Raw genomic sequence first — 46,127 nt, 5'->3', positions numbered from 1 at the left:
CGGCCCGGCACCCCGGCGCTGGCCAAGTTCCTGCTCGACCTCGGCTACAACACCGGCGAGTTCGGCAAGAACCATCTCGGCGATCATACCGACGCGCTGCCGACCGCGCACGGCTTCCAGGAATTCTGGGGCTATCTGTATCACCTCGACGCGATGCAGGGCGTGAGCTTCCCCGACATCAACAAGACCCCTTCCCAGCAGACCGTTGCTCCGCCATGCATCAACACGACGATCCCGGGTATTCCGCCGGTTGCCGGCGCGGTGGACCCACGAACCTCGGTCTGCCTGACGCCGCCGCGTCCGGTGATGTTCTGCACGTCATCCGATGGCACGGCGGCCAACCAGACCTGCCGGGACGAAGGGCCGCTGACATTGGAGCGTTCGAAGACGGTGGACGAGGAAATCTCGGCCAAGGTGGTCGACTTACTTGAGCGCAACGATCCCCGACGGACCAACAAGCCATTCTTCGCCTGGTACAACCCGGCGCGCATGCACATCACGACGGTTCTGTCGCCGAAATACGAGGCGATGATCGGCGAACCCGGCGGCAAGGATTGGGGCCTCAACGAAGCCGGCATGAAGCAACTCGATGATAATATTGGCGTCGTGCTCAAGAAGCTCGAGGACATGGGTCAGCTCAACAATACGATCGTCGTCTTCACCACCGACAACGGCGCCGAGACGATCACCTTCCCGGATGGCGGCACCACGCCGTTCAAGGGCGGCAAGCTGACCACGTGGGAAGGCGGCATGCGCGTACCGCTGCTCGTCCGCTGGCCAGCCGGTGGCATCCGCGCGGGGACGGTCAAGAATGACATCTTCGCATCACTCGACTGGCTGCCCACGCTCGTCAACCTGGCCGGCGGAGACAAGGGTGATGCTCTGAACCAGCGCATCAGGGCTGGCAGCTATCCCGGCATCGTCAAGACCACGCTCGATGGCGTCGACCAGACCGAATACCTGCTCGGACGGTCAGAAAAATCGGCGCGCGACACGTTCTTCTACTATTCCGGCAAAGAGCCGTCGGCGGTGCGCTACAAGAACTGGAAGATCTACTTTGCGATGGTGTCGGATTCGCCCGCCGGCTTTGTCTCGGGCGTGCAGCCATTTCACTGGGCCCAAGTCGTCAACATCAAGCGCGACCCGTTTGAGACCTCGATCGGCTCGCAGTACAAGACGCTCATGGGTATGGGTGGTACGATCGGCTCGCCCTCCACTGCCTACATCTACGATTGGAACATGCTGCCGATCGGCCAGGCGCTGTGGATGAAGGAACTTCTCTCCTACAAGGAGTTCCCGCCGATGCAGGACCCGGCGAGTTACAACCTCGATCAGGTCATCGATCAGATCAAGAATGCGAAAGGCCGGTCCGACTGATCGCCAGCAAAAGCTGCCCAACTGGTCGCGCGCCGGGCGCTCGATCCTTCAAAGTTTCAGAAGGATTTTCGCGTGCGGCGCGGCCGGAGACTAAGGATCGGGTCGATCGCGCACCGGCCGATCGTGAAATCGAGCGGCTGACCGCCGCAAGATGGCTGCCGGCCTAACCGGTCCCTCCCTAAACTCGGCCCGGTCTCCGAAAGGGGATCGAGCCTTTTTGTTATGCAGAGATCACTCGATGATTGTGCGCGTCGGGTTCTTAGACCGGGCTGGGCGTCGACACCGTCAAGGGGCCGCCGCTCAGCCGCCGGCAGAAGATCGAGCGCGAGCTCTTCACCGATCCCATGCCTGAACGCGTCGAGCCATGCCTGGCGCTATTGAGCCGCAAGATTCCGCGCAGCGATGACTGGTCGTACGAGGTCAAATGGGACGGCTATCGCTTGGCTGTAAAGGATGCCCAGGCCCTCGGGTTGGACAGTGCGATCTTCGACGGAGAGGCTGTCGTGCTGGGACAATCGGGGAGCGGCGGATTTCAGCGCGCTTCAAAAAGCTCTTGGTGGACGAGGGGGGAAGCGCTCCCGCCTCGACAGCAATTCTCTATGCCTTTGATTTGCTCTACCTTAACGGCCATGACTTGCGGGCGCTGGGCTATGGTGAGCGGCGCGACATCCTGGCGGACGTCCTCAATGGTGCAGCCCATGGTGCGATTCGCTTCAGCGAGGATGTGAGGGCCGATGGCCCCGCTTTCCTGATGCTCGCCTGTGAGATGGGGCTCGAGGGCATCATCGCGAAGCGGCGTTCGGCTGCCTATCGATCTGGCCGCGGCGGGGAATGGCTCAAGATCAAATGCGTCCAGTCCGAGAGCTTCGTCATCATCGGCTATGAGCCGTCGATGGTCGCGCTCGGTGGGGTGGGCCGGCTGCTCCTCGCAGCTCGCCAAGGGGACAACCTTGACTATGTCGGAGGAGTCGGAACTGGCTTCACGGACGCCAGCGCAAGAGCGCTGCGAAAGCAGATGGAGCAGCTCATCGTCCCGAGGCCAGCCGTAATCATGAAAGGGCACACGAAGGGCCGCCTATGGCTGGCGCCGGCCCTTGTGGCCGAGATCGAGTTCCGCGCCTGGACCGATGAAGGCAAGCTACGGCATGCCTCCTACAAGGGGCTGCGAGAGGACGCCAATCATGTCGACGTCTACCAGATCCGCTAGCGGGCCTTGCGCACCCGAAAAATACTCGGAACCGCTTCAATCATGGTCAGTTTCTCTACCACCGCATGCCGACCGAAATTGTACCAACCCGAGGGGAGCAACAATGAATCGGCGAACTTTCCTCACAGCTCTGATAGGCGGAGCTGTAACGAGCGCGGTCGCCGCAGAGACCGCATACGCGCAGTATTACGTACCCTATGATCGTCGGCCTCATGAGTGGGAAGACGACAGGGACCGCTATCGCAGGAACCGGTACGAACGCGAGCGGGATTGGGAGCGGGAGAGGAGGCGTCGCGACTATCGTCGTCGCTGGGACGATGAAGAGGACGACTGAGCGGGGGGTTCTGCTAGATCTTATGCTGGGCGCGGGCAATCGGCCCAACCTGCGGTAGCGCCGATTTCAGGCGCCTTCTACGCCACCCGTCGACATGCTAACCGCACTCGATCAGCGTGATGTAGCGCGTCCCGTTCTCGCGCATGTTGGCGATGGCCATCATCGCGATAAACCTTCCGGTCCTACAGAGCCCTGATCTGCTCTTTGAACTCCTCGGCAATCGCGCCATGGCGGGCGAGGACGTCGATCGAAGCGACTTCTCCGGTTTCATCGTCCGCGACCACATGCACAACCGCGACGCCCTCGGCGGTGCGGCCCAGGCGCTCGCCCTCATTCAGCGCGTGGTATTTCGTTTTCGCCGGGACGCGCTGGGCCGGAACCAGCTTCTTCCGATGGGTCTTTGAAGGGCTGGAGGAAGAAGGTGTCGACGTTTATGGGTTGACTCCCGGAAAGCCCGTTCTCATTTTGTTCTCATATCTCGAGGACAAGAGCAATGTCAGGCCGGCCAGCCGATCAGCATGGTGAAGACACCACGCTGGACGCGGAAATCACCGGCATCGTCTCGATGCTGCTGGAGGAACACGGCAGCAAGGCGGGGGCCCTGCGCGCCCTGGCGCATGACTTCATCGTGCTGCTGGCGGACGCCGATCGCTCGGTCTCGCGCGGCTTTCTACGCGGGGTGTTCTCTCAGGGGGCGCGGCCGGTTCGCGAGCCTAAACAATGACCGAGCACGAACCCGCCGAACAACCAGACCGAGCTGCGGGATTTCGTGCGCTTCCGCTGCCATTACTGCCAGCGTAGTGGGGACGCTCGGCTGGCTTCGTTGGCCTGGCGCTACGGCGCGCATGCGACGCTTGCTCAGCTCGTCGCGCTGTTTCGCAACCCATGCCCTTGGCGGTACGACAACCCGGTCCGAAAGCCGCAGAAATACGGCATGAAGTGCGGAGCCTACTGCCCGGATATCGGCCGGACCTCCCGATTGGCCCCCGCCAATGATGGGGCTCAGCTCGTCGAGGCGATGCGAAAGCTGTTTGCGAAGTTCGACGTGGCGGCGCAGGTCGTGCCGCAGCCGGGGATCTTCCCGGATTATTCGGCGCCGATTATTCGCAACGAGGGGAGCGCTCCGACGCTCACGATGACGCGGTGGGGCATGCCGTCGTCCAAGAAGGCGCAGCTCACGCCGCGACCATGCGCGCCGACAAGCTACGGGCGAAGGGCAAGGAGGTCGACTTCGACCAACTCCTTCGGATGGAGCCGGACAGCGGAACGACAAACGTCCACAATATCTCAGGCTCGCATTGGAAGCGCTGGCTCGGCGTCGAAAGCCGATGCCTTGTGCCGTTCACCTCGTTCAGCGAACTCGACTGGGGCTCGAAGCAGGATGTCTGGTTCGCGTTCGGAGAGGAACGTCCGACAGCCTACTTCGCCGGCATCTGGGCGCCGCAATGGACCAGCGTCCGCAAGATCAAGAACGGCGAGGAAACGATCGACCTCTACGCCTTCCTGACGACTGATCCGAACGCAGAGGTTGGCGCCATCCATCCCAAGGCGATGCCTGTGATCCTGACGACGCCGGAGGAGTGCGAGGCTTGGATGACCCCACCTTGGGAGGAGGCGAGGGCGCTCCAACGGCCACTGCCCGACGGGGCACTGAACGTCGTGGCGCGTGGCGTGAAGAAGGACGGCGGCGAACCCGAGGCCAATCAACCGGCGACATCCTTGCTCTAGAAGCTCCGCGGCGCGGGCGAAGCCAACCCCCAGAATTTGGCCCTCCAGGGCCGGCGGGCGGCTTTTCATCGGCCTTCGACACTCCTCTAAACGTTCGACGGCAGCTTCGCTCGATGGGCTGAGAACTAACGGAGTTGTGACCCCGCCGGATTCGCTTCCCTCCGCTAAAAGGCGCAAAGCTTCCTCGCCGCACGTGCCTAATGCTCGTGTTGCTGGCGAAGGGTGGCCACCGTCCCGCCAGGCAGGCCAGAGATCTTCCCGCTTTTGAAATGACCCGGCTCAGTCTTGAGCTGCCGCGTGGAAGCGCACCACGCAGTCGATACACCAGAGGTCGGCCTCATGCACACGCTCACGCTCGTAGTGGCTGGCCTCTCTCTCGCCCTGGTCGGCGCCAGTGCTCAGGAATTGGATGAATCGTCGTTTGAACGGCCGCTGACTGACCCCGCAAGCCCATCTGGCTCCCTGAGAAACCAACCAATCGCAATTGTTGACATTAGTTTGCTGCCAAGGGCGAAGCAGGTGCAGATCCGTCGTGACGTCGCGGAGAAGGGTGAGGCCGAACTTCAGAAACTTAGGATTGCGATTGAGGCAGTCCCGAGCATTGTTTCCGCTCTTCGGGCAAAGCAGCTGTCGCCAACGAATGTTCTATCGGCAGAGACCAGCCCCCGCGGACGCTTAACACTCCTGATTGCCAGACGATAACCCTAGCCTGCCGCTCGCCTCGAATTTCGTCGTCCATCGCCCTCGGGTCGGCGGCCGCCCTAGGCCCACCGGGAAAGTCCGGGTGGCGGGCTGAAGAGCGGACTGCGGTTCGGCTCACCGCCACGCCCCGCTCGGCCACCCGTAGATCACAACGAACACGAGCGCCGTTAGGGCAAGGGTGGTCGGGTGCGGCGGGGAACGTGCTGAGCCCCCGCACGTTCGATTCGTTTTCGAACATGAGGAGCACACAATGGACCATTCCAGCCATATTCGTCTCGCCAGCAGTCAGCTGACCGCGCCTATCCTTGAAGGGGCCACAATCTACGGGCCGGGCGATGAAAAGATCGGAGCGGTGTCACATGTCCACGGGAGCCACGTCGTGATGGATGTTGGCGGCTTCCTCGGCATTGGGGCCAAGCACGTCGGCGTACCGATCAGCGATCTCGAGTTCATGCGCGATGCAGATGGAAACGTCCTCGCCGTCACCACCTGGACCAAGGAGCAGTTGAAAGCGATGCCTGAGCATGTCGACCTCTAAGGTCGTTGAGCCAGGGGCGCGCGCGTGGGAGAATGCCCTTCCGCAGCAGGCCAACAGATCCTGGATATGGGCGCTGTCGAGGAACTTGAGACCGCCGAATTTGACGAACGGGATGTTCCGGCGCGTGAGCTCGATTTCGAGCGGACCGCTGTGATGGGAGGCGCGAAACAGCACCGCCTGTTGCTTCAGCGTCGAGCCGCCCTCCCGGTTCTCCAGAACCTTCTCGGCGATGAAGCAGCGCAGATGCACGAGGCCCTGGCGAAAGGGTCGCCGGCCAAAGGTATCGGAACCGCCTTTCTCGTCGGACTGGGTTCCAGCGATGACGTCGAAAGCGGCTGCTTGGGCGTTGGGTCGATCGTCGAGTTCAGCCGCGCAGACCCTGAAATCAATGCTCTCAACGAAGCTGCCAGCATGACCTTGGTCAAGGCATTCGCGGCTCGCGTTCGCGCTGGTATGGAAGACGGCGAACTCGACGAGAGGCTCGACGCCGACGCCGCCGGCAGGATGTTGCTGATGCTGCGCTCGGGTCTCAAGGTGGCGGCGCGAGGAGGCGTCAGCGGTTCTGAACTTCGTGACGCCGCATGTCTGGCGTTGCGCAGCCTAACACGCAGCCGCTAACGCCCGCTGCCTGACTAGCCACAAGGCGGGACTTCCACAGCAGTAGCATTGCCGAAAGCGACAAGACACAGAGCGCCATGACCGGACGTTGAGCCATTGCCTGTGCGACTCCGGGCTGAATGGCAGCGCAGGTAGCCGGGGGACCGCGACGATCAACAGATCTCGGTGATCCCCGTCAAAAACCGCCGGCGACGAACAACAGGACGAGGATGCGCAGAGGTCGCGCGTGCCCGACAATTGGGAAAGCGGCTGGCCACGTCATGCCGGCTGCAAGGAGGGTGGAGGCTCTCTGAATGCCGGTCCCGCCCCGCCAGACGGGCGGGAGAAGGCAGACGAACGCCTTTACCTGAATGACGAAATCGTCTGTTGAGCGTAGGATTTCGCTGGAAGCATTCTGCGAGGACGATTTGCGAAAGAGCCTGAGGCACAGCAGACGCCCGCGTTCTAGGCATTAGCTATGGAGTCATCGAGGTTCGCGCCGATGACTGCGCTCCGAATGCTCGGCGCGGTCTGAAGAGAATGGACTGCAAATGTGATGTGGCGAATAGCTCAGCTATTTCGACGACGCGGCGGCTGGCGATCGGTTATGTAAATGCACGGCTATAAAAATTAACATCAGATATTTTGAATAATTGTTTAAATCATTTATCACATAAGCTAATATAATTGAATATGATTTATAAAAATTATCTGAATTATGGTTTAAACAAATATAGATCGCCCGAAACATAAGGAATAGACCTATGCCTCTGCTGGAACTTCGGGGAATTTCAAAGCACTTCGGTGCGATCGAGGCACTAAAGGCCGTCGATCTAGCAATTGACGCAGGTGAAGTTGTCGGCCTCATGGGTGATAATGGTGCGGGCAAATCGACGTTAGTGAAGGTTGTCGCCGGTAATTATCTTCCGTCCGAGGGAGAGCTTCGCCTCGATGGCATGGTCAAACACTTTTGCAGGCCAGTTGATGCCCGGACTGAGGGGATTGAGGTTGTCTATCAGGACCTCGCCCTGTGCGACAATCTGAGCGCGGCCGCGAACGTATTCCTTGGAAGGGAACTGAAACGCCGCATCGGTCCGCTTGCGGTCCTCGACTACAAGGGGATGTACGCCCGCGCCGCCGAGCTGTTCAAAGAGCTGAAGTCTGAGACCCGCCCCCGCGATCTCGTGAGACTGATGTCCGGCGGCCAGCGCCAAGCTGTGGCAATTGCACGGACACGCCTTGCCAACGCGAAGATGGTGCTCATGGACGAGCCAACCGCGGCCATCAGCGTTCGTCAGGTCGCCGAGGTGCTGGATATGATCCACCGGCTCAAGGATCGCGGAATCGCAGTCGTCCTCATCAGTCACCGCATGCCGGACGTGTTCGCCGTTTGCGACCGGGTGGTCGTCATGAGACGAGGCCGCAAGGTCGCCGACAAGCCTATTGCGTCGAGTTCGCCTGAGGAGGTCACGGGATTGATCACCGGGGCCATCCAGACCGCCTGATGCTGCGCAAGGAGCCGCCCATGTCGAGCGCCGTTACCCGCCCGCTTCAAGGCAGTGTCGCGATCGAGGACGTCACTGGCCTCAGGGAGCGGAGTTTTGGGGAGAGGCTGCTCTCCAGCCAGCCCTTCTGGGTGACGATCGCCCTCATCGTCATGACCCTAGCCATGACCTGGTATCAACCGGAGGCGTTTGCCTCGGCCGACAACTTCTTCAACATCACGCGAAATTTCGCCTTCATCGGCATCATGGCGATCGGCATGACCGCCGTCATCCTCACGGGCGGCATCGATTTGTCGGTCGGGTCGATCATGGGGCTCGCCGGCGTCGTCTGCGGCCTCGTTCTCCAGGCCGAGGGGCATTGGGCGCTCGCAATCCTCGCCGGTCTTCTCACCGGAGTGGTCGTCGGGGTCGTGAATGGCGTCCTGATCTCCTATGTCGGCCTCCCGGCCTTCGTCGTCACGCTCGGGATGCTGTCCGGAGCCCGCTCGCTTGCCATCGTCCTGTCTCAGAACAAGATGATCTACGAATTCGGTCCCTCGGGAGACGCTTTCAATGCGATCGGCGGCGGCTCCATCTTCAGCATTGCCAACCCGGTCTGGGTGCTGCTCGTGCTGGCCGTCACCTTCAGCATCATTCTCAACTTCACGAGCTGGGGCAATTATCTCTACGCCATCGGCAGCAATGAGAACGCAGCCCGCCTGACGGGCGTGCCGGTCCGGCGGATCAAGCTGCAGGCCTATATCGTCTCGGGCCTGACAGCCGCGCTGAGCGCCGTCCTCATCGTCGGCTGGCAGGGCTCCGCCATCAATGCGCTCGGACAGGGTTACGAATTGCGCGTGATCGCTTCGACCGTGATCGGCGGCGCGGACCTGATGGGCGGGCAAGGCGGGGCCTACGGCGCTGTGATCGGCGCCGCGCTCATCGAGGTGATCCGCAATTCTCTTCTCATGGCCGGCGTCGACGCCAACTGGCAAGGCGCCTTCGTCGGCCTGTTCATCGTGTTGGCGGTTCTGCTGCAGCGGATCCGCGGCAGGCGTTCGGCATGATGAATGCCGGACAACCATAACCACCAGGAGGAGACCCTCATGAAAACGCTGACTTTAGGTGTCGCCGCGCTCGCACTGCTCGCTGTTGGAGGAGAAGTTCAGGCTCAGGGCAGGAAATACGTCTTCGCTCTGGTTCCCAAGAACATGAACAACCCCTTCTTCGACCAGGCCCGGGACGGCTGCAAGAAGGCCGAGAAGGAATCCAATGGCGCGATCGAATGTCTCTATATCGGCCCCGGCGAGCATGGCGGCGGCGATGAACAGGTCCAGGTCGTCAACGATCTCATTACCAAGAAGGTCGATGGCATCGCCGTCTCTCCGTCGAATGCAGCCGCGATGGGCAAGGCGCTCGAGGGCGCAAAGAAAGCGGGAATTCCGGTCCTGACCTGGGATTCAGACCTGCTCGCGAAGGACAAGGCTCTGCGCACCGCCTATGTCGGCACGTATAACTATGACATCGGCGTCAACCTCGCGAAGCTCGTCCAGCAGATCAAGCCGAAGGGCGGGACGATCTGCATCCAGTCCGGTGGCGCGGCTGCTGCAAACCATAACGAGCGCATGCAAGGAATCCGCGATACGCTGTCAGGTGCGAAATCTGGTTCCGCTCCCGGCACGAGGCTCTCGGGCCAGAATGGCTGGACCGAGGTCGCAGGTTGCCCGCTCTACACCAATGACGATTTTCCGCTCTCGGTGCAGCAGATGGAAGATACGCTCGGCAAGAACCCAAAGCTCGATGCTTTCGTGCCGACCGGCGGCTTCCCGCAGTTCATCCCGCAAGCGTATCGCAAGGTCGCAGAGAAGTATAAGGCCCGCATCGACGACGGCTCTCTTGCACTCGTCGTCGCCGATACGCTGCCCGTCCAGATGGATCTTCTGAAGGCCGGCCTGTCCAAGGGGCAAGTTGGTCAGCGCCCATTCGAGATGGGTTACAGGACCATGCTGTTCCTCAAGGACATGAAGGACGGCAAGCCCGCGCCGAAGGATCCCACCTATACTGGCCTCGACGTCTGCACGCCGCAGAATGTCGCAAGTTGCGTGGGCTCCGGTAGCTAGCTGTCGAAGCTATGAAGGTTGTTCATCCGGGGGCGGCGCTGGACTGCTGGGACTGCGAAGCTCCAGCACCTGCGCTGGAGATCCCCGGATGAACCCGCCTACGAATGCGCGTTCGATGCCTTGCCGGGAAGCAGACCTTCCGTATGTCGGGAGAGGGCCAGCTTCACCCCTAGTGGCGTCGCGAGGACAGGATTGCCGGAAAGCGGACTTTCCGAACGGCGGCTAAGGGCCACTTTCGCGTCCTCTGGGTGGACGGCCAGTCTTCACGGAGCGGGGCGGTCACCGAGCCCCGAGCCACAGATGGGTATCTGCCAATGTCCAGATATCGGCGTGTGCCAGCTTTGATAGCCATCGGCAGTTGAGGGTGATTTGCAGCGTGGTCCTGCGGCGGTATATCGAAGCTCCGAGGTGTCGCTCTTACATTGTCAACGTTGCCGCCCGAGCGAGAATCATCAGCCCCTTTTTGGGTGACTGGGGACGTTTGCCCCCGGCGGACGTGAACCTCAGAGGATCTGGAATTCGAATGACAAACGAGAGCACACGGCTGGTCGATCTGGCCGCGATGGTCGTTGCGGCCTACACCGCCCATAACAACGTCACTCGGGCCGACCTAGCCGACCTCATCGCCAACACCCATGGCGTGCTGGCAGGCTTGGGCATTGCACCGCCTGCGCCGGCCGCCGAGCCGCGGGTTCCGGCAGTGCCAATCAAAAAGTCCGTGACCCCCGACGCGATCATCTGCCTGGAAGATGGCAGGGCGTTCAAATCGATGAAGCGGGATCTGAGCAACAAGTACGACATGACGCCCGCGCAATACCGGGCGAAGTGGGGCCTGCCGGCCGACTACCCGATGGTCGCGCCAAATTACGCCGAAGCGCGCTCGGCCATGGCGAAGGCACTCGGGCTTGGCCGCAAGCCGGCCGCGGTGGCGGAGCTGGCTGCGGCAAAACCGGTGCGGCGCGCGAAGGCCAAGGCGACAACCTAACCGAAAAGTGGCGCTCGTCATCGGCCGCCACAGCGATCATTTGCAGAGGCATCATGAGCCGCGCCAGGACCCGCAGACCCACCAGCGCCCGCGACGAGGCCGAGGCGTTGTTCAAGCCCGCGGCTCCCAAGGCAGCAGCGCCGATCGACAAGCGGCCGGCGATCCCCGGAGCCAAGGAACTGGTGTCACTAAGGATCGATCGCGACGTGCTCGAACACTTCCAAAACGCCGGGCCAGGCTGGCAGGACCTCATCAATAATGCACTCCGGGCGGCCGCTGGCATGGCGCCACGTCCTGACAGCTTGCCGCCGGACGAGCCGAATTCGTCAAACGTCGGCTGAGGTGGAATTACCGCCTGCGCCGCCGCGCCGGGGCGTGCAGCAAGTACATCGAACCCGCATCTTGGGCTTGCCGAATTTACTCGCCATGCCATGTTGGCCCGCCCAATAAGCGAAAGGTGGATCATGGCGACAGGAACGGTGAAGTGGTTCAATGCGACCAAGGGCTTTGGTTTCATCCAGCCGGATGACGGCGGCCAGGATGCCTTTGTCCATATCAGCGCGGTCGAGCGGGCCGGTCTGCGCGAGCTTCGGGAAGGTCAGAAGATTTCCTACGAACTTGTGCAGGACAAGCGGTCTGGTAAAACCTCGGCGGACAATTTGCGCGCCGAGTGAGGTGTTAACGCCGGGCGCAACCTTGGAACGGCGCTTGCCGTTCACGGCTCCAGTCCGTCCGACACATTCGGCTCGTCGACGACATCCTGGGAAACCTCTTCATCCTCGTTGTCGTCGATTCCGATCGGAACATCGACGGCCAGGAGATTGTCCTTAGTCAGCAGGCCGGCGTCCTCGAGCTTCTCGATGTCGGGCAGATCGCGCAGACTGGCGAGGCCAAACACCGACAGAAACTTAGGCGTCGTGACATAGGTATAAGGCGCGCCCGGTTGCGGGCTGCGGGGGCCGGCTGCGATGAAGCCGAGCTTGCGGAGATGGCCGATGGTATCGCGGCTGATCTCCTTGCCGAAGACCTTGCCGAGCTCGGCGCGGGTGATCGGCTGAAAATAGCCGATACAGAGCAGCACGAGGCTCTCGGACTGGGACAGGGCCTTGCTGTCGGTTCCGCCGAGCCCGGTCGCGGTGCGGATCGCGACGGCGAAGCTCTTCTTCGTGCGATGCTGCCAGCCGCCCGCGACCGAAACCAGCTCGTAAGGACGACCACGCAATTCGTCGCGGATGTCGGCGATCAACAAATCGAGGCTGCAGTCGCGACCGACGACCCGCGCCAGGGTTTCGCGATCGACCGGCTTGGGTGAGGCGAAAATCACGGCCTCGACCCGTCCCATCCACTCACGCCAGCGCATGTCCGGCGGCAGGTCAGTGAGCTCGGTGTCAAACAGTTCCTCCGCGTGGGTGCGCCTGGCCATCGCGTCAAAGCCCGTAGAGCCGGAAACTCGCGCGACCGCTGAGCTCGCGCACGGCCTGCAGGACGATCAGCCGCTCGAACAATCGGCGCGCGCCCCAGCGCGTCAGATTTTTCGTCTGCAGCGTGCCGGACACGGCATCCTCGTCGAGCAAGCGCCGGATCACTTCCCCTGCCCCCTTAGCGCGCAGCTTCGGCGTGACGGCGGTGAGACGCGCGGCTTGCGGTGCGATGTCACCAGCGATCCGGCAGGCCTCGGCCGCGGCCAGCGCGAGCGCCACGCAGATCGCACGCTCGAACCCCTCCCCTCCCGGACGAATCCGGCTGCGATCTCCCGGGTTGCGAAAGGCGGCGCCGCCCGCTTGCATCACCAGCAAAGGCACGGCCATCGACCAGCGCATTCTCTGGGCCAAGGCTAGATCGGCGAGCCACCAGCCGAGCAGCCCAGCGTCGGGACGCAGGCGCTGAACCTCGATCAAAATCTGGGCCGCGATCAGTGGCGCAGGTCGGCCGGAGCGCGTCACCTCATCGAGATCCTCCGGCAACCGGCCGAGATCATTGCTCCAGCGCAAGCCGAGCAGTTCGATCGTCGAACGCAACATCGTCTCATCGAGCGCGGGGGAACGCGAAGCCAGCCAACGCCACGCCGCGAAGATGTTGCCGGCGGGTCCGAGTTCGGCTCCCGGTTGGCGAAGATGCCAGGCGTCGCGCAACTGCGCTTCGGTCTCGGTCCGTCCGACGAGCGCGACGGCCACGGCAGCGCTTTTCAGGGCAAGGCGCTGACGCCAGGCTCCAACCCAAGGCGGGTCGGCAAGCACCAGATTGTTGAGCGAATTCAACGCGGCGCCAGCCAAAAACGCCGCTTCGGCGTCGGTTGTCACGAGCCCACGCGGCACGGCCCAGCCGGGGACAACCGGGGGCGTGAAAGCGACACTGGCGGTCGAATCGAGAGCGGCCATCGTCCGAGGATCATGTCACGCATGTGCGCTTTAGGCTATGCCTCTCAAACAAAACCGCACGTCCTGTCGAAGCTAAAGAATGACCGATAATGTTGCATTATCAGTCATTATGCTCTCTATATAGCGAATGCCCGAAAACGCCGCGCAGAACGCCGAAAACCCGGACCGAAAGGGCTCCGCTCAACCGGAATACCCGGCAGCGGGTGTCGATGTTTCCGCCGTGGCGATGTCGGCCGACAGCGCAGCCTCCCTCCCCGATCCGGCTTCGAACGGGACAGCGCGTCTGCCAGCCCATCTCGAAGGACTCGCTGAACGCGCGCGCGGCTATGTCGAGGCCGCGAGCTCCGCCAATACGCGACGGGCCTATGCTGCGGACTGGCGGCATTTCAGCGATTGGTGTCGGAGCCAGGGTCTCCCTCCCCTCCCCCCAGATCCACAGGTTGTTGGCCTTTACATCACCGCTTGCGCCTCAGGTGCTGCGATCGCCGGGCTCAAGCCGAACACGGTCGCGACGATCGAGCGCCGCTTATCGGCTTTGGGCTGGAACTATGCCCAACGCGGCCAGCCGCTCGATCGGCGGGATCGTCACATCGCCACGGTCCTCGCCGGAATTCGCAACAGCCATGGCCGCCCGCCGGTGCAGAAGGAAGCGGTGCTGGGCGAGGACCTGGTGGCGATGCTGGAGACCTTGGATCGGGGTACACTGCGCGGCCTGCGCGATCGCGCCATCCTTTTGCTCGGCTTTGCCGGCGGCTTGCGTCGCTCCGAGATCGTCGCGCTCGACGTTGGCAAGGATCAGACGCGCGATGGCCGCGGCTGGGTCGAAATCCTCGAGGGCGGCCTGCTCGTCAGCCTGCGCGGCAAGACCGGCTGGCGCGAGATCGAGATCGGCCGCGGCTCGGCTGACCTCACCTGCCCGGTCATGGCCTTGCAGACCTGGCTTGCATTGGCGCGGATCGCTCACGGCCCGCTGTTCCGGCGGGTGACTGGCCAGGGCAAGGAGGTCGGCTCCGAGCGGTTGACGGACCAGCAAGTGGCGCGTCTCGTCAAGCAATGCGTCATGGCTGCCGGTGTGCGCGGCGACCTGCCTGAGATGGAGCGCGAGCGGCGGTTCGCAGGGCATTCGTTGCGAGCCGGCCTCGCGTCTTCCGCCGAGGTCGATGAGCGCTATGTCCAGAAGCAGCTCGGGCACGCCTCTGCCGAAATGACCCGCCGCTATCAGCGACGACGCGACCGCTTCCGGGTCAATCTCACCAAGGCCGCTGGGCTGTGAGCGAGCGGCAGAATGGGATTTTCAGCGCGTCCGGCCATTTTCTCTGGATCAAGCAAGGCGTGGGCCACCAAATTCGAACAGCGCTCGCCGCGCTACGCGGCTCGACGAGGTTCCTATAATCGGCGCGCTGATGCCCAGCCATCGGAGACGCGGGCAGGAACATAGAATCGATACATGCAGTTGAATCCAGGCCCACCAGCCTGAGCCCCGAGAGTCACGTGAAACGCACCTCCGCTCAGCTCTTCGAGTGGCCTATCCCATCGACGGTAACCTTGGGATCATCGGTACGAGCCAAGGGGATCGAGCGAGAGATCAGGCGACGGCTTCCTTGGTCGACGCGGAAGCATCTCACCGTGGAGACCGGCAGCGTGGTGCTTCATATGCCGGACGCCGAGGCGGCAGAGTTTGACGCGCTCTCAGCTATCGTTGGCGAAATATTACTCGAAATCGCCGCGTTGCCCATCTTGCCCAGCGAAGCCGAGGACATCCTCTCAATCTCATCCCGCGAGCGTCACAAGTGGCTCGAAGATGGCCGGCTCCAGAGCGCTGGGACAAAGACGGTCAAGCTGCGAGGCCGCGCGAAGGCGGTCACTTTCCACGTGTTCACCCCAAGTTTCATCGAGCATGTCCTCGATAGCGGCCTGCCAGAAATCTGGCGGGAAGAGGATATCGTGACGACAGCGGAGAACCGGCGGCGTGCTGCGGGAAAAGCTGCTCTGACACGCGCCGGAAAGCGATCGGCTAAATCGCGCAAGGCAGCCCCTCCTGCGGACGAAGAGGTAACCGGCCTTGATGGCTGGGCGGAGTTCGAAGCGGAGGGATTGCTTCGGTAGGGTGAGCCCCGCATCGCATTTGCGGGATCGCTGGCGTGCTCATCTATCGGAACACTGCCAGCTCTTGTGCACCCATTCCCTGTTGACGCCTAGTGACGCGACATCGGGCTTTAGAGCAATGAGACCAAGGTTGCGATTGCCAATGGCATAGCAGCTGCCGCAGCAGCGGCGGCACCGGTTTGTGACAGGATTAATTCGACACACCTGTGCGTAGTGCATAGCGCGAGCGACCAAATGGCGCATTGTGATCGCTGCTGCATGCCCCATATCACGCCTGCGGTTCGCTGACCGCTTCGGCACCCTCCCGCCGAAGCCTGGTCGCGCCGTTCCCCTCGAAGCTTTTGGCACAACGCCTCGGCTTCTACTTGGCCGGCTCCCTCAGGGATGCCGGCCTTTTTTCTATCGGTCTCTCCCGGAAAGAGCTCACCCGTGTGGCGGAGCGGCGGGAGCCCTCGGCCTCAATCGCCATCTCGTGAAGAACACGCCCCACGTCAGGTAGGCTTTTGCAGTTGGAAGCGCTCGAAGGACAGGCGTAACCTGACTCGATCCGCACCTGAAAGCAGGAGCACGACATGCAGCAGGCTGTCGTCGCCGTGACTACCCGGGTTGGAGTGAAGGGTGCCTTCGATGTCGACTTGCCCACGCAGCCACGCTTAATGAGCGCCTCTTCGATATCGGTCTATGGCTGATCGACCGGCACATCCCACACCAGGCCCGCATCCTCTGGGAGCCCTATTATCGGCGGATCCGCGTCAGTTTTCCCCACGCAGAAGATGCAGGTGCTTTTCGCCAGTGCTTCGGAACGCCGCTGCACTGATCATAGTCCATGAGGGCAAGAGCTCATCGGCGGCCCGCTGGTACCGAGCCGTCCGATTTCTCTGCTGCGTGCGCTTATCAGGCGACGGTGTCGGCCAAATCCTTTGCGACCTTGAACTTCACGACGGTCTTCGCCGGGACGTCGATCATAGCGCCGGTCGACGGGTTGCGGGCTTGGCGCGCCTCCCGACTGGCGGAAGACAGCTTGCCGATGCCGCCGAGGGTGACGTCACTGCCCGACTTCAGTGTCTTGGAAACCACGCCTGCAAGCGAGGCGAGTACAGCAGACACGTCAGCCTTGGACTTGGCAGCGTCTTCAGCGATCGCGGCAATCAGTTCGTTCTTGGTCATATTTCGCTCCAGCTCGTTGCGAAGTGCCTTGAGGCAATCAGTTCGACTTGGTGGTCTTGGCCCGGACCGGCGCTTTCCGCCGCTGCTGACCCAAGCCCATCTTCTTGGCCAAAGTCGAGCGTGCCTCGGCATACGCAGGAGCAACCATCGGGTAGTCGGCCGGCAAACCCCAGCGCGTGCGGTAATCCTCGGGCGACATGTTGTAGGCCGTGCGCAGGTGGCGCTTCAGCGACTTGAACTTCTTGCCGTCCTCGAGGCAGATCAGAAAGTCGGGCGTGATCGACTTCTTGATCGAAACGATCGGGGTCGGGCGCTCTTCGACGACCGGCGCGGGCGGCGCGCCAAGGCCAGAAATCGCCGCATGCGTAGTGGCAATCAGACCGGGAAGGTCAGCCGCCGGCACGCTATTGTTCGAAACGTAAGCCGACACGATATCGGCCACGAGACCGATCAGGTTTCCGCTCTCTTCGGACATGATCCACTCCATGAATTGGCCCACTCAATCCGCAATCTTACGTGCGAATCGACGCCGTGTGTCTCGACCTATGCCGATTGAAACCTCGATTCAAGACTTCAACCCTCGACACCGCAATAGACGTGAGCTTTCCAACACTTGATTGCATCAAACTCGCCCATATTGACGCAAGTTAACACTTCAGGTTGGATGCCAGGATCCGTCTGAACCCGTTAGTGGCGTTGAATTCCGATGCAGAGTTCTAGGATTTTTTCACCCCGAACACGAGCCGTGTGGCTGAGAACGCTTGTCGTCATCGCGCTCGCCGCAGTGATGATTACGCCGGCGCTGCTTTTTCGGTAAGTGACGCTAATATATTGGGGGCGACCCCGGCGCTATCAGCGGCAGTCAGAAGCGCTTATCGCTCGGCCAACTCTGCAGCTTCCTGATCAGTTTGCTGACGTCCGCCAACCTGCATGGAATCTGGCCGAACCGCTTCAGCTCCATAACTGCACCGCCCCAAGGTCGATCGTCAGTACGTTCTGACGCCACCTATATAGTTCCGAAGTTGATCACTTACCTCAGCCATCAGCTGGGGCTTAATGCGACCAAGCTTGTGAGCGTGGGCTGCCTCGATCGTGGCGATCTTGACGGGACGGATCACACTCGGCGCAGGCAAGCCGGCCTCCTCGTAAAACCGCCCCAGCGGCACATCCCCGATCCAGGGTCTATTCTCGGCGCTGGTGATCATGACGACCCACAACAAGGCATTCCCCTCCCCGATCGCGCCATTGCTGACAACGAGTGCTGGGCGGTGTTGCCGGGTGTTGCGGTCGGTATAGGGGAATGGCACCCGGACAACGTCACCCTGCTGGAAATCAGAGGTCGGCATAAGCTCTCCGATCCGCTTCGCTATCCCACTCGCCAAACGTGCCGAACGGATCCTCAGCTACGACCGACGCCGGCGCCTTGCGGATCACGACGGCGGCGCCTTCAATGGTGTAAGCGATTTCGTCGCCTTCCCGCAGTTGCAGCGCGGCCCGGATGGGCTGCGGTATCGTTGTCTGCGCCTTGCTTGTCAGCTTGCTCGTGATCATGATGACCTCTCGTAAGGAAGTTCCTTACAGTAAGGAAAATCCTTTCTAGGCGCAAGCCTACCTTCTTTATGCCGTCAGCATCGTTCGTGCGAACGCCGCGATACCATTCGCCAAATCGGAAACCTCCATAAATGGCCTCTGGCGGCATGCGAGCGCTTTCCTCATCACCCTAGCTGACCCGAACGCGAAGGGCGCTCAGCGGGCTTCCTACGAGGTCGATTTTTTCGCCTCTGGCCGAATTCGCTCGCTTTCAGACGACCAGACCTAGCGGAGCAGCGGCAACACGATGGATGCGGCGATCGCCACGACGATGGCGCTCCGAATGAGGATGCCGTTGATCCGAGCCATAGAGGCTTCCGAGCTGTCAGGCGTACGCATAACTTTGCCTCCCTCTCAGCTCAGCTTCGGACCCATCCCGGCCTCCTGCAATCGCGATTGTTCGCGAACCGGCAGACTCTCCTCTCATGTGGCCAGGCAGCCACGCGGCCAGTCCCCTTCCCTCCCCCACGGCGATCAGCTCGTGGGGCGAACGGGTCAGCCTACCGCAGAGACCGAGGGCTCATCTCCGGTCCAAGAGGAACGAATGCTCAGCCTTGTTTGCCCATCGCGCAGAATGCTAAACGCCCAAGCGGGCCGGTAGCTCAATGGTTAGAGCTCGCTGCTCATAACAGCGCCGGTGCCGGTTCGAGTCCGGCCCGGCCCACCACGCTCTCTGAAAAGCAGCCGTCCCGACAACGGTGAGCCTTCCGGCTATGCCCCTTCATTTGTCACTGAAGTTGCTACGACGTCGTAGCCACGCCGGGTCTTCCTGAGGAGCCAGTCCTGCAGCGCCTCGGCTGCGGTTTCTTGATCCCCGTAGAGATCCAGTCGTCGCCGGCCGGAACAGCCCCGGCGCCCCCATTCACGTACGAGCGCGACATCGCCAAACAGCGTGGGCTCAATCGCAAGCACATAGAACCGGGCCATATTCTGCGCCGGATCAGATCGGTCCAACACCAACATCTGCAAGCGCGGCGTGTCTTTAGCGAAGGAGGTGTCCATGCGCGCATTTCGCGCTCATGGCAGGCACCGGTCCAACGCAAAGGATGAATCAATCGAGGGGTGACGATTCACAACATTGATGAACCGCACGCGTGTTCCAGCAGCTCGGGCTGCAGAACCTTGCCTTCACGGTCAGATTCCAGATTTGGCGCGCAGATCCTCCACCGTCGCCGCGCTCATGAGTTCGGCCTGGCCCACCAGGACACCGCCCTTCATCACCGAACAAGCAGTCACACCGGGACGTGATTGCATATCCCGATATCGGCGGAGCGCCTCCATCGCAGAAGGAGCTGCTTCCTTGACCTTGCTACCCCTGATCGTGGCCTTGATCTGAAACACGTCCATTCCTTTGAAACACCGAAACTGCAGCATCAAAGAGCCCGCCTCGGCCGCATCGTTCATGCGGAGCTGGCGGCCCCGATCGCGAATCAACCGCCTTGCAACACAAGCTGTCATCCAAGGCGATATCAGGCCCAGATCAAACTGTCGTCGGTATAGGGCTTGAAGTTATGGTCGACCTCGTTAGGGGCGGTGCCGCCCCCGCGCTCCTTGGCGAGCAAGAAGCCACGGACATCCATCAACCCAGGTTCGAAGCCCGACAGCATGAGCTCCATCGGCGCTTTTCCGCTGAAGGGGATTTCACGATTGACGCTTCGGAGCCATTTGAAGCCCTCGTCGTCGGTCCCTTCCAACAGGCGGAGGGATTTATAAATCCCGAGCACCGCCGAAATCCGCAGCAGGACATCGGTTTCGAGGATCAGAGGCTGACTGGCACAGGCAGCATCAGACCAAACCTGGAACTCAGCGGCGCTCGGCAAGCCCAGGAGCATTCGGATCTCGGCAACATCGAGCTCCCAGGCGCGCGCGACATTGAGGAGCGTCCGTAAGCCAGGTCCACTCACCCGGGCCCGGTTTTCCGGACTCGTATCGATCGCCGCAGGCGGCTTCCAATTCATCGTGCAAACCTCATCACCACAGGATCATTGTACCAATTTATTGTCGGCAGCAGCCCGCACATGTCAGCGATCACGGATGCACTAAGCTCGCATCGGTTCACGACGCCGGCTTCCGATCAACGCCATCAGCATAGGTCCGATCGAGAACTCGTTGGCTTCCGCTTTCCGGGTCAGGCCGCGCAGATATCCGCCGGCGCTGGAGATCGCCTCCCCGCGCTGCAGGATTGCTGCAACGACGATAGAGGCTTCAGTTTCGCCCATCGCATTCTGGGCATCCAGCCAGGCGCTCGGGCTAATCCCGAGCATCGAACGCACCATCGCCGCCGTTGCCAGGAAATCGCGCCAGTTGGAAATCCCGCCGCGGGCGTAATCAACGATATCCGGGCAGGCGTCCAGGACCATTCCCAGCGGGAAGGGCCGTTCCGGCTTCCTCACGGGTTCAGGATCGATCTCGACCTCGACGACCCTGCTTTCTGGAAAGCTAGGTTCAAGATCAATAGTAGAGTCTGGTTTTGAATTCTGTTTGTGACGCTCAGAATGAGACTCATTGCCGCTTAGATTCTGAGCTTTTGTATGAAGTTCCAACAGGTTGAGGACCTCGTCCGCCAGCATCGACAGTTCGTCAGCGATCGGCTCCAGAACCTCTCGCGCTGCGGTCCGCGGAATTCGGCCGACGATGGTTCGATAGAGCGCGTGGATCTCCTGCCAGGTAGAGGGGCCCTGCCCCGCCGCGTGAGCTGGGACGTTCCCCTCGATCGCGACCGCGATCATCTTCGCGATATCCCGTCGGCAGATCGTGATCCGCTCCCGCGCGAGCTTCAGCGCCCGTTCCTCGAGCCTGACCTCCTCGGCTGCGCTCTCGATCTCGGCAGATCGGACCACCAAGGGCGCCAGATCGAAGCCGAAGGCGAGCTCAATGTCCCCTCCCCTCCCCTTCCGGGCATAGCGCTTCCCGTTGGGGCTATCGCGGCGGATGATTAGCCCTGAATCGACGAGCACCGCGAGGTGTCGCCGCAAGGTCGCCGGCGACATGCCGTGCGCCCGGAGCGCCAACTGCTGGTTGGAGGGGAAGACAATGAGCTGCTCGCCCGTGAGCACCGTCTCTGGATGGAAGGTGAGCAAAGCGTCAAGCACCGCCAAGGCGCGTTCGTTCACGCCCAGCAGCGCCTTGGCGGTGCAGACATCCCGAAACAGATTCCATTTGTGGACCGCCTTCTCGGGCGACCGTTCCTTTGCGAGTGCCTGATTTGCCACATGGGCAAGCGTCAGCGTCCGCCGCCCAAAGGGCGTCGTTGAGATATGAGAAACCACGTTCCTTCACCTATCGTTAGGCAAAAGAATTCCGGCCTCCAAAACACCTGGAGCGTCAGGAGCGACTCTTGACAGCGATTCGCGGAAGTGTGATTCTCTAGGTGCGAACTGAGAGAAGGGCTTCCGGAATTCGTTTCGGGGGCCTTTTTCCTTTTGCGGGGCAAAATCCTCCAATTGATTCTCAGGCGCGCGAGCGCGCCTTATTCCGAATTGCCGGCGGCGAACTCCGCGAACAACACTGGAAACTTGCTCTCGACGAACGCCGCGAATTGAGCGCCGCTCGCCGCGTGTTCAATCGTGAAAACTGTTCGATTTGCAGACGCAGCAACGCGAGCGAATTCGACGGCACCATCCTTCAGCACTCGCCGGGTTGGTTTTGAAGCCGATTGATCGCCATCGAGGAGTTCGGCTGCCGATAAGACGACTGTGAACCGAGCATCACTCGGCTTGCTTTTGAAATGGGGCTCGGCAATCACTTTGGTCGCGCGCTTACGCGCTGCGGCGTCCTCTAACTTGCCAACAAGCGCCAGCCACCTGGGCCGACCGACCTTCGGGGCCCGACCTATTGCCGAGACAATCTCGGCAGGGATGCCTCTACCAACCGAAATTAGCTTTGAGACCTCGGCCCGATCAATCGTTAGCGCCTGTTGGATGATCGCCCTCTCCTGCCCAGCGTCCTCGAGTCGCAACGCGAAGACGGCACGCTCGATGAATGTTAAGTCTTCACGGGCCGCATTCTCGACGCCCTGGGCGATTGCCAAGTCTGCATCCGACAATGCTCGGATTACCGCCCTTACGGGCCGGTTAAGTTCAGTGCCCGCTCTGACGCGCCGGTGCCCATAAGCTGTCTGATACTTGCCTGGCCGTGCTGGGTCGGGACGAAGGAGAACAGGAATCTCCTGCCCCCGTTCGGCGATCGAACTCTTCAGCGCTTCGAACGCAGCTTCATCAGCATCCTCGAACCTGTCCCTGAACGGTGACGGAGCGATGTCGCCTGGATCGACCTCAACAATGACTTCTCCGGCGTCGAGGCGCTCTCGCAGTTCGGCGTTTTCTTTCTCGACATCGGAGAACGTGTTCTGCAGTGAACGCACTGTACCGGCCGAAACCCGGCGCGGCGTCTCGGTAGGTTTGTTGTCAGCTGACAACGCTGGCGGCGCCATGAATAGCGAACTGATGGCTTGAGAGCGTTTGCTCATCGGCCCCAGGCTCCCTTGATAAGTTCAGCAATCTCAGCATTCACACCGTCGATAGAATCGATGGCACGATCATAAACGGCTCTCCCGACGGAGCCGCGATCTAATTCGTAGAGCGATTGCTTCGTCAGGCCCGCATTGGCGATCGCGGTCGATTTCCACGCTGTTGCACGCAGCACATGCTCTCCGAAATGATTTCTCAGCAGGGCAACAATCTGAGCCTCAGGAACGTCATGGGGGTCGTGCCGCGTAACCACATATCGCAGGAAATCGAGCTCGATCTTTCCGCCAGCATCCTCGATCACCTTCATAAAATCGGTGGTCATGAGCAGGAACTGGCTCATAGAGGCCACGTCCACCATCTGCGGATGAACGGTTATGAGCATCGCGGTAGCGGCGTTCAGCGCGCTCATCGTCAGGTAACCAAGCTGCGGCGGGCAGTCGATCACTACAACGTCGAACTCATCCTGGACTTCATCAACGGCAGAGGCCAAGCGTCGGAAAAAGATGTCATGCCCTCGAGCGCCACGGTCCAACATCGCCCGCGGTGTCTGGTGCTCGAACTCCATCAACTCAAGGTTACCCGGCACGATCGAGATGTTCTCGAAATACGTCGGCCGAACAACCTCGCTCATTGGTCGCCTGTGCTCGTCGTAGCGGATCGCTCCATAGAGCGTGGAGTTCTCGGGGATGTCGAATTCGGGCTGGAGGCCGAACATCGCGGAAAGGGACGCCTGCGGATCCAAGTCGATCGCGAGAACCTTAAAGCCGGCAAGGGCAAGGTACTGGGTGAGATAGAGCGATGTCGTGGTCTTCGCGGAGCCTCCCTTGAAGTTTGCGACCGCTATGATCTGGATCGGATCGTCGGGCCGGCGCCCTGGTGAAAAGCTCAAGGCCTCCCGAGGGCGCGCACCGCTCAGATAGTCACGCAATTCGTTGACCTGCCGTAGCGTGTACGAGCGACGCCCAGACGGGCCAATTGCGGGAGCCGGACCTAATCCGTCCAAGGAGAGTTGGCGAAGGTAGCCGTCCGATACGCCTAAAACCTTCGCGGCCTCTCCAGATGAAAAAGAGCGTAGCGTCTTTTGAGCGGTCGGCGGAAACAGCGAGGTGCTCATTGCATGAAGCGAGCCGGACAGCCTCTCGGCCTGCTCAGTAAGCGTCGATAGTCCGGTGGGTGCCGGCTTTAGCTTCGGATAGGGTAGGGCGGTCATGTCCTCTTTTCTCTCCAGACGGAAACAAAGCGTCAGACGCCCATTTTCCGTCTGGCGACAACGACATGATTCGAGCGGGTCGTCCAGAAGTTTTGAGTAAACAGGAGGTTAATGCCAACCTACGAAGCGCGACCGATCCGCCAAAGTTCCGAACATTCCCCAAAGCAGGTATAGAATCAGAGGACCCTGGCCGAAGCGCGGCACCAGGCAAAGGGCTACAATCTTGCGTGTAGAAGGTGCTGCAGAAGCTGCACTGATACGCGAGATCCTTTTCCCCACCCTTTTTGTATCGATTGTAGAAGCAATCCCGATTTAAAGACTCCTTTACCACCGCAAAGGTAGGTTTACTCGCCGGATGCTCCTGACCGCCTGACGAGAAGTGCCGCGGCATCTACACCTAACTCCCGCGCTATCCGGTCGAGCACGTCGATGCTCGTGCTGTAGCGGCAGCGCTCAATTGCGCTGATATAGGTTCTATCAATTCCCGCCCTGTGAGCGAGCTCCTCCTGCGACAAACCAGCCTCTCGCCGGTATCGCTTGATGTTGGCCGCGAGGACCTCTCGGATTTCCATCCGGCAGAAGGAGCTACATTGTAGAGTATTTCTCCACGGAGTATACTCTACACGAATCGATGTTCGAGCCTGCCGCCGCGAAGGGAAATTGGCCGATGGAGAAGCTTGCCCAGGACCAACAGCAACAGCCCGCCAACAATATCATGCGGAGCTAAATCGGTCGCAGCCACCCTCGCGGGGTAAGGCGCGAAGTCCGACCAAGCCAAACAAAATCTATGGATCTAGTCCGTCAAGAATAGGTTTGATCAAATGAACAGCATCCGTGCGGTTTGCTTCGATGCTTTTGGGACTACCGTCGAAATAACTGATCGACGTAATCCTTTCAAGATTGCGCCGGAACACTGCTATCATCCCCTAGCAATGTTAGCGATGACAAGAATAACTACAGTTAGGCAACTAACGAAAATATTTGATTTCAAACTCTCAGAAGATGAGATATTACACTGGCAGTCTGAAATTGAAGCAGAATGCGCTTCGATTAGGACGCGCCCCGGCATGAATTTAATCTGGGCCGCTCTGAAACAGGCGGGGTTGAAAATCGCAGTCTGTTCTAATTTGGCTTTTCCTTACGCAAAATCAATGATAGATGCATTGCCCGCTGAGCCTGATACCATTGTGATGTCCTTTCAGTTCGGTCTACTTAAACCACACAAGGACATCTATCCGATTGTGGCGTCGCAGCTTGGCCTGAGGCTCTCGCAAATACTCTTTGTTGGCGATCGCTTGGAAGACGACGTCGTCGGTCCCACGGCTGCAGGTGCTGCCGCGATGCCTATTGGCGAGTTTGAGTTAGCCTTCGGCTCTCGGCCTTCGATCTTCGCCCCACCGCACATCGTCAGATTTTTTGAACAGTTCGAGGCGGCAAGGGCTTGCTAGACGTCTAGCTGCGCAACTCAGATGCCTGATAACTGGATCCGGAATGCGATTATTAGTGATCTCCGACATCCATCTTGAGTGCGGCCCGTTGGAATTTCCCGCCTCGATGCCAGATTTCGATGTCGCCGTTTTCGCAGGCGATGTCGGGCAGCCAATTTCAGCAGCGGTATCGTGGATGGTCAAGCAAGGGCAGACCGGGCTGCTGCGGGGTCGGCCAGTCGTTTATGTTCCTGGCAATCACGAGTTCTATGGAACGGTGATGCAGCACAACCTTGCTACAGGTCGGGAGGCTTCGGAGTCCGCAAATATCGGACTTCTCTCCCGCCGAACTATCGTAATTGGTGAGGTCCGCTTTATCGGATGCACATTATGGACCGACTACCGGCTGTACGGTACGCCAAAGCCGTCAATGGTCTATGCGGGCCAAACGCTCAGCGATCACCGGCTCATCCGGTATAAAGAAGCAAGCGGGCATTTTAGTCGGTTTATGCCTTGGCACGCCGCAGCAGAACACCGCCTGGATTTGGCATTTGTTCGGCAGGAACTCTCAACGCATCACAATGGTCCAACAGTCGTCGTCACTCACCATGCTCCCCATCCGAATTCAATCGAGGCGCGCTATCAGGGCAGTTCGCTCACTCCTGCCTTCGCTTCTGATTTGAGCAATGTCATCGACGAGTTTCAGCCCGAGCTCTGGATCCATGGTCACGATCACGGATCACATGATTATCATGTCGGACGAACGCGCGTCTTCGCGAACCAGGCGGGCTATCCCAATCTCCACGGGGACCGCGAAAACAGCGGCTTCAATCCGCGCTGCGTCATTGAAGTATAGCGGCAGCATAGGCTTCAATCTCGGCCCGCAGCGCGCAGAGGGGAGGGGAGGGGAGGGGCTCAGCAAAAAAAGCAAAGCCCCAATCTCAAGCTACATTTCCGGCCCGCTGTCAGACCGCTTCTTTCCCTTCTTGGCGCGCTTGAATAGCACCTTGGGCAAAGAGATCGAAGAGATAGCCGGTTGCTGCGGCTCCGGGATTGAAGACAATGCCAGGCTCTTCTCCGCCGACGTCCCGTCCTCCGACGGGGCCTGATCGGCTGGCGATTGCTCTCGAGCGAAAGCAACGGGTTCGCCGGAAAAAACGAACCCTGGAATGATTGTTGGCCTGGGTGGAACTGCGCCGATCGTGAAGGATCCCTTCGGCTCCGGCTTCGGCTTTGAAGACTGAGAGGATACAGCAGCAGAAGCTGGCGAAACCGTGAGTTTCGGAGGTAGCTGCCCTTTTGTCGTATCCTCCCGTAATTCGACGCGAGACGCTGGAGGAGCGCTCTTTGCCGAATTTGGCTCCTGCTTGGGCAGAGAATTCTGGACGACCGGCTTTGGTATCACCTCAAGCGGTTGGGGAGCCTGGGACGATCCTGGAGCCCGAGCGGAAGACTGGCTCGGCGCCGTCGGCTGCGAGACCTTTAGGGGCGGCGCAAATTTTGGCGGGTGTTTTGGCGCGGCATCTACCTTGACCGGTGAAGTCGGCGCCGGCTTTTCGCTCCTTTGCGGCCGATTAGGTCGAATGGCGAACGGCTCGTATCGATAGCGTGTCCCCTTGGGTTTCATGTCATCGAGATACGCGGGCCGGCTGCCCGGGCCCGTTGCGGGTGCGCTGGGAGCGATCTCGAGCACAGGAGCAGGCGCGGGGACCGGCTCTGATTGCGGTGGCTTTGCCTCTGGAGCCGCCTGTGTCGGCTTCGGCTCAGTGGGCTTCGCCTCGGCGGCGGGCGTTGGCGCATATTCTTCATCGACAGCCTTCTTCAGCACCTCGCTCAGATTCTGCGAGGCGACAGCCATGATGGACTCCGACATGCGTGCGATGACTTCTTCCCGGCGGCGGGCAATCTCCTCTGGTGAGGGATCGAACCGAACGAGGTCGAAATAGTTTGGCTGACGCCGGTCGTTCGGGTTCTGCGTTGGATTGCGTTCAAAGTCCTCGAGCCGACGGGACATTGCCGCGAGGTTCTGCCGTGCCTCCTGAAGGTCGGAGCCATTGCGGCGATCAATGCGCACACCTTCCGGGATAATGGTCTTCAGAAATTGGCGGGCTTCCTCGGCCTCGGATGTAAGGCGTTTGTTCGGCTTGGGCAGGGCGAGCGGCACCTTCCGCGGCCGCCCCCGGGGTTTCTTATCGGTACTTCCGAAGGCAGCGTGAAAGACCAAGCGCGCACGCGAAGCCACGCGGTCGACAATGACCCGTGTCACATCTTGGCCGAGTTCCGCAATGCCGATAACGATTGCATATTTATCCGCGAGTTTCGCCATACGCTGGACCTGCTTCGACGCGAGCGGCTTGCCTGGATTGGTTCGAGTCAGCAAACGCTCGACGCGTTCCGCATTCCGCGCAATGTTTCGACGGCGCAGCGCGGTGCGGCGATAATTATTCGCGACGACCTTCTCCAAAAGGATGTCCCATTGCCGGCGGGCAAGCGACACGCCCTCGGGGGTTAGGTCACCCTTGCGCTCCTTATTGAACGTTTTGGACGGGATATGCTTCAGTGGCTCAAGTTCGATGCCCATCTCTTTATAGGTGCGGGCGTCATAGCGTTTGCTGAGCCCAGCATCCCGCATTCCCTCGTTCAACACGAACTCCCACGATTTGCGCAGGCTCTTTACCCAGCCTCTGTCTGAGACCTCGCGGTCCTTGTCCTGCAAGAAGGGGCGGACCCGTCGGACATGGCGATTTTCAAAGCGCCGCTGCTCGACGATTTCGAAATCCCACACGAGCCTCGTTGGATCTTTCGGATCCGCCATTTTGGCGGCCGGCCTATCATAATAGACGATATGGACGTGATAATTGCGCTCGTCGTTGTTCTCGTCTGGTGCATGGATGACTGCCCAGCAGGGCAGACCCTTCTCGGTGAGCTTGTTGGTGAAGTCCCTGACAACGCGGAGGCGCTCGTGCGGATCGAGTTCGTGCGGCAGCTCGGCGATGATGCGGTTCTGAATGCGACCGCCGCGGCCCGGCTCGATCTCGATTGGAAATCGCGGGTCAAGCGCGATTGCCCATTTGTAGATCGCAAATGCCTTAGGTGTGGCGACTTGGTTGAGTACAAAAACTTCCGGTGCGGGATCCCTGTGTTTGGCCTCCAGCTCGGTCTTCAATGGCTCGGGCGCGGTCTTGCGATTTGCAAGGGCGAGGTCCCAGAACTTCTGATCGTGGCCAACTCCAAGCTTAACGTTATCCCCGCGGGGAGAGCGTTCGAGCTTTTCCACCTCGATCCAGAAATGATGCCGTTCTTCGATGGTGCGGCCAATCGTTCCGAACGAGGCCCTCTCGAGAGCGTCAATCTCGTCGTCGGCCAAATTTCGAAGCTGCAGCTTCTCCGCGGCACTGGCGCGCTCAAGGAAATCCTGCTGCTGCTGGGCGTTGCGGTCGGCAATGATCTCCTTGATGGCCTCGAAATTGTCGAGGAGGCCATCAAGACCATCGTAGCGCTTCCGCCGCCCCAGTTCCTCAGCCGCGCCATCGCGTTCGATATATTCGAGGTGATCACCAGCCTCCGAATTATAATGCAGGCGGCCGCCATTGAGCTCCCGGATCAATTTTTGAATCGGGGAGGCTTTCGACATGTAGCTATGGGCGAAATGGAACGACGTCGCCCCGTCTTTCGAAACCGGCCGACTGCTGGCGCGCGTGCGATCGCCGAAGCGAACGCTCGGGTTATCATAGGCGAACACGATATTCGGATGCGCAGATTGCGTGCTGACGCGGAATGAGCCGATCGCAAGGCGCACTGCATTTCGCAGACCGGGTGAGTCTGGGGCTGCTGCAAATGCGCCGGCGCGCCCTGGGTCCATGCTCTTCAGCGGCCCCGAAATACTGAATTCCTGTGAGCACCGGATCGATGAAGAAAGCTGGTCGAGCGCGCTGACCGTGAAATGTATTGAGGGTTTCTTTTCAATCATAACTTCAATTTGAATAAATACGTGTAGTATGTTCGACATTCTAACATAGTGCGCGATATCTTGTACACCGAAGCGCTCGGACTGCAGATCAATACGAAGGTCGGATGCGACGCGGAGCGGCCGAGGCTGACGATCGGCAGGCGCGGTACATGAGTGCGAGCCCTGCGCTCCGAATCGAGGCAGCAAAATTGGCGATAGTTCGCAACGTCACGGGCCCGGGCTGGTCGCCGCAAAAGGTACCCGGCCGAGAGGCATTAAAATTCGCACGGGGTCTGGAAGGCCGCATGGCGCAGGCCAAGCTGCCGAACCGAAGCCTCGCATGCGGCGATCGACGCGCGAATTATTGCGCCTCGAATCCTCAGGCTAGCATCGTCTCCCAGCCACTTGCGTGCGCAGGCCGCCGAAGGGCGATCAAACGTCGTCCGAGGGACCGTCGGAGACCTCAATTGACGCGCAGGCGTCAAGCAAACGCGATGCGCCCAAAGGGGCGCGTCGCGTTTGCGGTATTGAGCCTATTTTTTATTTTTGGGATGAGGCCCATTCCCGGCCTGTCTTTGGTGGGATGCAGCCACTTTGAGGCTGCGCATTTCCTGGGGTCCCTGCCTTCCTTAGTGGGATCGTTCAGGCTCCGGAGGGGGCAGCGACGGTTGCTGGGGCAGGGCCATGTCCAGGAGAAAGGCCCACGGTGATGTGCGAAGCCTAGTCCCTTCGGAACGAAATGGGGTTTGTGCCAATCGTCAAAATTGGAATGGCGCATGAACTTTTATCGTTTATTTTCAGCTACTTAATACGATTCACGACTTTGGAGGGGATTGGGCAGTCCCATATTCCCTCGAGCCGGTGCGGCAGGCTACAAAAACTAAGGCAGAGAAATTTCCCACCTCGCCGCCAAATCGAGGCGCAGAAATTCCCGCCGAAGTGCAAATTTCGAGGCGCAATAAATCGCACTTCCGAYGCCCCGGATGCCCCGCWGCGCCGATGCGRCRGGCCRCCCGGACYGCAAAATTTAAGGCAGAGAAAYTCCCCGCCTCRCCGCCAAATCGAGGCGCAGAAATTCCCGCCGAAGTGCAAATTTCGAGGCGCAATAAATCGCACTTCCGACGCCCCGGATGCCCCCGCAGCGCCGATGCGGCGGGCCGCCCGGACTGCAAAATTTAAGGCAGAGAAACCCACCTTGCGGCTAAATCGAGGTGCAAGAATTCGCTACCGGCGCTCCGGATTCCCCTGCAGCGCCCGTGCCGCTAGCCACTCGAACTGCAAAATTCAGCCAGAGAAATTCTGCACTCCGCCGCCAGATCGAGGCACAATAGTTCCCGGTTCCAACGCCTTGGATCGCATACTCAGCACCGGCTGGCCGTGCGAACACATCGTTGCGGTGGAGATCAAGTCGACGCTCACAGGTCCCGATCCCGTCCGTATTCACTTCAACGACGGTTTCAACGCGTTCATCGGCGGACGCGGCTCCGATAAGAGCGCGGCGTTGGAGTATCTGCGGTTCGGCCTCGGCAAGTCCGAGGAGGACCTTGAACAGGACGACCTTTAGCCTCGCAAGCGCAGGGCGCGGGAGGCCGAACTGAATCACTGATACTCTTGCTGGCAGCTATCGGAGCACTGGTTCATGCCGTAACGCTAGACGACCAACGGTGCTGCATTTTGGTCTACTGAGGTCATTATCGATACCGAGCGGCCTATCTATCTTCGTCGCTCCGATCCAGCGAGCGTGACGCCGAAGTAAGGCGAAAGATTGCTAGCTTGGCCTGCTGCCGGTTTCGCGGACACTCACTTAAGCTAACCCGACCTTCTTTTCGAACTCGACCGGGCTGATGTAGCCGATGGTCGAGTGCCTGCGAACGGCATTGTAGAACCGCTCGATGTCATCGAACACGTCGGCACGAGCATCGTCGCGTGTCCGGTATACCCTGCCTCTGATCCGCTCGGTTTTGAGCGAGGAGAAGAAGCTCTCCATCGCGGCATTGTCCCAGACATTGCCCGAGCGGCTCATCGAGCAGGTGACGCCGTTCTCGATCATGAGCTTCTGGAACGGCTCGCTGGCATACTGGCTGCCCTGGTCCGAATGGTGCAGCAGGGCATCCGGCTTTCCCCGTCGCCAGATCGCCATCATCAGCGCATCGGTCACGAGCCCGGCGGTCATTTCGGGCTTCATCGACCAGCCCACCACACGGCGGGAGAAGAGGTCGATGACGGCTGCAACGTAGAGCCACCCCCTCTGCGGTCCAGATATAGGTGAAGTCGGCGATCCAGCGCTGGTTCGGACGCTCGGCATGGAACTCCCGGCCGAGTGTATTCGGCGCGATGGCCGATCGCTGGCCACCGTCCTTGGGCAGGCTGCGCCGACGCGGCCTGGCACGCAAAGCCTGGGCACGCATCAGCCTCTCGATGCGATGCAGGCCGCAATCGATGCCTTCCGCCAGCACGTCCCGCCAGACACGCCTGGCACCATAGGTCCGATCCGAACCAAGGAAGCTTGCCCGGACCCTGTTGCCAATCTCCTCGTCGTCGCGTGCTCGACGGCTCGGTGACCGGTTGAGCCAGGCATGGAAGCCCGAGCGCGACACATCCAGCGCTTCGCAAAGCCATGCCACCGGCCAGATCCCCCGGTGCTTCGCAATGAACGTGAACCTCATGTCACGTCCTTCGCGAAGTAGGCTGCGGCCTTTTTTAGGATATCGCGCTCCGCCTTGAGCTTGGCCACCTCGCGCCGCAGCTTCTCGATCTCAAGCTGCTCCGGCTTCATCTGGCCGTGGCCGGGAAAGGCTTGCGCTGGATCGGCAGAAAAGAGCTTCACCCATTTGCGCAACTGGTTCTCATGGACATCCAGGTCCCGTGACGCCTGCGCCACACTCACTCCGCGATCCTTGATCAGGCGAACCGCCTCGATCTTGAACTCACGCCCAAACTGTCGTCGCCGCATATGCCACCTCCGGTTTCATGAAACACCCAATCTCGGTGTCCGCGAAACCGGCAGCAGGCCAGACAATCTAACGGTCCGGCAAGCTGCTGGCATTCTTGGCACCACAGACCGCGTCCTCACCGCGCTTATTGAGAACCAGGTGTTGGCAAGCGAAACCCTGATCAGTCCGAAAAATCGGTGCCCGTATGTCGCCGTTCCGAGGAATTCCGTTGAGGCGTTCAAGGCCGAGTATGCATCGCTTCATGAACTTGCTCGCAGCCGCGGAAAACACCTGCCCATTTTGAAGCGCCAATTGGCATCGCGGGGTATCGAACCGGCCTTGAGACATGAGCAGTGATCGCTTCATTCTACCGGCTATCTGCCATTCCGCCGGATCTCTAGGTCCATCTCCCAATCGTCAGCGTGAAGCCCGGCCCCTCAAGGCCGGGCTTTTTTGCGGTTTGGAGCAGTCATTGAGCATGATTTCGCGGAAGTACTATCCCTCAAACTGCGGAACTTAGCCCCCGGAAGACGCAAGACACGATTTAATGATTTCAATGACTTAGATTCCCGCTTGCGGAAGCACTATGCCTCTCTCTTCACCCGGTGAAGAGAGAGGCATAGTGTTGCCGCGATTGTCGGTCGAGTTCCGCAATCTGCCTCTGGACGCCCGGCCTGAGCCGGGCGTCCAGTATAATTCTAAGGCATTCCGATCATAGCTTGCTGCCGAGGTTGTCGCTTCCCGTCGCCAGCCTGCTTCGCCGGCACTGGAGCCTAGGCGGTCCAATTCCTTAGCCCCCTCCCCGATTTAGGTTCAGCGTAACGCTGCACGCGAGCAAGCCTGCGCATAGCAGTAAGGCCCGTATCGAGTAGGACCCAACTTACCAAATTGGCCCTCAGCTGACGTCTGGAACGTCCGCTTTCCGCTATCGAACTATTCCAGAGACCAAGCCAGGCAACCTCTCGAAACGCTTGGGCAATCGCCGGCGAGATTGAAACGCTTCGGCTCGCGGAACATATCGACTCGTATGTTGTTTCGTTGAGATCGAGCGGACCGTACCGTCCGCAATGCGTCGGCCTTTTTTTGTCCGCGCCCTTAAAGTTCATCGCTCATGACAGACACCACCCTACGAGGCGTCCCCGACGCCACGACCGTTCACGCGTCTTCTGCAGTGTCGTGGGGCGCGGTCCTCGGAGGCGCCGTGGTCAGTGCGTCGATCTCCCTCATGCTCCTCGCCGCCGGAGCCGGGCTGGGCTTCGTCTCGGTCTCGCCCTGGACGAATGTCGGTGTCACGGCCGCCACGTTCGGCATCGCAGCCATGATTTGGCTTGCCGTCATCTCCTCTCGGCCGGCGCCGGGGGCTATCTCGCCGGTCGTCTCCGCACCAAGCGTGTGGGCCTTCATACTGAAGAGGTGGCCTTCCGCGACACCGCTCACGGCTTCATAGCCTGGGCCGTCGGTGCGATCCTCAGCACGGTCCTGCTGGCCTCGGCCGCCTCCGCGGTGATTGGCGGCAGTGCCCGCCTTGGTGCCAACGCAGCGTCCGGTGTCGCCTCTGCCGTCTCCGGCGCAGCGAGCCAGGCTGCCGGTCGCCTCGATCTGTCGAGCCTCGACCCGTCGGCCTATGTCACCGACACGCTGTTTCGCGCCGAGAGACCCGCTCCCTCCTCGGCGGACACGGCTCCGGCTCGCGCCGAGGTCGGCCGGATCATCGCGATGAGCATCCGCAACGGCGACATGGCCCCTGGCGACAAGACCTACGTCGCCAACGTCATCGCCGCCCAGACCGGCATCAGCCAGCCCGACGCCGAAAAGCGCATCACCGACGCGATCGCGAAGACCAAGGAAACCGCCGCCAACGTGGAGCAGACCGCTCTTGAGGCGGCTGACATGGCCCGCAAGGCCGCCGCCTCCTTCGCACTTGCGACCTTCATCGCGATGCTCATCGGGGCGCTGGCGGCCAGCTATAGCGCCATGCTTGGTGGTCGCGCCCGCGACAAGGTCCACGTCTGATCCACGCCTGCAATCCCGACAACCGGAGAATTCCAATGGCTACGAATGCACCAAAGGCTCTCGACGACATGTTCCATGACATGCTCAAGGACGTCTACTACGCCGAGAAGCAGATTCTGAAGGCACTGCCCAAGATGGCGAAGGCGGCCAAGTCGCCCGAGCTCAAGAAGGCCTTCGAGGCGCATCGCGAGGAAACGGAGGGGCATGTCGAGCGCCTCGGCGAGGTCTTCGAGGTAATCGGCAAGGCGCCTCGCGGCAAGACCTGCGACGCCATCCTCGGGATTCTGGAGGAAGGCAAGGCCGTCATGGAAGACTACGCCGACAGCCCCGCCCTCGATGCCGGCCTCGTGGCGTCCGCCCAGGCGGTCGAACATTACGAGATGACGCGCTATGGCACGCTGAAGTCATGGGCGAAGCAGCTCGGCCACAACGACGCGGCGGCGCTGCTCGATGCCACGCTTGCCGAGGAGACCAAGACCGACAAGCTGCTCACCCAACTCGGCGGGCCGGCAAACTCGGCGGCCGTCGCGCAAGCCAAGGCCGCGTGATCCGATCGCTTCCTTTGGGGCCTCTCTTCTCGCCGGAGAGAGGGCCTCACTGCGTTCATGTTCGTGTGTCGCGACACGATAACTCCCCGAAACATTTCCTGATCGCCTCGACGAAACCAACTCCGCATCGCGCAAGATCTCCTCCTCAGGTCTCGAGGAAAAAGCGGACCATCTCACGCGAGGCATCGGGGCCCGTCGCATCGGTATAGCTTCCGCCGCGGTCACCTCCTGACCAGGCATGACCGCCGCCGTGGATCAGCCAGTGCTCGGCGAGTGCAAGAGCATTGCCATGCGCGATCAGCGACCGGGTCACGCGTTTGCCATTGATCACCGCATCGGTCTGAAACTCTGCTGGCTTCCCCTGCGCGGATCCCGCGAGATCGAAAACAGCCTTGCCGTTCGATGGATGAACCGTGGTATCGGCGGTTCCGTGGAAAATGATCTTCCTGATCCGCGAATGGCCTGTTGCCGTCGCTTTCGCATTTCCCTTCATTGCAGCGAATGCGGACATGACGTCGCAAGCCGCGCCGTGAGGCAGGCCAGAATGAATGCCGGCTGCGGAAAAGACATCGGGATGGGTCGAGGCCAGGACATCGGCCATGGCTCCGCCCGCCGAAAGGCCGGCAACGAAAACCCGCTTGCGATCGATCTTGAATTCCGACGACAGTTCCTGGGCGAGCCCAGCCAGAACGGCCGGCTCCCCGGCGCCACGCCCTTGATGACGAAGGTCGAACCAGTTCCAGCAACCCTGCACGTTGGCGGATTTCGGCTGCGAAGGGTAAGCGACGATCAGCCCGAACTCCTCGGCCAAGACATTCATCCGGGTGCCACGGGCGAAATCATCCGGATTCTGTGTGCAGCCATGGAGCATCATCACCAGCGTGAGCTCACGGCCGGCATGGCCCCTCGGCACGTAGAGCTTATAGGCCACTGAGCCCGCGGCCGATTGGAACCTGCGTGTCCAGAAGTTTTCACTGTCCCCCGCATCTTCCGGGACGGTGTAATCATGGCTCGGCGTGTGGACGAAGCTCCCCCGCTCGTGCCGAAGTTTCTGCAGGATCGCCCGGAGGCCGCGCGGCGGCAGCGCTTCGGAACCGCCACTGGGTTGTGTGCTGCTATCAGGATCGCCTGGGCCATTCGCCCCCCGTCCGGCCAGAGCATGCTGTATCGCAGTTGTCGCGCCGGTCACGTCGGATGTCCGCAGGCGGCTCATGGCTTCGCCGATGGCGGCGTGAAAGCGCGGATTCATGGCGAAGGTCCTTTGGGTCATGCCAATCGATCGGCTAGGGCGGCCTTGATCTCGGGGGATGCGTGCAGCGCCCCAAGGATGGTGAGGGAGGCGATGGCTTGTCGCGCCAGTTCCGGGGAAACGTCGCCAGCGATCACGGCCAGGCCGAGGACCCGGATATCGAGCTGCTCCCCGGCTGCGACCACGGCTTCGAGATCCCGCCGCGTGAAGGTCCGCAGCCCCAGTTCGAGTGCGAGGCGCGTCGTCGCCTTCGCGGCGACATCGGAATGGGTCGAAAGCTGGTTGCGGATCGCGGTGCGGATGAAGTCCGAGCGGTTGGAATAGAAGCCGTCGCGGACCAGCAGGTCGATGCGGCCGAGATCCACGAACCCGAGGTTAAGCGTCAGTTTCTCACTGTCAGGAGTTTTCATCTTAGCTCCATATGACATCCATATGGATGGTATATGGATGCATAAGAAGCGAATATCAAGGGCAGCTCGGCGGCGCCTGATCGGGCTGGGGGCATCAAAAGACGGCGACATCCTTCAGGCCGTGTGGCACCACATGACATAACCAGGAACATTCTCTGGGCGGGAACACGATCGGGGACAATTTGCCCACGCCGGAACTTCGCGATTCCCGCTTCATGCGCAGCCTGCTGGCGGCGTCGGATGATTGCATCAAGGTCATCGATCTCGACGGCAAGCTGTCCTTCATGAGTGAAGGCGGCCAGCGCGTCATGGAAGTCAGCGACTTCAACGCCATCAAGGGCTGTCCCTGGCCGGATTTCTGGGCGGGTCAGGGCAATACCGAAGCCAGGTTCGCGATCGAGGAAGCGCGTGCCGGCCGCAGCTATCGCTTCCAGGGTGCGGCTGATACGGCCGCCGGAAATCCACGATTTTGGGATGTCCAGGTCGGTCCTATCCTGGGGCCGGACGGCAAACCCGAGGCGATCCTGTCAGTGTCGCGAGACATCACGGCGATCAAGGAGGCCGAGCAGCGCCAGCGCCTGCTCGCGCTTGAGCTCAAGCACCGGATGAAGAACACCGTCGCCATGATTCAAGCGATCGCCAATCAGACGATCCGCGGCGGACCCGAGATGGACGCGATCAAGGAAGCCTTCACTGCCAGGTTGAGTACGATGGCCTCCGCGCAGGACATCCTGACTCAAACAGCCTGGGCCAGGGCGAGCTTGGCGTATCTCGTTGAAGAGTCGTTGAAAGGGCAAAGCGACCTCTCGCGTTTCCGGATCGATGGTACGGCGGTAGAGCTCTCTTCGAAGACCGCCCTGGCAATGGCGCTTGCGCTGCACGAACTAGCGACCAACGCTGCAAAATATGGAGCTCTCAGCCGAGATAGCGGGCGCATCGACATAACCTGGTCCGTTATCGAGGGGCAGTTCGTATTCGAGTGGCGCGAGAGCGGCGGCCCACTTGTCCAGCCGCCCACCCGTCGCGGCTTCGGATCGCGCATGATCGAGCGCGCCTTGGCGGGATATTTCAGCGCTGCAGCCGCCGTCGACTATCGGCCAGCCGGTGTCGTCTTTTCGCTCCTCGGCCCCATCGATGCACTCATTGCCGACTCATCAGACCGTCGCTCGAAAGGCTGCGAGGACGTCGGCTGGCCGATATGGCTTCCTGATGTAATGAACATTCTCGGGCAGGTCGCCTTCGCGCGGCATGACGCGCCCGCTTGCGACGACGATGAGGATGGGGGGCCAGCCCAATCGCACAGCGTGCGCCAGCTTCATTCCGTCCATGGAGCCAGGCATTTCGATGTCGGTGAAGACGACCGCGATATCGTGGCGGGCTTTGAGAATGTCGATCGCTTCGCCGGCATGGACCGCCTCGACGACCTCGAAGCCGGCATCCTCGATAAAGTCGGCGGCGTCCATCCGGAGCAGCGGCTCGTCTTCGACGACCAGGACGACCAGCTTTGACATCATGTGCTTTCGAGAGTGACCCTCAGCCAACTGCCGACGCCAGCTCTTGTTGCGTCGAATCGTAAAGAATTACGCAGTTTGTTCTTAGCACTTGGTTACGTTTGAGAATCTGGAGGCTCCCCGGCAGGCCGAGCACTTTTCAGCAAATCTTGGCTTTGTCCGCCTCAATTTCCTGCACGACATGTTTAGCTGATGCTGAGAGCCTCGACCAGGAACGCGACGCGAAGACGGCCCGGCTGACGGAACAGCGGCTGCGCCGGAAGGCTGATGAGCGCGCAGGCGGCGCTACAGTTCCGCAGAGGAATCTACCGTGAAGCCGCTTCCGCTCGTTGCGCGGCAGCGTCCCATCTTAATCATGCTTCGACAGCCGGAGTGCGCTTCGACCAATCCAGAAGCAGGTCGAACGTTCGTTCAGCGAGTTACTTTTAAGCGACCTGATTGAACTCAGGCAACGGGCACCCCACGACGGCCATATAACGGTCCGTCCAGTTGGTAACGGCGAGTTCAACCGCTATGCCACCTTCACATTGAAGGAGAATTTTGTAGGAAAACTCGCTCGGATCGACAGATTCTGTATCGCAGATCAGATACCCGACCCAATGATGCTCCTGATGCGTGCCAAACTGATATTTGGCGGGCAGCCTTCGACCACTGCGTAAAGCGACCGAGCCGGTTCCGTTGAGCATGGTTTGTGTCTCCGCTTGGCGGCGTGAGATGCGCCGCGACGGTCATTTCCAGAAGCGGTATGGAGACAACTGTGGCTGAGCCGAGCGCTCTTTCGACGCATATTGCAAGTCACGTTTCAGGTATGAAGGAAAAGCTGCGGACACTGTTCTCGATAAAGACAGCAGCGCAACCACCAAATGTGCAGAATGAATCTGCGACGGCAAAATGACATATGACCCACGCCTCAACGAGTAGGCATTGCGGCTCAGTTGGCGGCGGAGATCACGCTCGATCCGCGTATGGAGGCACGTCCACGAGCGTCCCGATGAGGCGGAGCAAGGCCCGTTGCTCGGGACTGTCCGACTTTCCGGAAACGAGGAAGGCTCCCAACTCCATATGTGACAGCTGGCCGCCTCCTGGGCCGTTCGGTTGGTGGATCACGAATGCTGCTCCGCTTGTCGGCTCCCGCCCCAGAAACCAGCAGTCGCCCGCGGGACTGCGATATAGTTCTCGCCGTTCGCTCATGATGTTGCGTCCTCCTGCGATAGACGATGGCCGGGCAAACGCGAAGTCGCCATGTAAGCAGGTCGAAGCTCGTCCCGTCGCCGGCGCTGCTCCTTTATGTTCCACCGATAACCTCCGACCATTGCTAGCTGAAGTTGCCCGCCGACAGCCGATGATAGCCCCCGCGCTTCTTTGAATAGGCGGCGCGAGCAGCCCCCAATATCGCCGATCTGTTGAGGTCGAATGCGACGAGGAACGAACTCTCGCTTCCGTCGATGATAGAGGGGCTTAAACTCCACAGAACATCAAGCTCGATCTGGAACATGACTTCCAGTGATGCCTCGGAACCCCAAAAGCTCACGCAGCCGCGAACAGGTTCATAACGTCGGATCGAGTTGGGAAAGTCGAGGCTCATGATCTGCACCCTCCGCCAAGGCGCGCCAGCTCAAGCTGATAGGCATCGACATGGCGCCTCTTCCGCGTCTTCCGCAGCCAAATCCCGCCCGGAAACGCGATCAGCGACCCCGCAAAAACCAACGACAAGTGAGGCATCAAAGGCAGATCATAAAATCTCCCCGCTGCCCACATGCCGACGCTGAAGAGCGCCATGGCGATCAATCCATAGATCGGCGCAGATGCCTCTGGCGCCGGAGCATAGCCGGCGGCTGCAAGCCGAGCCTTTTCCAGATGCAGATCAATGGGAGACATCATTTCAGGACGAGCGCGAAGGCCAGCGCGAATGCGGCAATGAGGCCGCCATGCGCGAACCAAACCAGATAGCGATCTGCGGCCCAATCGCGATAAATGAACCAGCTGCTGGAAATATTTGTCATCGCCGGGCTCCGTTTGGCCCAGATCGGGGCGCTTCGCGCAAATAGTAAAAGTCAAAATCTCGATGCGTTTCGAGACACTATAATATAATATGCTCAATGCTGTTTCGCAAGGCAGTGAGAGTTTTATTGTGATATTATTTTTAATCTGACGAATATCTGGGGATTTCAGGAGGAAAACGAACGATCGAATGATCGAGTTCTACCTCACTTAATGCTTCAAGGTATCTCGATGATGTTAGTCAAACACCGCCGACGCTATCGGGAAACGCGCCGGCTGAAGACAGCTTCACGGAATGGATGTGCCCCGGTTCACAGGAGGGCGCTGAAATCCGCGTCTGGCCAACGCCACCTCAGCGCATGGGGCGGCAGCTCTCAACAAATCTGAGATTGAAGCAAGGCGCTGCCTTCAAGTGATACCGCCGGTGAGTTCCGCACACCGCGATATCCGGCTCGATCCCGCGCTCATGCACCAGCCAGGCGAGGTTCTCGGCCGAGCCGTAGGCGCTGTAGGCGGCGAGCCTGGCTGGCGAGAGGCCGAAGCGCTCCTGCGTTCGGTCAAGCATGGTGAGGGCCGAGCCGACCTTGGCCTGCCGGCTGGCCTCGATATCGACGATGACGGCGTGGTCGAGGTCGATCAGGTAGTTGGTCGCATAGGCGAAGAAGGCGTGGCCCTTCAGGGCGCCGGTCTATTGCGCTGCTGGGTCAGAGCGCGAGATGAACTTCGGCTTCGCCTCGCTGGCCGCGCCCCAGGCGGCCTCGTCGAGCGTGTCAAGATACTCGCGCACCGAGCGCCGTGTCCGGGCGAGATCGTCCCAGTCGACCGGCTCGGAGGCTTCGGCCGAGCGCTGCTTGTTCGCGTCGGCTCGCATCAGGGTGGCATCGACCGCGAAGCCTTCGCCGCCGAGGAGGCCCTCGGCAATACAGCGCCGGACGGTCGTCTCGAACAGCTCGCGGAGAAGGTCGATGCACTTCCTCGCACAGGCGCCGCTCGGAGCGGATGCCGAAGCAATAGGCGATGAGCCGCGTCCGGATCATCAGTTCCGGATCGATCGAGGGACGGCCCATTTCGCTGTAGAACGGGCGCTGATGCGCGCGGATCTCCGATAGATCAACGACGCGGTCGATGGCGAGAACCTAATGATCGGCCGGGACGTGGCGACCCAGGCTGAACTCGTAGAACAAAGCCTCCTGCGCCACCTGCCGCTCGCCCATCATCGCGTCGCCCTCCATCCGAGGACGACTGAATCAAAAACTTCAAAGCCGCAGCAATGACGACTTTTTCAACATGGGGTAACGGTCTGGCTGCTCTTCTTCGGAGGCCGATAGGATTGTCTCCGCTGCAACAGAGGAGATCGATCATGGAATACTTTGCTGGGCTGGACGTCTCGATGGAGGAGACGCACATCTGCCTCGTCGATCGCGACGGCGCGGTTGTGCACGAGGTCAAAGCCGTCTCGTCCGCGGCGGCGATAGCGGCGGCCCTGGCGCAAGCGCTGCCCTGCACACGGGTGGTGTTCGAGACGGGCCGGATGGCGCCGATGCTCTACCACGGCTTGGCCGAGCTTGGTGTTCCGGTCGTCTGCATCGAGAGCCGACAGGCCTATCAGGCGCTCAAGACCCTGGCGACGCACAAGACCGACCGCAACGATGCGCGTGGGCTGGCGCAGCTAGCGAGAACCGGCTTCTACAAGGCCGTGCATGTGAAGTCGCTGCCGGCCCATGCGATTCGCGCGCTGATCGTCGCCCGCAAGAAGCTCGTCGGCCAACGCGTCACGCTGGAGAACCAGATCCGGGGTCTGGCCGTCGTGTTCGGCATCCGGCTGCCGCGTGGGCTCAGCCCGGCCTTCGTCGACGAGGTCATGCGGATGAGCGACGGCATCACCGGCCTGGCCGGCGCCATGCGCGGCCTCGTCGCCGCCCGGGACGCGGTTCTTGGCGCGGTCGCTGCCATCGACGCGGATATGAAGCGCCTCGTTCGCGCCTCCGATGCCTGCCGTCGGTTGACGACCATCCCCGGCGTTGGGCAGCTCACCGCGCTGGCCTTCACGGCGGCCGTCGATGATCCTGCACGCTTCCGGCGCTCGCGCGATCTCGGCGCCTATCTCGGCCTTGTGCCGCGTCGCTATCAGTCCGGTGAGATCGACTATGTCGGCAGCATCTCCAAGGTGGGCGACCAGCGCATGCGGACGCTGCTCTACGAGGCGGCCAACGTCATGCTCACCCGCTACAAGGGCGAGCTGAAGCTAAAGGAATGGGCGCTCGCCATTGCCAGGCGCTCGACCATGCGCAAGGCGCGGATCGCGCTCGCCCGCCGTCTCGCGATCATCATGCACGCCATGCTGCGGCATGGCGCCGAGTTCCGGCCTGCCTGACAATCAGAGCCGGGCAGAAGCAGACGAAACAGGAGGCCGCAACGAGCTCCCAAGCGGGAGCGACGCCCGAGGGAGGGAGCAGGTGATGGCGCCGATTCCGTAGCATGCCGCCGACCAGGTCGGCCGACTGCGCTTTCAACCAAGCCACCTTGCACCCAGCTGACCCCATCAAGTGCCGATGAGCACGCAGAGAACGCAGGCACCCAACGGCATCAACCGCTCAGGACCAAGCTGCCAGACCTTGACCCGTTAGAGAACGGTATCGGCGCAGAGCAGCTCGGGGTCATTCGTAATAAGGTGCATTCGGATGCGGCCTTCGACGAGAGGACACGCTATGCCGATCGAACATCAGCAACGTGACCGACGTCCCGCCTGGAACACGGGTCGCCTTATCGGGCCTAAGCCGCCCCTGAAGCCGCGTCATATCTGGGCAATTCGTACGCGATTGCAGCACGATCACAGAAAGCGCGATCTTGCCATGTTTAATCTGGCGATCGACAGCAAGCTGCGCAGTTGCGATCTGGCTCGCCTGCGGGTGAGCGACTTCGTGCCGGGCGGCACTGTCAGATTGCGTACGTCGATCATTCAGCAGAAGACGGGTCGCCCCGTGCCCTTCGAGCTGACTGATCCAGCGCGTGAAGCTTTGATGGCGTGGCTCCGACATCGTTTTCCGATTGAGGTCGATTGGTTATTCCTCAGTCTAAGTCGGAAAGGCGACCACGTTACGACCCGATAATATGGGCGCTTACTCAATGATTGGGTCTCGCTGATTGGGCTGGATCCCGCTCTTTACTGCACGCATAGCCTGCGGAGGAGCAAGGTCGCGTTGATCTACAAGCGCACTGGCAATTTGCGAGCGTGCTAACTCTTGCTGGGTCACTCGAAGTTGGAGAGTACGGTCCGCTACCTCGTATCGAAGTCGATGATGCGCTGATCCTCTCTGAGCAGACCGAGCTCTGACGATCCACAACAGCTGCGGCTGCAGCGTCCGCTGCAGCCGCTCGACTCATTCAAATGCCACACCAGAGCTATGGGCCGAATGTGGTCATCGTGTGATGCGCTGTGAAGTCTAGCTTCGACAACAAGCCATTCAATTTGCAATAACGCGTTCACAAAATACTTATTTGGAAATTTACGTCGCCCCTTCCACTACCTCGTCCGTCCAAACCTTAAACCGTGTCAGCGTATTCGGCCCGAATGTGGTGGCAATCGCAACATCTGCGGCGTCTCGTCCGCGCGCGATTAGCACGCGCCCAATACGCGGAACGTTGTTGCGTGGATCGAACATTTGCCAGCCTCCTTCGAGGTAGGCCTCGAATGACGCCGCAAAATCTCCCGGTGGATAAGGCGCCTGCGTGCCGACATCGCCTAGATAACAGGTGCAGTATCGCGCTGGAATGTTCATCGCACGACAAAATGCGATTGCGAGATGGGCGAAGTCGCGGCAGACGCCCTTGCCCTCGCGATAGGCGTCCAAAGCGCTTCGGGTGACACTGGCATCGTTGTAATCAAAAGCGATCCGCTGATGAACGTAATCGCATATCGCCTGGACGCGCGGCGCGCCTGGCGGGGTTTGGCCGAACAACTCCCAGGCGAGATCCAACATCCGATCAGAATCGCAGAAGCGGCTGGCTAGCAAGAAGACGATGCACTCCTCCGGCAATTCCTCAACCGGCACCTGGCTCGCTGTGCGGTTGTAGGGTTCCGGCAGACCGCTGTCGTTGATGATTGCGTCGGCAGTAATCCGCATCTTTCCTTGCGGGGCGAGTAACCGATTGCACCAGTTGCCGAAGCTGTCGCGATAAGCGCTGATCGCGACAGGAGGATTGATGCGGATGTGGTCCGGGGTCGCTAGATCGGAAACCCTGCTAAAATGTACGTTTAGCAATAGGATGAGGGGCGTCGGCTGCGGAAACTCGTAGTCGAGCTCATAGCCAATTCTAAGTTTCACACGAAGCCTTTTGCGCGTATTATCGGCGCGGTTGATAATTCTCAAATAGCATAGGTAGGTGCAGGACACTTGTGGAAAAGGCGATGCCGGCTGAATACAATCTTTGGCTCGAAATATCTCCGAAATACACTCGCGTCCAAGCGGCCCGAGCAGCCCACTGACTTACGCATTCTGGAGCTGATGAACTGACTTTTGCGGGTCAACTCGAGCTTAGCTCCGCCGCACCCAGCGAGCGGTGGCGGCCGAGGACCACCGCGGGCCAGGATCGTGCCGACCGTCTCCGCCGATGAAACCCGTGGTTTCGTAATGGACGAGCGGGCGGGAGGCGAGCCGGCCTTTTAGGGATCAGCGGCCGCGATGAGCCGTCCGCCGGCTAGGGGCCGGCGCCTTCATCTTCGTTGCGGCGACCTGAGCCTTTAAAGCGGCGTCTGCTGCCTCCTTGGCAAGGCGCAAAGCGCGCAGGTTATCTGTCTTCAGCCGGATCGCTTTCGACTGCTCGTCGTGGGTGTGTAGTGCGCCCAGGATTGCATCCTTGCGCTGCTGCTTTTCCACGAAAGCCGCGTTGGCGCGAGCCTTAATGTCATCCATCTTCATGTGACGTATCGACATAGGTATTCCTTTCGAGGAGTAATTCCGGAAAGCAAAAAGGGTCGGGAAATCCCGACCCTTCTCCAAATGTCCCTAAGACACGAACGCCGGCGCCGGTACATCCGCGGTCGCCACTAGCGTCGCTGTCAATGAACATCATCTACTGGCTCAGGCGACCTGCAGGTTATCCGCGGACATCTTACCCGACCGCGTGTCCTGGATCAGCTCGAAAGAAAGCTTTTGGCCTTCCTGGAGCGTCCGAATGCCGGCCCGCTCGACAACGCTGATGTGGACGAACGCGTCCTGCCCGCCGTCATCCGGCTGAATGAAGCCGAAACCCTTGTCGTTGTTAAACCACTTAACTGTGCCATTGGCCATGCTGACCTCCTGTAAGGCATGATTTCGCGCTCCGCGGATGCGGTCGCAATTCGATTCGAGCAGGAAGTTCGTTAGCAGAGCGCTTTACAGCGCGGGGCCAATTCGTTCGGCCTAGATCGATTAAGCTGATATAGGGGCGCAAAGATATTTTGTCAATTAATTCACGGGGCGGAATTTTGACTTAAAATATTTGATCCGAGCTAGCGAAAATTATCCGAGCCAAAACTGCGTTCTTGCCACCACGTCGACTGGCCGATAACAGCCGCTCCCTAACGATACGCCTCATGCCGCAATTCGCTGCAGTGCTCTCGCGCAGCGAGGTTGACGAGGCAGCGCGCTTGGTCGAGCGGTTCTCCGTCCGTGAACGAGAAATTGTCGAGCTGATCAGGACCATTGCTTATGTCCATTGGCCTCGATCGCCTCGAAACCGGCCGCTTCAATGAAATCGACCGCGTCCATCCGGAGAAGCGGCTCGTCCTCGACGATCAATACGGCCATGGGGCTGCTTTCGGTTGTGAACCGGATCAACTGCAGGCATCCGGCAATGTTGCCGGCGAATGGAAAGAATTGTCGGCATTATCCTTTCCAGTTCGTTATCGCGCCGCGGTGACCTGCCAGATGTCCGGTTTGAGGCAGGGCCCCAACGTCTGCAAATGGCGCACCGTAGCCTCTGGCCTCTGCCACTCCGAGAATGATTTGCGCGGGTAGTAGCCACTTTGTCGGATTAACGAGACCCGGTAGGTAAGTTGAGCATGATGGGCCGAGGTCATGATGAGTCTGATTGAGAAAGTATCGACGGTTCT

At 60.5% G+C, this 46,127-nt stretch carries 42 protein-coding genes, 1 tRNA gene and 8 pseudogenes; 24 read left to right on the top strand and 27 right to left on the bottom strand.

Annotated elements, in window-relative coordinates:
• The 6 genes and pseudogenes from AC1DEZ_RS26170 to AC1DEZ_RS26145 form a co-directional block, all read left to right on the top strand.
• Positions 1 to 1,377, top strand: a 1,377-nt coding sequence (locus tag AC1DEZ_RS26170; RefSeq protein WP_476781134.1) for a sulfatase-like hydrolase/transferase, incomplete at its 5' end; no start/stop codon positions are given.
• Positions 1,378 to 1,646: 269 nt separating this feature from the next.
• Positions 1,647 to 2,584 (top strand): annotated as a pseudogene (gene ligD, locus AC1DEZ_RS26165) (non-homologous end-joining DNA ligase).
• 486 nt (positions 2,585 to 3,070) lie between these two features.
• The gene (locus AC1DEZ_RS26160) at positions 3,071 to 3,322 is read left to right on the top strand and encodes a hypothetical protein (RefSeq protein WP_441514545.1); all 252 of its coding nucleotides are present in this window, start codon (positions 3,071 to 3,073) and stop codon (positions 3,320 to 3,322) included.
• A gap of 89 nt (positions 3,323 to 3,411) precedes the next feature.
• Positions 3,412 to 3,642, top strand: a complete 231-nt coding sequence (locus AC1DEZ_RS26155; protein WP_476781133.1) for a hypothetical protein — start codon at positions 3,412 to 3,414, stop codon at positions 3,640 to 3,642.
• Between the two features lie 294 nt (positions 3,643 to 3,936).
• Positions 3,937 to 4,646 (top strand): annotated as a pseudogene (locus tag AC1DEZ_RS26150) (SOS response-associated peptidase family protein).
• Positions 4,647 to 5,598: 952 nt separating this feature from the next.
• Complete coding sequence (locus tag AC1DEZ_RS26145) at positions 5,599 to 5,886, top strand: PRC-barrel domain containing protein (protein ID WP_441513866.1); 288 nt, start codon at positions 5,599 to 5,601, stop codon at positions 5,884 to 5,886.
• Positions 5,887 to 5,934: 48 nt separating this feature from the next.
• Here the strand turns inward: AC1DEZ_RS26145 and AC1DEZ_RS26140 are convergent.
• Positions 5,935 to 6,120: pseudogene (locus tag AC1DEZ_RS26140) on the bottom strand (3'-5' exonuclease); the annotation flags it as partial.
• 9 nt (positions 6,121 to 6,129) lie between these two features.
• Here AC1DEZ_RS26140 and AC1DEZ_RS26135 point away from each other — a divergent pair.
• The 7 genes from AC1DEZ_RS26135 (at position 6,130) to AC1DEZ_RS26105 (ending at position 11,746) form a co-directional block, all read left to right on the top strand.
• Positions 6,130 to 6,504, top strand: a complete 375-nt coding sequence (locus tag AC1DEZ_RS26135; protein WP_476781132.1) for a hypothetical protein — start codon at positions 6,130 to 6,132, stop codon at positions 6,502 to 6,504.
• Between the two features lie 743 nt (positions 6,505 to 7,247).
• The gene (locus tag AC1DEZ_RS26130) at positions 7,248 to 7,988 is read left to right on the top strand and encodes an ATP-binding cassette domain-containing protein (protein ID WP_476781131.1); all 741 of its coding nucleotides are present in this window, start codon (positions 7,248 to 7,250) and stop codon (positions 7,986 to 7,988) included.
• Between the two features lie 20 nt (positions 7,989 to 8,008).
• Positions 8,009 to 9,034, top strand: coding sequence for an ABC transporter permease (locus tag AC1DEZ_RS26125; protein ID WP_476781130.1), 1,026 nt, complete (start codon positions 8,009 to 8,011; stop codon positions 9,032 to 9,034).
• A gap of 39 nt (positions 9,035 to 9,073) precedes the next feature.
• Positions 9,074 to 10,087, top strand: a complete 1,014-nt coding sequence (locus AC1DEZ_RS26120; RefSeq protein WP_441514423.1) for a sugar-binding protein — start codon at positions 9,074 to 9,076, stop codon at positions 10,085 to 10,087.
• Positions 10,088 to 10,610: 523 nt separating this feature from the next.
• Positions 10,611 to 11,072, top strand: a complete 462-nt coding sequence (locus AC1DEZ_RS26115) for a Ros/MucR family transcriptional regulator (protein WP_476781129.1) — start codon at positions 10,611 to 10,613, stop codon at positions 11,070 to 11,072.
• 53 nt (positions 11,073 to 11,125) lie between these two features.
• Entirely contained in the window at positions 11,126 to 11,413 is a 288-nt protein-coding gene (locus AC1DEZ_RS26110) for a BrnA antitoxin family protein (RefSeq protein ID WP_441514425.1), read from the top strand.
• A 123-nt stretch (positions 11,414 to 11,536) separates the two neighbouring features.
• Entirely contained in the window at positions 11,537 to 11,746 is a 210-nt protein-coding gene (locus AC1DEZ_RS26105; RefSeq protein ID WP_441514426.1) for a cold-shock protein, read from the top strand.
• A gap of 41 nt (positions 11,747 to 11,787) precedes the next feature.
• On the opposite strand, the gene scpB is transcribed toward AC1DEZ_RS26105, so the two are convergent.
• Positions 11,788 to 12,495 carry an SMC-Scp complex subunit ScpB gene (gene scpB / locus AC1DEZ_RS26100; RefSeq protein ID WP_476781128.1) on the bottom strand — a complete coding sequence of 236 codons (708 nt, stop codon included), beginning with the start codon at positions 12,493 to 12,495 and terminating at the stop codon, positions 11,788 to 11,790.
• Positions 12,496 to 12,499: 4 nt separating this feature from the next.
• On the bottom strand, positions 12,500 to 13,372 hold the full coding sequence (locus AC1DEZ_RS26095) for a DUF1403 family protein (RefSeq protein ID WP_476781136.1): 873 nt from the start codon (positions 13,370 to 13,372) through the stop codon (positions 12,500 to 12,502).
• 205 nt (positions 13,373 to 13,577) lie between these two features.
• Here AC1DEZ_RS26095 and AC1DEZ_RS26090 point away from each other — a divergent pair, with 205 nt between their 5' ends.
• Together AC1DEZ_RS26090 and AC1DEZ_RS26085 are read left to right on the top strand one after the other, a co-directional pair.
• Entirely contained in the window at positions 13,578 to 14,723 is a 1,146-nt protein-coding gene (locus tag AC1DEZ_RS26090) for a site-specific integrase (RefSeq protein ID WP_476781127.1), read from the top strand.
• A gap of 353 nt (positions 14,724 to 15,076) precedes the next feature.
• The gene (locus tag AC1DEZ_RS26085) at positions 15,077 to 15,556 is read left to right on the top strand and encodes a hypothetical protein (RefSeq protein WP_476781126.1); all 480 of its coding nucleotides are present in this window, start codon (positions 15,077 to 15,079) and stop codon (positions 15,554 to 15,556) included.
• Positions 15,557 to 16,450: 894 nt separating this feature from the next.
• On the opposite strand, the gene AC1DEZ_RS26080 is transcribed toward AC1DEZ_RS26085, so the two are convergent.
• From AC1DEZ_RS26080 to AC1DEZ_RS26065, 4 genes are all read right to left on the bottom strand, one after another.
• Positions 16,451 to 16,855 carry an HU family DNA-binding protein gene (locus tag AC1DEZ_RS26080; RefSeq protein ID WP_476781125.1) on the bottom strand — a complete coding sequence of 135 codons (405 nt, stop codon included), beginning with the start codon at positions 16,853 to 16,855 and terminating at the stop codon, positions 16,451 to 16,453.
• Positions 16,761 to 17,198, bottom strand: coding sequence for a Ros/MucR family transcriptional regulator (locus tag AC1DEZ_RS26075; protein WP_476781124.1), 438 nt, complete (start codon positions 17,196 to 17,198; stop codon positions 16,761 to 16,763). Before AC1DEZ_RS26075 ends, AC1DEZ_RS26080 begins: the two co-directional genes overlap by 95 nt.
• A gap of 511 nt (positions 17,199 to 17,709) precedes the next feature.
• Positions 17,710 to 18,069 (bottom strand): type II toxin-antitoxin system PemK/MazF family toxin, encoded by a 360-nt coding sequence (locus AC1DEZ_RS26070; protein WP_476781123.1) that lies wholly within the window; start codon positions 18,067 to 18,069, stop codon positions 17,710 to 17,712.
• Positions 18,056 to 18,274 carry an AbrB/MazE/SpoVT family DNA-binding domain-containing protein gene (locus AC1DEZ_RS26065; protein ID WP_476781122.1) on the bottom strand — a complete coding sequence of 73 codons (219 nt, stop codon included), beginning with the start codon at positions 18,272 to 18,274 and terminating at the stop codon, positions 18,056 to 18,058. The genes AC1DEZ_RS26070 and AC1DEZ_RS26065 overlap by 14 nt, the downstream gene beginning before the upstream one ends.
• Positions 18,275 to 18,904: 630 nt before the next feature.
• Between AC1DEZ_RS26065 and AC1DEZ_RS26060 the strand changes: the two genes are divergently transcribed.
• A tRNA-Ile gene (locus AC1DEZ_RS26060) sits at positions 18,905 to 18,980 on the top strand.
• Positions 18,981 to 19,024: 44 nt separating this feature from the next.
• On the opposite strand, the gene AC1DEZ_RS26055 is transcribed toward AC1DEZ_RS26060, so the two are convergent.
• The 7 genes from AC1DEZ_RS26055 to AC1DEZ_RS26025 all read right to left on the bottom strand — a co-directional run bounded on the left by AC1DEZ_RS26055 (position 19,025) and on the right by AC1DEZ_RS26025 (position 24,564).
• Entirely contained in the window at positions 19,025 to 19,315 is a 291-nt protein-coding gene (locus AC1DEZ_RS26055) for a WGR domain-containing protein (RefSeq protein ID WP_476781121.1), read from the bottom strand.
• Between the two features lie 132 nt (positions 19,316 to 19,447).
• Positions 19,448 to 19,717, bottom strand: coding sequence for a hypothetical protein (locus AC1DEZ_RS26050; RefSeq protein ID WP_476781120.1), 270 nt, complete (start codon positions 19,715 to 19,717; stop codon positions 19,448 to 19,450).
• 65 nt (positions 19,718 to 19,782) lie between these two features.
• Positions 19,783 to 20,271, bottom strand: coding sequence for a hypothetical protein (locus AC1DEZ_RS26045; RefSeq protein ID WP_476781119.1), 489 nt, complete (start codon positions 20,269 to 20,271; stop codon positions 19,783 to 19,785).
• Positions 20,272 to 20,352: 81 nt separating this feature from the next.
• On the bottom strand, positions 20,353 to 21,582 hold the full coding sequence (gene repC / locus AC1DEZ_RS26040; RefSeq protein WP_476781118.1) for a plasmid replication protein RepC: 1,230 nt from the start codon (positions 21,580 to 21,582) through the stop codon (positions 20,353 to 20,355).
• Between the two features lie 200 nt (positions 21,583 to 21,782).
• Positions 21,783 to 22,781 (bottom strand): plasmid partitioning protein RepB, encoded by a 999-nt coding sequence (gene repB / locus AC1DEZ_RS26035; protein ID WP_476781117.1) that lies wholly within the window; start codon positions 22,779 to 22,781, stop codon positions 21,783 to 21,785.
• On the bottom strand, positions 22,778 to 23,992 hold the full coding sequence (gene repA, locus AC1DEZ_RS26030) for a plasmid partitioning protein RepA (protein ID WP_476781116.1): 1,215 nt from the start codon (positions 23,990 to 23,992) through the stop codon (positions 22,778 to 22,780). Before repA ends, repB begins: the two co-directional genes overlap by 4 nt.
• Before the next feature lie 344 nt (positions 23,993 to 24,336).
• Positions 24,337 to 24,564: a helix-turn-helix domain-containing protein gene (locus AC1DEZ_RS26025; protein ID WP_476781115.1), complete on the bottom strand. Its 228-nt coding sequence runs from the start codon at positions 24,562 to 24,564 to the stop codon at positions 24,337 to 24,339.
• A 249-nt stretch (positions 24,565 to 24,813) separates the two neighbouring features.
• On the opposite strand from AC1DEZ_RS26025, the gene AC1DEZ_RS26020 reads away from it, so the two are divergent.
• The gene (locus tag AC1DEZ_RS26020; protein WP_476781114.1) at positions 24,814 to 25,440 is read left to right on the top strand and encodes an HAD family hydrolase; all 627 of its coding nucleotides are present in this window, start codon (positions 24,814 to 24,816) and stop codon (positions 25,438 to 25,440) included.
• A 43-nt stretch (positions 25,441 to 25,483) separates the two neighbouring features.
• Positions 25,484 to 26,275 carry a metallophosphoesterase gene (locus AC1DEZ_RS26015; protein ID WP_476781113.1) on the top strand — a complete coding sequence of 264 codons (792 nt, stop codon included), beginning with the start codon at positions 25,484 to 25,486 and terminating at the stop codon, positions 26,273 to 26,275.
• 90 nt (positions 26,276 to 26,365) lie between these two features.
• On the opposite strand, the gene AC1DEZ_RS26010 is transcribed toward AC1DEZ_RS26015, so the two are convergent.
• On the bottom strand, positions 26,366 to 29,428 hold the full coding sequence (locus tag AC1DEZ_RS26010; protein ID WP_476781112.1) for a MobA/MobL family protein: 3,063 nt from the start codon (positions 29,426 to 29,428) through the stop codon (positions 26,366 to 26,368).
• A gap of 1,288 nt (positions 29,429 to 30,716) precedes the next feature.
• On the opposite strand from AC1DEZ_RS26010, the gene AC1DEZ_RS26005 reads away from it, so the two are divergent.
• Complete coding sequence (locus AC1DEZ_RS26005; protein ID WP_476781137.1) at positions 30,717 to 30,932, top strand: hypothetical protein; 216 nt, start codon at positions 30,717 to 30,719, stop codon at positions 30,930 to 30,932.
• A 240-nt stretch (positions 30,933 to 31,172) separates the two neighbouring features.
• On the opposite strand, the pseudogene AC1DEZ_RS26000 reads toward AC1DEZ_RS26005, so the two are convergent.
• A pseudogene (locus AC1DEZ_RS26000) lies at positions 31,173 to 32,321 on the bottom strand (IS3 family transposase).
• Positions 32,322 to 33,624: 1,303 nt separating this feature from the next.
• Here AC1DEZ_RS26000 and AC1DEZ_RS25995 point away from each other — a divergent pair.
• Together AC1DEZ_RS25995 and AC1DEZ_RS25990 are read left to right on the top strand one after the other, a co-directional pair.
• Positions 33,625 to 34,314, top strand: a complete 690-nt coding sequence (locus tag AC1DEZ_RS25995; protein ID WP_476781111.1) for a hypothetical protein — start codon at positions 33,625 to 33,627, stop codon at positions 34,312 to 34,314.
• A gap of 35 nt (positions 34,315 to 34,349) precedes the next feature.
• Positions 34,350 to 34,862, top strand: coding sequence for a YciE/YciF ferroxidase family protein (locus AC1DEZ_RS25990; RefSeq protein WP_476781110.1), 513 nt, complete (start codon positions 34,350 to 34,352; stop codon positions 34,860 to 34,862).
• Positions 34,863 to 35,007: 145 nt separating this feature from the next.
• Here AC1DEZ_RS25990 and AC1DEZ_RS25985 read toward each other — a convergent pair whose 3' ends face one another.
• Both AC1DEZ_RS25985 and AC1DEZ_RS25980 read right to left on the bottom strand, forming a co-directional pair.
• Positions 35,008 to 36,111 carry an extracellular catalytic domain type 1 short-chain-length polyhydroxyalkanoate depolymerase gene (locus tag AC1DEZ_RS25985; protein ID WP_476781109.1) on the bottom strand — a complete coding sequence of 368 codons (1,104 nt, stop codon included), beginning with the start codon at positions 36,109 to 36,111 and terminating at the stop codon, positions 35,008 to 35,010.
• A 17-nt stretch (positions 36,112 to 36,128) separates the two neighbouring features.
• A complete protein-coding gene (locus AC1DEZ_RS25980; protein WP_476781108.1) occupies positions 36,129 to 36,521 on the bottom strand; it encodes a CopG family transcriptional regulator in 393 nt (130 codons plus the stop codon).
• A 215-nt stretch (positions 36,522 to 36,736) separates the two neighbouring features.
• Here AC1DEZ_RS25980 and AC1DEZ_RS25975 point away from each other — a divergent pair.
• Positions 36,737 to 37,336: pseudogene (locus AC1DEZ_RS25975) on the top strand (HWE histidine kinase domain-containing protein); the annotation flags it as partial.
• Positions 37,337 to 37,675: 339 nt separating this feature from the next.
• Here the strand turns inward: AC1DEZ_RS25975 and AC1DEZ_RS25970 are convergent.
• The 5 genes and pseudogenes from AC1DEZ_RS25970 to AC1DEZ_RS25950 form a co-directional block, all read right to left on the bottom strand.
• On the bottom strand, positions 37,676 to 37,984 hold the full coding sequence (locus tag AC1DEZ_RS25970) for a response regulator (protein WP_476781135.1): 309 nt from the start codon (positions 37,982 to 37,984) through the stop codon (positions 37,676 to 37,678).
• Positions 37,985 to 38,457: 473 nt separating this feature from the next.
• Positions 38,458 to 38,718: a hypothetical protein gene (locus tag AC1DEZ_RS25965; RefSeq protein WP_476781107.1), complete on the bottom strand. Its 261-nt coding sequence runs from the start codon at positions 38,716 to 38,718 to the stop codon at positions 38,458 to 38,460.
• 629 nt (positions 38,719 to 39,347) lie between these two features.
• On the bottom strand, positions 39,348 to 39,617 hold the full coding sequence (locus AC1DEZ_RS25960; RefSeq protein ID WP_476781106.1) for a DUF1488 family protein: 270 nt from the start codon (positions 39,615 to 39,617) through the stop codon (positions 39,348 to 39,350).
• Between the two features lie 292 nt (positions 39,618 to 39,909).
• Positions 39,910 to 40,035, bottom strand: coding sequence for a hypothetical protein (locus AC1DEZ_RS25955; protein ID WP_476781105.1), 126 nt, complete (start codon positions 40,033 to 40,035; stop codon positions 39,910 to 39,912).
• Positions 40,036 to 40,469: 434 nt separating this feature from the next.
• Positions 40,470 to 41,250: pseudogene (locus tag AC1DEZ_RS25950) on the bottom strand (transposase); the annotation flags it as partial.
• Positions 41,251 to 41,393: 143 nt separating this feature from the next.
• Here AC1DEZ_RS25950 and AC1DEZ_RS25945 point away from each other — a divergent pair.
• Positions 41,394 to 42,407 carry an IS110 family RNA-guided transposase gene (locus AC1DEZ_RS25945; protein ID WP_476781104.1) on the top strand — a complete coding sequence of 338 codons (1,014 nt, stop codon included), beginning with the start codon at positions 41,394 to 41,396 and terminating at the stop codon, positions 42,405 to 42,407.
• A gap of 334 nt (positions 42,408 to 42,741) precedes the next feature.
• Positions 42,742 to 43,367: pseudogene (locus AC1DEZ_RS25940) on the top strand (tyrosine-type recombinase/integrase).
• A gap of 172 nt (positions 43,368 to 43,539) precedes the next feature.
• On the opposite strand, the gene AC1DEZ_RS25935 reads toward AC1DEZ_RS25940, so the two are convergent.
• The 4 genes and pseudogenes from AC1DEZ_RS25935 to AC1DEZ_RS25920 form a co-directional block, all read right to left on the bottom strand.
• Positions 43,540 to 44,358 carry a transglutaminase-like domain-containing protein gene (locus tag AC1DEZ_RS25935; protein WP_476781103.1) on the bottom strand — a complete coding sequence of 273 codons (819 nt, stop codon included), beginning with the start codon at positions 44,356 to 44,358 and terminating at the stop codon, positions 43,540 to 43,542.
• Between the two features lie 345 nt (positions 44,359 to 44,703).
• On the bottom strand, positions 44,704 to 44,952 hold the full coding sequence (locus AC1DEZ_RS25930; RefSeq protein ID WP_476781102.1) for a hypothetical protein: 249 nt from the start codon (positions 44,950 to 44,952) through the stop codon (positions 44,704 to 44,706).
• A 162-nt stretch (positions 44,953 to 45,114) separates the two neighbouring features.
• Positions 45,115 to 45,324, bottom strand: coding sequence for a cold-shock protein (locus AC1DEZ_RS25925; RefSeq protein ID WP_476781101.1), 210 nt, complete (start codon positions 45,322 to 45,324; stop codon positions 45,115 to 45,117).
• Between the two features lie 408 nt (positions 45,325 to 45,732).
• Positions 45,733 to 45,822: pseudogene (locus AC1DEZ_RS25920) on the bottom strand (response regulator); the annotation flags it as partial.
• Positions 45,823 to 46,127: the final 305 nt, after the last annotated feature.

The sequence above is a fragment of the Allobosea sp. 10L422 genome (genome assembly GCF_056395345.1).
This window is presented reverse-complemented; position numbering and strand designations above follow the sequence as displayed.

Coding starts and splice junctions, on each gene's coding strand:
- AC1DEZ_RS26160 (WP_441514545.1), top strand. CDS start 3,071: ATGGCCATCATCGCGATAAACCTTCCGGTCCTACAGAGCCCTGATCTG.
- AC1DEZ_RS26155 (WP_476781133.1), top strand. CDS start 3,412: ATGTCAGGCCGGCCAGCCGATCAGCATGGTGAAGACACCACGCTGGAC.
- AC1DEZ_RS26145 (WP_441513866.1), top strand. CDS start 5,599: ATGGACCATTCCAGCCATATTCGTCTCGCCAGCAGTCAGCTGACCGCG.
- AC1DEZ_RS26135 (WP_476781132.1), top strand. CDS start 6,130: ATGCACGAGGCCCTGGCGAAAGGGTCGCCGGCCAAAGGTATCGGAACC.
- AC1DEZ_RS26130 (WP_476781131.1), top strand. CDS start 7,248: ATGCCTCTGCTGGAACTTCGGGGAATTTCAAAGCACTTCGGTGCGATC.
- AC1DEZ_RS26125 (WP_476781130.1), top strand. CDS start 8,009: ATGTCGAGCGCCGTTACCCGCCCGCTTCAAGGCAGTGTCGCGATCGAG.
- AC1DEZ_RS26120 (WP_441514423.1), top strand. CDS start 9,074: ATGAAAACGCTGACTTTAGGTGTCGCCGCGCTCGCACTGCTCGCTGTT.
- AC1DEZ_RS26115 (WP_476781129.1), top strand. CDS start 10,611: ATGACAAACGAGAGCACACGGCTGGTCGATCTGGCCGCGATGGTCGTT.
- AC1DEZ_RS26110 (WP_441514425.1), top strand. CDS start 11,126: ATGAGCCGCGCCAGGACCCGCAGACCCACCAGCGCCCGCGACGAGGCC.
- AC1DEZ_RS26105 (WP_441514426.1), top strand. CDS start 11,537: ATGGCGACAGGAACGGTGAAGTGGTTCAATGCGACCAAGGGCTTTGGT.
- scpB (WP_476781128.1), bottom strand. CDS start 12,495: ATGGCCAGGCGCACCCACGCGGAGGAACTGTTTGACACCGAGCTCACT.
- AC1DEZ_RS26090 (WP_476781127.1), top strand. CDS start 13,578: ATGCCCGAAAACGCCGCGCAGAACGCCGAAAACCCGGACCGAAAGGGC.
- AC1DEZ_RS26080 (WP_476781125.1), bottom strand. CDS start 16,855: ATGCCGAGGCACGCTCGACTTTGGCCAAGAAGATGGGCTTGGGTCAGC.
- AC1DEZ_RS26075 (WP_476781124.1), bottom strand. CDS start 17,198: ATGTCCGAAGAGAGCGGAAACCTGATCGGTCTCGTGGCCGATATCGTG.
- AC1DEZ_RS26070 (WP_476781123.1), bottom strand. CDS start 18,069: ATGCCGACCTCTGATTTCCAGCAGGGTGACGTTGTCCGGGTGCCATTC.
- AC1DEZ_RS26065 (WP_476781122.1), bottom strand. CDS start 18,274: ATGATCACGAGCAAGCTGACAAGCAAGGCGCAGACAACGATACCGCAG.
- AC1DEZ_RS26055 (WP_476781121.1), bottom strand. CDS start 19,315: ATGGACACCTCCTTCGCTAAAGACACGCCGCGCTTGCAGATGTTGGTG.
- AC1DEZ_RS26050 (WP_476781120.1), bottom strand. CDS start 19,717: ATGAACGATGCGGCCGAGGCGGGCTCTTTGATGCTGCAGTTTCGGTGT.
- AC1DEZ_RS26045 (WP_476781119.1), bottom strand. CDS start 20,271: ATGAATTGGAAGCCGCCTGCGGCGATCGATACGAGTCCGGAAAACCGG.
- repB (WP_476781117.1), bottom strand. CDS start 22,781: ATGAGCAAACGCTCTCAAGCCATCAGTTCGCTATTCATGGCGCCGCCA.
- repA (WP_476781116.1), bottom strand. CDS start 23,992: ATGACCGCCCTACCCTATCCGAAGCTAAAGCCGGCACCCACCGGACTA.
- AC1DEZ_RS26025 (WP_476781115.1), bottom strand. CDS start 24,564: ATGGAAATCCGAGAGGTCCTCGCGGCCAACATCAAGCGATACCGGCGA.
- AC1DEZ_RS26020 (WP_476781114.1), top strand. CDS start 24,814: ATGAACAGCATCCGTGCGGTTTGCTTCGATGCTTTTGGGACTACCGTC.
- AC1DEZ_RS26015 (WP_476781113.1), top strand. CDS start 25,484: ATGCGATTATTAGTGATCTCCGACATCCATCTTGAGTGCGGCCCGTTG.
- AC1DEZ_RS26010 (WP_476781112.1), bottom strand. CDS start 29,428: ATGTCGAACATACTACACGTATTTATTCAAATTGAAGTTATGATTGAA.
- AC1DEZ_RS25990 (WP_476781110.1), top strand. CDS start 34,350: ATGGCTACGAATGCACCAAAGGCTCTCGACGACATGTTCCATGACATG.
- AC1DEZ_RS25985 (WP_476781109.1), bottom strand. CDS start 36,111: ATGAATCCGCGCTTTCACGCCGCCATCGGCGAAGCCATGAGCCGCCTG.
- AC1DEZ_RS25980 (WP_476781108.1), bottom strand. CDS start 36,521: ATGAAAACTCCTGACAGTGAGAAACTGACGCTTAACCTCGGGTTCGTG.
- AC1DEZ_RS25970 (WP_476781135.1), bottom strand. CDS start 37,984: ATGGACGCCGCCGACTTTATCGAGGATGCCGGCTTCGAGGTCGTCGAG.
- AC1DEZ_RS25965 (WP_476781107.1), bottom strand. CDS start 38,718: ATGCTCAACGGAACCGGCTCGGTCGCTTTACGCAGTGGTCGAAGGCTG.
- AC1DEZ_RS25960 (WP_476781106.1), bottom strand. CDS start 39,617: ATGAGCCTCGACTTTCCCAACTCGATCCGACGTTATGAACCTGTTCGC.
- AC1DEZ_RS25955 (WP_476781105.1), bottom strand. CDS start 40,035: ATGACAAATATTTCCAGCAGCTGGTTCATTTATCGCGATTGGGCCGCA.
- AC1DEZ_RS25945 (WP_476781104.1), top strand. CDS start 41,394: ATGGAATACTTTGCTGGGCTGGACGTCTCGATGGAGGAGACGCACATC.
- AC1DEZ_RS25930 (WP_476781102.1), bottom strand. CDS start 44,952: ATGAAGATGGATGACATTAAGGCTCGCGCCAACGCGGCTTTCGTGGAA.
- AC1DEZ_RS25925 (WP_476781101.1), bottom strand. CDS start 45,324: ATGGCCAATGGCACAGTTAAGTGGTTTAACAACGACAAGGGTTTCGGC.